At 72.2% G+C, this 55731-nt stretch carries 54 protein-coding genes (2 of these 54 only partly in view); 23 read left to right on the forward strand and 31 right to left on the reverse strand.

Annotated features, from left to right (window positions below):
- A protein-coding gene (locus tag AW270_RS01030; RefSeq protein ID WP_157521598.1) for a DUF6492 family protein crosses the window boundary here: on the reverse strand, positions 1 to 398 show its 5' end (the start). Its footprint begins 502 nt before the window's first position; 398 of the gene's 900 nt are visible here — the first part of the coding sequence; it begins with the start codon at positions 396 to 398; the stop codon falls past the left edge of the window.
- A 318-nt stretch (positions 399 to 716) separates the two neighbouring features.
- Here AW270_RS01030 and AW270_RS01035 point away from each other — a divergent pair, with 318 nt between their 5' ends.
- Genes AW270_RS01035 through AW270_RS01045 form a run of 3 tightly spaced genes read left to right on the forward strand, consistent with a single transcriptional unit; the run spans position 717 to position 5172 of the window.
- On the forward strand, positions 717 to 3110 hold the full coding sequence (locus AW270_RS01035) for an ATP-binding protein (protein WP_061289282.1): 2394 nt from the start codon (positions 717 to 719) through the stop codon (positions 3108 to 3110).
- Entirely contained in the window at positions 3107 to 4234 is a 1128-nt protein-coding gene (locus tag AW270_RS01040; RefSeq protein ID WP_061289285.1) for an aminotransferase class V-fold PLP-dependent enzyme, read from the forward strand. Before AW270_RS01035 ends, AW270_RS01040 begins: the two co-directional genes overlap by 4 nt.
- Positions 4231 to 5172 carry an aminoglycoside phosphotransferase family protein gene (locus AW270_RS01045; protein ID WP_169807235.1) on the forward strand — a complete coding sequence of 314 codons (942 nt, stop codon included), beginning with the start codon at positions 4231 to 4233 and terminating at the stop codon, positions 5170 to 5172. Before AW270_RS01040 ends, AW270_RS01045 begins: the two co-directional genes overlap by 4 nt.
- A 94-nt stretch (positions 5173 to 5266) precedes the next feature.
- On the opposite strand, the gene AW270_RS01050 is transcribed toward AW270_RS01045, so the two are convergent.
- Positions 5267 to 5686 (reverse strand): RrF2 family transcriptional regulator, encoded by a 420-nt coding sequence (locus AW270_RS01050; RefSeq protein ID WP_061289291.1) that lies wholly within the window; start codon positions 5684 to 5686, stop codon positions 5267 to 5269.
- A gap of 124 nt (positions 5687 to 5810) precedes the next feature.
- Positions 5811 to 6752: a sulfite exporter TauE/SafE family protein gene (locus AW270_RS01055; RefSeq protein ID WP_061290122.1), complete on the reverse strand. Its 942-nt coding sequence runs from the start codon at positions 6750 to 6752 to the stop codon at positions 5811 to 5813.
- Positions 6753 to 6850: 98 nt separating this feature from the next.
- Between AW270_RS01055 and AW270_RS01060 the strand changes: the two genes are divergently transcribed.
- The 3 genes from AW270_RS01060 to AW270_RS01070 are packed head-to-tail and all read left to right on the forward strand — an operon-like array spanning position 6851 to position 8206.
- Complete coding sequence (locus tag AW270_RS01060) at positions 6851 to 7279, forward strand: MarR family winged helix-turn-helix transcriptional regulator (protein ID WP_061289293.1); 429 nt, start codon at positions 6851 to 6853, stop codon at positions 7277 to 7279.
- Positions 7269 to 7772 (forward strand): hypothetical protein, encoded by a 504-nt coding sequence (locus AW270_RS01065; protein ID WP_063819046.1) that lies wholly within the window; start codon positions 7269 to 7271, stop codon positions 7770 to 7772. Before AW270_RS01060 ends, AW270_RS01065 begins: the two co-directional genes overlap by 11 nt.
- The gene (locus AW270_RS01070; protein WP_061289299.1) at positions 7769 to 8206 is read left to right on the forward strand and encodes a GNAT family N-acetyltransferase; all 438 of its coding nucleotides are present in this window, start codon (positions 7769 to 7771) and stop codon (positions 8204 to 8206) included. The genes AW270_RS01065 and AW270_RS01070 overlap by 4 nt, the downstream gene beginning before the upstream one ends.
- Positions 8207 to 8241: 35 nt before the next feature.
- Here AW270_RS01070 and AW270_RS01075 read toward each other — a convergent pair whose 3' ends face one another.
- From AW270_RS01075 to AW270_RS01100, 6 genes are all read right to left on the reverse strand, one after another.
- Positions 8242 to 8745, reverse strand: coding sequence for a hypothetical protein (locus tag AW270_RS01075; protein WP_157521599.1), 504 nt, complete (start codon positions 8743 to 8745; stop codon positions 8242 to 8244).
- 104 nt (positions 8746 to 8849) lie between these two features.
- Positions 8850 to 9929 carry an iron-siderophore ABC transporter substrate-binding protein gene (locus tag AW270_RS01080; protein WP_061289305.1) on the reverse strand — a complete coding sequence of 360 codons (1080 nt, stop codon included), beginning with the start codon at positions 9927 to 9929 and terminating at the stop codon, positions 8850 to 8852.
- A 9-nt stretch (positions 9930 to 9938) separates the two neighbouring features.
- Positions 9939 to 11663, reverse strand: a complete 1725-nt coding sequence (locus AW270_RS01085) for an ABC transporter ATP-binding protein (protein WP_061289308.1) — start codon at positions 11661 to 11663, stop codon at positions 9939 to 9941.
- Entirely contained in the window at positions 11660 to 13312 is a 1653-nt protein-coding gene (locus AW270_RS01090) for an ABC transporter ATP-binding protein (RefSeq protein ID WP_061289311.1), read from the reverse strand. The genes AW270_RS01085 and AW270_RS01090 overlap by 4 nt, the downstream gene beginning before the upstream one ends.
- Before the next feature lie 122 nt (positions 13313 to 13434).
- Positions 13435 to 13845, reverse strand: coding sequence for a hypothetical protein (locus AW270_RS01095; RefSeq protein WP_061289314.1), 411 nt, complete (start codon positions 13843 to 13845; stop codon positions 13435 to 13437).
- Entirely contained in the window at positions 13845 to 15104 is a 1260-nt protein-coding gene (locus AW270_RS01100) for an MFS transporter (protein ID WP_061289317.1), read from the reverse strand. The genes AW270_RS01095 and AW270_RS01100 overlap by 1 nt, the downstream gene beginning before the upstream one ends.
- 84 nt (positions 15105 to 15188) lie before the next feature.
- Here AW270_RS01100 and AW270_RS01105 point away from each other — a divergent pair, with 84 nt between their 5' ends.
- A complete protein-coding gene (locus AW270_RS01105; protein ID WP_245674518.1) occupies positions 15189 to 15878 on the forward strand; it encodes a GntR family transcriptional regulator in 690 nt (229 codons plus the stop codon).
- Here the strand turns inward: AW270_RS01105 and AW270_RS01110 are convergent.
- From AW270_RS01110 to AW270_RS01130, 5 genes are all read right to left on the reverse strand, one after another.
- Positions 15835 to 17541: an alpha-amylase family glycosyl hydrolase gene (locus AW270_RS01110; RefSeq protein WP_061289323.1), complete on the reverse strand. Its 1707-nt coding sequence runs from the start codon at positions 17539 to 17541 to the stop codon at positions 15835 to 15837. The two genes, AW270_RS01105 and AW270_RS01110, sit on opposite strands and share 44 nt — an antisense overlap.
- 138 nt (positions 17542 to 17679) lie before the next feature.
- On the reverse strand, positions 17680 to 18333 hold the full coding sequence (locus AW270_RS01115) for a hypothetical protein (RefSeq protein WP_061289326.1): 654 nt from the start codon (positions 18331 to 18333) through the stop codon (positions 17680 to 17682).
- Between the two features lies 1 nt (position 18334).
- Entirely contained in the window at positions 18335 to 18955 is a 621-nt protein-coding gene (locus AW270_RS01120) for an HAD family hydrolase (protein WP_061289330.1), read from the reverse strand.
- An 11-nt stretch (positions 18956 to 18966) separates the two neighbouring features.
- On the reverse strand, positions 18967 to 19794 hold the full coding sequence (locus AW270_RS01125) for a metallophosphoesterase family protein (protein ID WP_061289333.1): 828 nt from the start codon (positions 19792 to 19794) through the stop codon (positions 18967 to 18969).
- Between the two features lie 54 nt (positions 19795 to 19848).
- Positions 19849 to 20964 (reverse strand): serine hydrolase domain-containing protein, encoded by a 1116-nt coding sequence (locus tag AW270_RS01130; protein WP_061289336.1) that lies wholly within the window; start codon positions 20962 to 20964, stop codon positions 19849 to 19851.
- Positions 20965 to 21019: 55 nt separating this feature from the next.
- Between AW270_RS01130 and AW270_RS01135 the strand changes: the two genes are divergently transcribed.
- The 4 genes from AW270_RS01135 to AW270_RS01150 all read left to right on the forward strand — a co-directional run bounded on the left by AW270_RS01135 (position 21020) and on the right by AW270_RS01150 (position 25869).
- Positions 21020 to 22354, forward strand: a complete 1335-nt coding sequence (locus AW270_RS01135; RefSeq protein ID WP_061289339.1) for an SWIM zinc finger family protein — start codon at positions 21020 to 21022, stop codon at positions 22352 to 22354.
- Positions 22351 to 23811 carry a hypothetical protein gene (locus AW270_RS38340; RefSeq protein WP_061289342.1) on the forward strand — a complete coding sequence of 487 codons (1461 nt, stop codon included), beginning with the start codon at positions 22351 to 22353 and terminating at the stop codon, positions 23809 to 23811. Before AW270_RS01135 ends, AW270_RS38340 begins: the two co-directional genes overlap by 4 nt.
- 171 nt (positions 23812 to 23982) lie before the next feature.
- On the forward strand, positions 23983 to 24990 hold the full coding sequence (locus AW270_RS01145; protein WP_061289346.1) for a hypothetical protein: 1008 nt from the start codon (positions 23983 to 23985) through the stop codon (positions 24988 to 24990).
- 225 nt (positions 24991 to 25215) lie between these two features.
- Positions 25216 to 25869, forward strand: coding sequence for a hypothetical protein (locus AW270_RS01150; RefSeq protein WP_061289350.1), 654 nt, complete (start codon positions 25216 to 25218; stop codon positions 25867 to 25869).
- Here AW270_RS01150 and AW270_RS01155 read toward each other — a convergent pair.
- A complete protein-coding gene (locus AW270_RS01155; RefSeq protein WP_061289353.1) occupies positions 25799 to 26932 on the reverse strand; it encodes a sensor histidine kinase in 1134 nt (377 codons plus the stop codon). The two genes, AW270_RS01150 and AW270_RS01155, sit on opposite strands and share 71 nt — an antisense overlap.
- Positions 26929 to 27600 (reverse strand): response regulator, encoded by a 672-nt coding sequence (locus AW270_RS01160; RefSeq protein WP_245674519.1) that lies wholly within the window; start codon positions 27598 to 27600, stop codon positions 26929 to 26931. Before AW270_RS01160 ends, AW270_RS01155 begins: the two co-directional genes overlap by 4 nt.
- Before the next feature lie 152 nt (positions 27601 to 27752).
- Here AW270_RS01160 and AW270_RS01165 point away from each other — a divergent pair, with 152 nt between their 5' ends.
- From AW270_RS01165 to AW270_RS01175, 3 genes are all read left to right on the forward strand, one after another.
- Entirely contained in the window at positions 27753 to 29906 is a 2154-nt protein-coding gene (locus tag AW270_RS01165) for a terpene synthase family protein (protein ID WP_061289356.1), read from the forward strand.
- A gap of 115 nt (positions 29907 to 30021) precedes the next feature.
- Positions 30022 to 30813, forward strand: coding sequence for an SAM-dependent methyltransferase (locus AW270_RS01170; RefSeq protein WP_061289359.1), 792 nt, complete (start codon positions 30022 to 30024; stop codon positions 30811 to 30813).
- 71 nt (positions 30814 to 30884) lie between these two features.
- Positions 30885 to 31847: an adenylate/guanylate cyclase domain-containing protein gene (locus tag AW270_RS01175; protein WP_061289362.1), complete on the forward strand. Its 963-nt coding sequence runs from the start codon at positions 30885 to 30887 to the stop codon at positions 31845 to 31847.
- A 74-nt stretch (positions 31848 to 31921) separates the two neighbouring features.
- Here the strand turns inward: AW270_RS01175 and AW270_RS01180 are convergent, their stop codons facing one another.
- Entirely contained in the window at positions 31922 to 32227 is a 306-nt protein-coding gene (locus AW270_RS01180; RefSeq protein WP_061289364.1) for a hypothetical protein, read from the reverse strand.
- Between the two features lie 291 nt (positions 32228 to 32518).
- A complete protein-coding gene (locus AW270_RS01185; protein WP_061289368.1) occupies positions 32519 to 34600 on the reverse strand; it encodes a tetratricopeptide repeat protein in 2082 nt (693 codons plus the stop codon).
- Positions 34601 to 34796: 196 nt separating this feature from the next.
- On the opposite strand from AW270_RS01185, the gene AW270_RS01190 reads away from it, so the two are divergent.
- Positions 34797 to 35489, forward strand: coding sequence for a TauD/TfdA family dioxygenase (locus tag AW270_RS01190; RefSeq protein ID WP_082801207.1), 693 nt, complete (start codon positions 34797 to 34799; stop codon positions 35487 to 35489).
- Positions 35486 to 36451: a hypothetical protein gene (locus tag AW270_RS01195; protein WP_157521600.1), complete on the forward strand. Its 966-nt coding sequence runs from the start codon at positions 35486 to 35488 to the stop codon at positions 36449 to 36451. The genes AW270_RS01190 and AW270_RS01195 overlap by 4 nt, the downstream gene beginning before the upstream one ends.
- Here AW270_RS01195 and AW270_RS01200 read toward each other — a convergent pair.
- From AW270_RS01200 to AW270_RS01210, 3 genes are read right to left on the reverse strand one after another with little or no spacing between them, the layout of a single operon-like run.
- Complete coding sequence (locus AW270_RS01200) at positions 36396 to 37430, reverse strand: macro domain-containing protein (RefSeq protein ID WP_061289383.1); 1035 nt, start codon at positions 37428 to 37430, stop codon at positions 36396 to 36398. The genes AW270_RS01195 and AW270_RS01200 overlap by 56 nt on opposite strands.
- A 22-nt stretch (positions 37431 to 37452) precedes the next feature.
- Positions 37453 to 38109, reverse strand: coding sequence for an alpha/beta fold hydrolase (locus AW270_RS01205; RefSeq protein ID WP_063819067.1), 657 nt, complete (start codon positions 38107 to 38109; stop codon positions 37453 to 37455).
- Between the two features lie 10 nt (positions 38110 to 38119).
- Positions 38120 to 38812 (reverse strand): hypothetical protein, encoded by a 693-nt coding sequence (locus AW270_RS01210; RefSeq protein ID WP_061289389.1) that lies wholly within the window; start codon positions 38810 to 38812, stop codon positions 38120 to 38122.
- 44 nt (positions 38813 to 38856) lie between these two features.
- On the opposite strand from AW270_RS01210, the gene AW270_RS01215 reads away from it, so the two are divergent.
- Positions 38857 to 39780 (forward strand): DUF2332 domain-containing protein, encoded by a 924-nt coding sequence (locus AW270_RS01215; protein WP_061289392.1) that lies wholly within the window; start codon positions 38857 to 38859, stop codon positions 39778 to 39780.
- Here AW270_RS01215 and AW270_RS01220 read toward each other — a convergent pair.
- Together AW270_RS01220 and AW270_RS01225 are read right to left on the reverse strand one after the other, a co-directional pair.
- Positions 39777 to 40352 (reverse strand): DUF421 domain-containing protein, encoded by a 576-nt coding sequence (locus AW270_RS01220; protein ID WP_061289395.1) that lies wholly within the window; start codon positions 40350 to 40352, stop codon positions 39777 to 39779. The genes AW270_RS01215 and AW270_RS01220 overlap by 4 nt on opposite strands.
- Positions 40349 to 40969: a RibD family protein gene (locus AW270_RS01225; RefSeq protein WP_061289398.1), complete on the reverse strand. Its 621-nt coding sequence runs from the start codon at positions 40967 to 40969 to the stop codon at positions 40349 to 40351. The genes AW270_RS01220 and AW270_RS01225 overlap by 4 nt, the downstream gene beginning before the upstream one ends.
- A gap of 64 nt (positions 40970 to 41033) precedes the next feature.
- On the opposite strand from AW270_RS01225, the gene AW270_RS01230 reads away from it, so the two are divergent.
- Positions 41034 to 41528, forward strand: coding sequence for a GNAT family N-acetyltransferase (locus tag AW270_RS01230; RefSeq protein WP_061289401.1), 495 nt, complete (start codon positions 41034 to 41036; stop codon positions 41526 to 41528).
- Here the strand turns inward: AW270_RS01230 and AW270_RS01235 are convergent.
- Together AW270_RS01235 and AW270_RS01240 are read right to left on the reverse strand one after the other, a co-directional pair.
- Positions 41515 to 42132: an FMN reductase gene (locus AW270_RS01235; RefSeq protein ID WP_061289402.1), complete on the reverse strand. Its 618-nt coding sequence runs from the start codon at positions 42130 to 42132 to the stop codon at positions 41515 to 41517. The genes AW270_RS01230 and AW270_RS01235 overlap by 14 nt on opposite strands.
- A gap of 10 nt (positions 42133 to 42142) precedes the next feature.
- Positions 42143 to 43231: an LLM class flavin-dependent oxidoreductase gene (locus AW270_RS01240; RefSeq protein ID WP_061289405.1), complete on the reverse strand. Its 1089-nt coding sequence runs from the start codon at positions 43229 to 43231 to the stop codon at positions 42143 to 42145.
- Between the two features lie 93 nt (positions 43232 to 43324).
- Here AW270_RS01240 and AW270_RS01245 point away from each other — a divergent pair, with 93 nt between their 5' ends.
- The 5 genes from AW270_RS01245 to AW270_RS01265 are packed head-to-tail and all read left to right on the forward strand — an operon-like array spanning position 43325 to position 49279.
- Positions 43325 to 44017 (forward strand): HAD family hydrolase, encoded by a 693-nt coding sequence (locus AW270_RS01245; RefSeq protein ID WP_061289408.1) that lies wholly within the window; start codon positions 43325 to 43327, stop codon positions 44015 to 44017.
- A 47-nt stretch (positions 44018 to 44064) separates the two neighbouring features.
- Entirely contained in the window at positions 44065 to 45705 is a 1641-nt protein-coding gene (pgm, locus tag AW270_RS01250) for a phosphoglucomutase (alpha-D-glucose-1,6-bisphosphate-dependent) (protein ID WP_061289411.1), read from the forward strand.
- A gap of 54 nt (positions 45706 to 45759) precedes the next feature.
- On the forward strand, positions 45760 to 47937 hold the full coding sequence (locus AW270_RS01255) for a xanthine dehydrogenase family protein molybdopterin-binding subunit (protein ID WP_218009046.1): 2178 nt from the start codon (positions 45760 to 45762) through the stop codon (positions 47935 to 47937).
- On the forward strand, positions 47934 to 48815 hold the full coding sequence (locus AW270_RS01260; RefSeq protein WP_061289414.1) for an FAD binding domain-containing protein: 882 nt from the start codon (positions 47934 to 47936) through the stop codon (positions 48813 to 48815). The genes AW270_RS01255 and AW270_RS01260 overlap by 4 nt, the downstream gene beginning before the upstream one ends.
- Positions 48812 to 49279: a (2Fe-2S)-binding protein gene (locus AW270_RS01265; protein ID WP_061289417.1), complete on the forward strand. Its 468-nt coding sequence runs from the start codon at positions 48812 to 48814 to the stop codon at positions 49277 to 49279. The genes AW270_RS01260 and AW270_RS01265 overlap by 4 nt, the downstream gene beginning before the upstream one ends.
- Here AW270_RS01265 and AW270_RS01270 read toward each other — a convergent pair.
- The 6 genes from AW270_RS01270 to AW270_RS01290 form a co-directional block, all read right to left on the reverse strand.
- Positions 49254 to 50306, reverse strand: coding sequence for a thiopeptide maturation pyridine synthase (locus tag AW270_RS01270; protein WP_061289420.1), 1053 nt, complete (start codon positions 50304 to 50306; stop codon positions 49254 to 49256). The genes AW270_RS01265 and AW270_RS01270 overlap by 26 nt on opposite strands.
- A 5-nt stretch (positions 50307 to 50311) precedes the next feature.
- Entirely contained in the window at positions 50312 to 51142 is an 831-nt protein-coding gene (locus tag AW270_RS01275) for a lantibiotic dehydratase C-terminal domain-containing protein (protein ID WP_061289422.1), read from the reverse strand.
- On the reverse strand, positions 51139 to 53325 hold the full coding sequence (locus AW270_RS01280) for a lantibiotic dehydratase (protein ID WP_157521601.1): 2187 nt from the start codon (positions 53323 to 53325) through the stop codon (positions 51139 to 51141). Before AW270_RS01280 ends, AW270_RS01275 begins: the two co-directional genes overlap by 4 nt.
- 67 nt (positions 53326 to 53392) lie before the next feature.
- The gene (locus tag AW270_RS38345; RefSeq protein ID WP_157521602.1) at positions 53393 to 53566 is read right to left on the reverse strand and encodes a hypothetical protein; all 174 of its coding nucleotides are present in this window, start codon (positions 53564 to 53566) and stop codon (positions 53393 to 53395) included.
- Between the two features lie 21 nt (positions 53567 to 53587).
- Positions 53588 to 54970: a nitroreductase family protein gene (locus AW270_RS01285; protein ID WP_157521603.1), complete on the reverse strand. Its 1383-nt coding sequence runs from the start codon at positions 54968 to 54970 to the stop codon at positions 53588 to 53590.
- A gap of 29 nt (positions 54971 to 54999) precedes the next feature.
- On the reverse strand, positions 55000 to 55731 hold the 3' portion of the coding sequence (locus AW270_RS01290; protein ID WP_061289431.1) for a TOMM precursor leader peptide-binding protein. Its footprint extends 1080 nt past the window's final position; only the last 732 of its 1812 coding nucleotides appear in the window; its start codon lies off the right edge, out of view; it ends in the stop codon at positions 55000 to 55002.

Raw genomic sequence — 55731 nt, forward strand, 5'->3', positions numbered from 1 at the left:
GTATCTGTGGCGCACAACCAGGCGCGGCCGTCGGTGACGAAATCAGCGACCTTCGCTTTCTTGACCAGGAGAACATCCGCGTCCAGAGCGAGATAGAAGTCACTGTTCACGAATGAGGAAATCGCGAGCTTGACGACCTGTTGTTTGAACCAGTCGCGTTCGCACAAGCGGCTCAGGCCGGGCACCACCTCGTCTTCGCACACCACGTGATAAGGCCCACGGGGGCATCTTTTGGTCGCCTGATTGACCAGAGACGGCGGCACCACGACCCAGCAGGTCCCGATGAGTTCACTCCCGAATGTGGCCAGGCTCGGATGGAGCAACCTCTCGAATCGCTCCCAGTCGTGGGTGGCCACAGGGAGGACAGCGTCGATCCTGCTGCCGTCGTCGGTCGTCATGGTGCTCCTCGCCATCGGCGGTATCCGTGGTGATCGCGTGATGATCCGATCGGTGGCGGTCCCGTCAGGGGCGAATTCGGGCGAACTGCCAATGGACCGACGGTCAGCCGATGTTTCCGTAGTCGAGCCTGCCACACAATGGTGGACAATCTTCGCGATACACGGAAGCCCTGTTCACAGCCCTCAACGCCTTTGAGAATCTTCCTTGACACGGCCTCGAGCCGTGTGATGGATTTGCCTGGATTACGCCTATTCTCGACGCGGGCTACTGACACACGGAGGTGGCGGCAGTTGTCGGGACCGGCTATAAGCGCCCAGATGGTTGATCGTGAACATGAGCGCGCCACCCTTCTCGATCAGCTTGAGCAGACGGTGCGGCATCGCGTCGCCAACGTCGTCGTCCTGCGCGGTGAGGCGGGTGTCGGCAAGACCCGGCTCCTCCATGATTTCACCGAAATCGCCGCCGGTCTTTATCCCGAAGAAGAGCTTCTGGTCGGTTATGGGCAGGCGATGCTGAACTCGCTCGCCTCCGATTCCTTTCAGGCGGTTCGCGAGTGCCTGCGGTCGCTCGCGCTGCGCGCCGACCGTTCCGGATCCCGGGATCTGCTTTACCGCATCGCCGACTCCTTCCGCCAGCACGCGCCCGACTGGATCGAATCCGTCCCGGTGGTGGGGGGCATCCTCGCGGCCGGGATAAGGACCGGCCAGGCCGTTGTGGAGTCCGGGAAGTCGTCCCTCAACATGAACAGCCAGCTCGATCAGTTGATCCGTTTCGTGGAGGGACTGACGGAACGAGGACCTCTGCTCCTCGTCCTCGACGACCTGCACTGGGCGGACACCGCCACGATCGATCTGCTGATCACGATGGCCCTGCGCGTCGAAGGCCCGCTCATGCTGGTCCTCGCGTATCGGTCCGACCACCTCGGGGCCGGCGAGAACGCGGAGACCCACCCCTTGCGGCGCGCGGTGTTCCGGCTGCGCCGCTACCGGCCCAGCTGTGCCGAGATCGACCTGAAGAGGCTTTCGGGACAGGACACCGAACTGCTCATCCGCCAGGCTTCGCATCAAGGAACGGGACCGTCCTTATCCGCGCGTTCAGTGCGGCAAATCGTGCGCCTGAGCGCCGGCAATCCGCTGTTCGCCGAATCCCTGGTGCAACTCGGTGACCATGCGGTGGCGGCACACGCGCGCACTCCGGCGCAGATCACCGCGGTCCTGGACGAACGCCTCTCTTTTCTCACCTCCGCCGACCAGCGTTTGCTGGAAACCGCGGCGCTGATCGGGTACAGCTTCGAAGTCGAATATCTGGCCCGGCTCGCCCGTCTCGACATCGACGACGTCTATGAGCGCCTGGACGCGCTCATGCAGAACCACGGCCTGGTCCGGCCCGCCGACCCGCGCGGTCAGCATGACCGCTACACGATTCACCATCCTCTTCTGGCCGAAGTCCTGCGCGAACGCGGAGCGTTGAACGGCCCGCGCTGGCGGCGTCAGCATCAGAAACTGATGGAGATTCTGGAGGACGAGTCTCCTTGGGATGACGAATTGCAGGTCCGCGCGGTCGCCGTGGCCCTGGCCGCCGGCCGCCAGGAGAAAACCTACGACTTCGCCGTCACCGCCTGCCGTCGTCAGTTCGTGCTCGGCGCCGTTTCCAAGGCAACGGAACTCGCCCGGATCGCGGTCGACGCGGACGGAACCCTGGAGGCGTACGGATTGCTGGCCGAATATTTGGCCGCTGAAGGGGATCACGTCGGTGCGGCCTCCGCCTGCGCCGCCGGATTGCAATGGGCTCGCTCGAATTCGGTGGAGCGTGAACGGGAGGACGCGGTCCGGTTGTGGTGGGCGCGGAATCTGCGCATGACCAACAGCTGGGAGGAATGCGAACGACTCCTGGAACAGCTGGAAGCGACGCAGGCCGGACCGTCCGAGGTTCTGGCCGAAACGCTGATGTTGCGTGCCGAAATCGCACTATGTGGTCCCGTGCAGGACACCGGGCGCTGCATCGAGCTCTGCGATATGGTCGCGGCCATGAGCGGCAACCCCGAGCTGCAGTCCCGGGCGCATGGTCATCGGGGGCTGGCTCACCTGGCGGCCTCTGATCATGCCTCCTCCGAGGTCTGGCTGATCAGGGCGATAGAAGTGGCACGGGACCGAAATCATCCTTATGCCGAATACGAAGCCGTGCACTGGCTGAGCAAGAAAGCGATGGCCTGCCTGGAACTCGACCGTGCCCAGCAGCTTCTCGAGGAACTCGCCCACAATTCCAGCATTTCCGGTGTGGCGAGCGAGAGCCCCTGGCACCTCCGCGACTCCAGCAGGGTGCTCGCCCTGCAGGGCAGGGTGGCCGACGGCGCCCGGGTGCTGGCGCGCTACTTCGACGCCTCCGCCGACCACTCCCTCACCCAGACCGTCATCACGCTCGCCTGCCAACTCCGCGAGCTCGAGGACCTGCACGGCTGGCAGGTCGGCCAATCGATGCTCGCCGAACTGATGGCGGCCTGCGATCGGGACATGGTGGACCCACGGCGGAAGGAGATGCTGGCCGGCTGTCTTCAGGTGCTCTCCACTCACCGGCCGGGCTGGGACCCGGTGCACTTCTCGGTCGAGAACCTGAATGTGACTATGGCCGAGGCCGTCGCCGCGGACGCGATATTCCGGTTCGACGTCCCCGACCTCGCGAGCCTCCGTTCCGTACTCTCGGGCAAGTCGTGAAGGACCTCTCCCAAGACGAGTTCTCCCTGGCGCCGGGCATCGTCATGCTCAACCACGCGTCGTACGGCCTTGCCTCCCGCCGGGTCATCTCCGCGGCCCAGGCGATGCAGTACGAGATCGACTCCGACCCGACCGCGCGGTTGGGCGCGGCACTCCTCGGACCGCTCCGGCGGCATTCCGAACTGCTCGCCGAGACGATCGGTCTGCGCCCTGCGGGCATGACCCTCTGCACGAACGCCACGTCCGGGGCCGCGGCCATCATCTCCTCGGCCGCCTTGAACGAGTCGTCGACGGTGGTCGCGCTGGAGACCGAATACTCGTCGATCCTGCGCGCATGGGAGGTCGCGGCCGAACGGTCCGGGGCGACGATGATCCGGATCCCGGTCCGGTTGCCGTTCGACGGGCCGGAGCAGCTGATCGAACAGATGGAGGCCGCTGTCCCGGGTGACATCGCCTACCTGCAGACGAGCCTGGTGAGTTCCTCCTCGGCGGTGCGCTTTCCCGTGAGCGAACTCGCCGCCTGGGCACACGATCGCGGCGGGCGGTTCGTCCTCGATGCCGCCCACGGACCCGGTCATGTGCCGTTCGACCCTGGCGGCTGGGACGCCGACGCCATCTTCGGCACCGTCCACAAATGGTTCCCGACGCTCCGCCCCGTCGGTTTCCTCTGGCTGAAGGACGACCTGATCGAAACCGTCCGACCGGCCGAGGTCTCACTCACCTGGGACGCCGCCGATCTCGTCGAACGTTTCTCCTGGCCGGGAACCTTCGACCCTGTCTCCCGGCTCTCCCTGCCGGTCGCGGTCGAGCAGTGGCGCCAATGGGCCGGCCGAGGCGCCTGGGAGGAGTGTGCAGGCCTCGGCGACGCGGCCGTGGAAGCGCTCACCTCCATCGGCGCCCGGCCCACTGCGACACCCTCCTACCAGCCCCCTCGGCTCCGCGCTTTCGTCCTCGACCGGCTGACCGTCTCCGATGTGAAAGAGCTGATGACTCGGGCGGGGATCCGCCCCTGGGTCGGACCTGGCGCCGACGGTGAATGCATCCTGCGCATCGCCACCCACGTCTACAACGACCTCACCGACATCGAAGCCGTGGTCTCGCAGCTCAAAGGAGCGCTCAGATGATGAACGACTTCGAGATCCCCGCGCGGCTGATCAAGGGGATCGTCTTCCTCTACGGCGAGGACAACGCCCACAGCCTGCTCACGGCGCTGCCCCGTCGCATCAGGCTGTACGCCCGGCGCTGGGACCTGCACCTCCAGGGGATGGCCGAAGGCGGCGCCATGTCCTGCTGTGTCTTCTGCACGACGCCCGAGGGCACACCCGCCGTCCTGAAGATCCCCTTGGACAAGGCGGCCGGGCGTTCCGAGATCCGCCAGCTGGAACGACTGCATTCCACCTCGGCGGCTCCTCAGGTCCTCCGGAGCGCGACCAGCTCCGGCGTCTTCCTGATGAGCCGGATCCTCCCCGGCACGACCGCCTGGGCGGCCAGCGGTTCCGAAGACAGCCAGAAATACGGTGACCTGCTGCGTCGCCTCAAATGCTCCGCTCCCTCGCTCGGCCCCCGGCTCAGGGACATGTCCCAGGTCGCGAGGATGCGGCTCGACTGGGCCCGGCAACATTTCGCCGACGGCAACTACAGCGGTGACCTGGCCTCCATCGAGAAGGCCGAAAAGGTCCTCGACGTACTCCTCCGCACCACGACCACCCGTGACATCCTCCACGCCGACCTGCAGCCCAAGAACGTTCTCCAGGGCCCTCACGGCTGGTATGCGATCGACCCCCTCGGCGCCATCGGCGACTTCAACGCTGAAGCCGCGCTCTGGGTCGCCGTCCAGGACGGCCCTGCCACGATCGAAGATCGCCTCGTCGAACTGCGCGACCACGAACTCCTCGACCCCGACCGCCTCCGCGCTTGGACCTATGTGTTCGCGGTCGCCGAATTCCGCCCCTCCATGCCTCCGTTCGCGTACCGCATCGAGGATTTCCTCCGCCGGGCGAATCCCGACGACGTGATCGGCCACGTCATCAATCCAGCTCCCACTGCCACCTGCCCGGCATAGCGACTCTGCCGCCCCGTGATCGCTGACATGGACTGACCGGATCGCGCAGGCCGTCTCACCGGCGCGGCGACCGCCCGGAGTCGGGCGTGAGAAGTCATTCGACGGGGCGGGGCGCCGGCAGACGCCACTTCGTCTCCGGGCGGGAGGCCTTCACCACGGCGGCCAGAGTGATCTCCTGGAGGAGGGCTTTCTCGTGGTCGTGCACCTTTTCCAAGATCTCGGTCAAGGGCCCGGAGACGCCGGGAAAGACGGCGGGCGGCTCGACGCCCTCCGTCACGTAGATGACGTCGGCCATGGAGATCAGTTCCGGGGCGCGGGCGAGCCAGTAGCCGCCTTCCGGGCCGCGGGCGCTCTGGATGAGCCCGGCGCGGCGCAGGTGCAGGAGGATGTTGTCGCAGAAGCGCCGGGGGATGTCCTGTTCGGTGGCGATCCTCGCGGCGGGCAGCGGGCCGTCGCCGGCGGCCAGCGCGACCATGGCGCGCAGCGCGTACTGGGTGCGGGCGGAGATGCGCATCAGATGGCCTCCGGCGGGCCTGACCTCGAGCGCGACACCATTCTTACCGCCTTTCGAGCACGTGGGCCAATGGGCTCAGCCCGGCTCCGACGGAGACCGGGCTGAGTCGTGAACGGGGTGGTGGTCAGGCGGGCGCGCGTTCGCCCTCCTCGGCGGCGCGGCGGCGGGCCTCCTCCTCGACGGCCCGGCCGGACTCGTACTCCTTGTCCTTGCGGTACTCCTTGACCGAGTAGGCGATGGCGGCGGCCCACAGCACCGCGATGGTGAGGTACGCGGCGGCCTGCACTCCGCCGGAGGCGTCGATCCAGTCGCTGCGCAGCAGGGTGCGGACGTTGGTGAGGATGATGACGCCGCCGACGGCGGAGCCGAGGATGCGCGGCGGGATGTGCCGCACCAGCCAGGCGGCGATCGGCGCGGCGATGACGCCGCCCAGGAGCAGCACGCCGACCCAGGCGAAGTCGATGTTCTCCGAGCCGATGCCGACGAGGAAGCCGAGGCTGGCGGCGATGGCGACGAGGAACTCGCTGGTGTCGATGGAGCCGATGACCTTGCGCGGGGGGATGCGGCCGCTGGCGAGGATGGCCGGGGTGCCGACCGGGCCCCAGCCGCCGCCGCCCGTGGCGTCCACGAATCCGGCGACGACGCCGAGCGGGGCGAGGAAGCGCTTGCGCAGCGGCTTGCCCAGGTTGCCGCGCGGGAGACCCCACGCGGTGAAGCGGATGAAGATGTAGACGCCCAGCGACAGCAGGATGATCGACATGATCGGCGCCGCGACCTCGGTCGAGAGGCTGGAGAGGAACGTCGCGCCGGCGAAGGCGCCGGCGGCCCCCGGGATGCCGATCTTCGCGACGACCTTCCAGTCGACGTTGTCGAAGCGCCAGTGGGAGATGCCGGAGGCGAGGGTGGTGCCGATCTCCGCCAGGTGCACGGTGGCGGACGCGGCGGCGGCGTTGGTGCCGATCGCGAGCAGCAGGGTGGTCGAGGTGACGCCATAGGCCATGCCCAGTGCGCCGTCGACGAGCTGGGCGGCGAACCCGACCAGTGCCAGCAGGATGAGTGACCGCACCACATCTCCTTTTCAGATTATTCCTACTTTGTATGTAGGAATAATCGTCGCAGTCAAGCCCCTCTGCGGCTTCGGGAAAATGGTTGTATGGTCGAACCATGTCGGAGGAGCGGGACCTTCAGGAGGCGGTGGCGCGCTTCGTGCGGGCGTTCGGCCTTCACCAGCCCGACCGGACCCCCTGCGGGCAGCCCGTCCCGGTGTCCGAGGCCCACGCGCTGGGCGAGCTGGCCAGGGACGGCGCGCTGCGGCAGAGCGAGCTGACCCAGCGGCTCCGGCTGGAGAAGAGCAGCACCAGCCGTCTCGTCACCCAGCTCATCAACCGGGGCTGGGCCGAGCGGACCCCGGCGCCCGACGACGGGCGCGGCGTCCTGGTCCGGCTCACGCCGCAGGGGGCCGAGGCGGCCGAACGGCTCGCCGAGGCCAGGGGACGGCGCTTCGCCGCCGTCATGAACCGCGTCCCGGAGGGTGAACGCGCCGACGTGCTGCGCGCCCTGACGATTCTCACGGAGGCCATGGATGAGACGTAGACGGACGCTCTTGCTCGCCGCCCTCGCCGGTGTGCTCGCCGTCGCCGCCGGGGTGTACGCCGGCATGGACCGGCGGGCCGGCGTCGCTTCCAGGGGCCGCGAGGTGATGCCGTTCGACCTGGAGGTCACCACGCACCGCTTCGCGCCGTCCGCCTCGGGCGGGGTGCAGACGGTGACCTCCGACGACCCCGCCGACGTGCGGCAGGTCACGCTGATCCGCGCCCACCTCGCCGAGGAGGCCGCCCGCCTCGCCCGGGGCGACTACGGCGACCCCGCCTTCATCCACGGCGGCGAGATGCCCGGCCTGCGGCAGCTCCAGCAGGGGCACGGCGCCGTCGACGTCCGCTACGCCGAGGTGCCCAGCGGCGCCCGGATCACCTACCGCACCACCGACCCGGCACTGATCACGGCCCTGCACGCCTGGTTCGACGCCCAGGTGACCGACCACGGCCGCCACGCCGAACACGGACAACCGTCGGAAGGAACCCGGTGACCGTCACGATCCGGCGCGCCGGACCCGGGGACGCGGCCACCGTCCACGGCCTGATGCGCGCGCTGGCCGAGCAGCAGGGCCACCCCGACGCCGTCACCGCGACCGCCGCCGACCTCGCCGCGGCGCTCCGCCGCCCCGACGTCACCTACCTGCTCGCCGAGCGGGACGGCCGGCCGGTCGGCTACGTCTCCTGGCTGGAGCGGATCAGCTTCTGGTCCGGCGACGACTACCTGGCGCTCGACGACCTGTTCGTCGTGGACGCGGCCCGCGGCCAGGGCGTCGGGGAGCGGCTGATGCGCGCCGCCGCGGAGATCGCGAAGGGCCGGGTGATCCGCTGGGAGGTCGGCGAGGCCAACGCGGGCGCGCGGCGGTTCTACGAGCGCATGGGCGCCCAGCTCACCTCGAAACAGATCTGCCGCTGGCAGCCGTCATGACCCCAGCTCCCGGTGAGGACGCGGCCGTGGGAGGTCTACACGGTCGAGGCCGACGCTCCGGCCTGCTGCTCGCCGTCGTGACGCCGGGCCGGCAGCAGGCGGGCGGCCAGGGCGTAGGCCGGGGCGTAGAGGACGAAAGGCGTCGCTCCGGCGCCCCGGTAGCAGGCCGACTCGTGGTCACCCGAGGGCGGGCACACGGACAGATCCGAGAACAGGGCGACCAGGTTGGCGCCGGCGTTCGCCGTCGCGAGGACGATCAGCGCCCCGGCCACGACACCGGTGAGGCGGGGCCGCCGCCAGACCGTCGCCGCGACGACCAGCACCGCCGGCAGCGCGAAACCGATCGTGAGGATCTCCGCGTGCAGGACCGTCACCGCCACGTCGAAGACCGCCGAGCTCAGATACCCGACGCCGATCCCCTGCGCCAGGGAGAAGAAGCCGATCCCGTCCCGCACGGAGATGTCGTAATAGAAGCCCGTGTACGTGATGAGCGCCGCCCCGAAATAGGCCATGCCCGTCGGTAACAGCGCCAAAGCCACGGCAGCCACCCCACGCGTCCACATGCGTCGAAATCCTAGATCCATCACGAAGGAGGCCGGGCCCGCGCGGGCCCGGCCTCCGGTCGTCTCAGGGTGGACGACGCCTAGTCGGCGGCGGGCTCCACCTTGGTCGCGGGGTCGCCGTCGACGGCCTGGGCGAGCTGGGGGACCAGCCGGTCGAGGACGTAGGGCAGCGACAGCACCGTCACGAAGGAGAAGGCCACGCCGTAGTTGGTGCTCTCACCGACGAAGACCTCGCGGCCCTCCTTGGTGACCTTCATGTCCTTGTAGACCTCGTCCTTGTGCAGCGTCTCGACGTCCTTGGTCGTGTCGGGCACCGTCCAGATGATGAGGTCCTGGTCGAGGAGGTCGGCGCGCTCCTTGGAGATGCTGGCGCCGAACTTGTCGCCGATCACCGAGTCGAGGTCCTCGGGCAGGCTGAAGCCGAGGGAGACCAGGTTGCGGGAGCGGGTGTCCTGGCTGCCGTACACGAAGAAGCCCTCGTAGGGCGTGGCCACGACGGCCTTCTTGCCGGCGAACTCGGGGTGCTCGGCGGCCATCGTCTTGAACTTGGTCTCGACCTCGGCGACCAGCGCGGTCGCCTCGGTCTCCTTGCCGAGCGCCTTGCCGATGGTGGTGGTCTGCTCCTGCCACGGGATGCCGTAGTCGTTGTACGCCGCGGGCTGCGCCACGACGGGGGCGAACTTCGACAGGGTCTCGTACTGCTCCTTGGTCAGGCCCGAGTAGAGGGCCAGGATCAGGTCGGGCTTGAGGGCCGCGATCTTCTCGACCTGCGGGCCGGTGCCCGGGTCCTCCAGCAGCGTGGGGACCGGCGCGCCGTTCAGCTTCGGCGTGGCCCACGGGCCGACCGCGCCGGGGAAGCCGCCGAACCAGTTGGTGGTGCCGACCGGGACGACGCCGAGCGCGATGGCGGCGTCCTGGTCGGTCAGGCCGACCGTGAAGACGCGGGAGGGCGCGGCCGGGATGGTGGTGGAGCCGAACTTGTGCTCGATCGTGACGGGGAAGGCGGCGGCGGGGGCCGTCGTCCCGGCCGGAGGGGCGGCCGGGGCCGACGCGGCGGGGGTTGCCGTCTCCGACGACGACCCGCAGGCGGCGATGGCGCCGAGCAGGAGGGAGGAGGCGAGCACCGCGGCGAACCGGATGCCTCTCGTTGTGCCGAGCATCGAAATTCCTTATTCGAGGGGGTTTCCATTACCGGGGCGGACTCCGGACCACGCTTCCCAGAGGGAGGCGTACCGGCCGCCGGAGGAGCGCAGCTCGTCGTGCGGGCCGCTCTCCACGATGCGTCCGCCGTCCATGACGACGACGCGGTCGGTCGCCGCCGCCTGGGTGAGGCGGTGGGCGACGACGAGGGCCGTGCGGCCCTCGACGGTGGTCTCGATGGCCTTCTCCAGCACCCGCGCGCCCGCGCTGCCCGCCTCGGCGGTGGCCTCGTCGAGCACGGCGACCGGGGGGTCGGCCAGGATCAGCCGGGCCAGGGCGAGCTGCTGGATCTGGGTGGCGGTGAGGCGGTGGCCGCCCTCGCCGACGACCGTGTCCAGGCCCTCGGGGAGGGTCTCCGCCCAGGTCAGCGCGTCGACCCTGGTCAGGGCCTCACGCAGGTCGGCGTCGGTGGCGTCGGGCCGGGCGAGCCGCAGGTCGTCGGCCAGCGGACCGGCGAAGACGTGGACGTCCTGGGTGACCATGCCGACCTCGCCGGGGACGGCGACCGTGCCGGTCAGCGGGCGGTGGATGCCGGCGATCAGGCGGGCCAGGGTCGTCTTGCCCGCGCCGCTCGCGCCGACCAGGGCGACCCGTTCGCCCGCCTCGATCGACAGGTGGACGTCGTGCAGGACCGGGCGGCCGGGGTCGTAGGCGTGGCTGAGGTCCCGGACCTCGACGCGCTCCGAGACGGGCCGGTCCAGGGGCTCGGGTTCCGGCTGGTCGATGACCCCGACCAGGCGGGCCAGCGCGGCGCCCGCCGACTGGGCGTCGTCGATCAGCACCAGCGCGGTGTTCACCGGGGCGAACAGGGAGTGGAAGTAGAGGGCGGCGGCGGTGGCCGTGCCGATCGAGGCCGTGCCCGAGCGCACCATGAGGAACCCGGCGACCAGCACGGCGGCCAGGCCGGCGTATTCGGCGACGTGGAGGCGGCTGTAGAAGCGCAGCACCAGGTTGACGCCCTGGAGCGTCAGGTCGACCGCCGTGGTGGAGCGCCGCGCGACCCTGGCCGTGTGGTCGGCCTCCAGCCGGAACGCCCGCACGGTCGCCGCGCCGCCGATGGTGTCGAGGAGCTGCTGCTGCTGCGCGCCGCCCGCCACGCGCTGCCGGGCGTAGAGGGGGCCGGCGTTGCGGACGTACCAGCGCGCGGTGTGCCACTGGATCGGCACCGAGATGAGCGCGGCCAGCAGGAACCGCCAGTCGAGGATCGCCAGCGCCCCGAGCGTCAGCACGATCGCCAGGCCCGACCTGGCCATCTCCGGCAGCGCGACCCGGACCGCCTCGGCGATCAGCGAGACGTCGCCGGTCACCCGGGCGGTCAGGTCACCCGACCCGGCGCGCTCGACCTGCTCCAGCGGCAGCCGCAGCGCCCGGTCGACGAACCGCTCGCGCAGCCGGGCGAGCAGGGTCTCCCCGAGGCGGGACACCAGCGCGAGCCCGACGGTCATCGCGCCGCCCTGGGTGACCGCGACGGCGACCAGCCCGAGCACCGGCATCGTGATCGCGGACGCGGCCTGCCCGCCCGCGACCAGGTCGACGATGTGGCCCAGCAGCGGCTGGGTGAGCAGCCCGATCGAGGTGGCCACGATCATCACGGCGAACCCGCCGGCGGCCAGCGCGCGATAGGGGCGCATCAGGCCGATCAGCACCGCGCGGGTGCGGGCCGCCGTGGCGACGGGGAGGAGTTCGCGGCTCATGCGAGCACCGCCGTCCGGTAGGTGGCGTTGCGGCGGACCAGGTCGGCGTGCGGGGCGGCGTCGGTGATCCGGCCGCCGTCGAGCAGCACCACCCGGTCGGCCACCGCGAGCAGCGCGGGGGAGGTGGTGACCAGGATCGTGGTGCGGTCGCGCCGGACCTCCCGCAGCCGGGAGGCGATGCGCGCCTCGGTGACCGCGTCGACCGCGGTGGTCGGGTCGTGGACGACCAGCACGGCGCGGTCGGCCGCCAGCGCCCTGGCCAGGGCGACCCGCTGGCGCTGACCGCCCGACAGCGACTGGCCGCGTTCGGCGATCCGGCCGTCGACGCCGCCGGGCAGCTCGTCGGCCACTTCGTCGGCCCCGGCCGCCGCCATCACCTCAGGGTTGGCGTGGCCGACGTTCTCGCGCAGCGTGCCCTCGAACAGGTCGGCGTCGTGGTCGGCGACGAGTAACACCGCGCGCAGCGCGGCCGGGTCGAGGTCGGCCAGGGCCACCCCGTCGAGTTCGGCCGTGCCGTCGAACGGGGTGGTGCGGCCGAGGCAGCGCAGCAGGGCCAGCGCGTCGGCCGGGTCGACGGCCGCGACGCCGAGGACCTCCCCGGGGGCCACCTCCAGGTCGACGCCCTTCAGGGTGTCGTGGGCGAGGTCGCGGAGGCGGAGCGCGCCGCGTACGGGAGAGGGCGGTTCGGAGGTGCCGGCGGCGACGGCGTGCGGTGCGGCGAGCACCTCCGCGATGCGGGCCGCCGAGGCCCTGCCCATCGCGAACTGGGCGTTGACCCAGGCGAAGACCTCCAGCGGGCCGATGAGGAACAGCGCGAGGCCGACGGCCGCCACGAGTTCGCCCAGCGTGATCTCGCCGGAGGCGGCCAGCCGCCCGCCGACCAGCGCCACGACGGCGATGAAGACGCCGGTGAGCGCGATGACCAGACCGGTCTGGAGCGCTTCGGCGCGGGCCGCGTGCAGCGTGGCCATGAGGGAGTCGCCGCTGGTGACGCGGTAGCGGGCGACGGCGGCCGTCTCCGCGCCGATGCCCTTGAGCACCCGCAGGCCCTTGACCAGGTCGGCCGCGACGCCGGACGCGTGGGCGGCGCGATCCTGCTGGTCCTCGCTCGCCTTCTCCAGCGGCTTGCTCAGCAGGTGGCCCAGGAACAGCAGCAGCGGGGTGCCGGCCAGCACGACCAGCCCGAGCGGCACGGAGATGCGCAGCAGCACGACGGCCGCGACCACGATGCCCATCAGCGCGGACACCGCCAGCATCACCGACATGTTGACCGCGCCGACCCGTTTGGCGTCCTCGGTGGCGGTGTTGGTCAGCTCGCCGGGAAGGCGCCCGTTCTCCGCGCCGCCCCGGGCGTCGAGCACCCGCTCGACGAGCTCCATCCGCAGCGCGTGGGCGGCCTTCTCGGCGGCGCGCTCCCCGGCCCGCGCGCCGAAGCGGTAGGAGAAGGAGAGCGCGACGTACACCACGGCGAGGACGACGAGCCAGCGCGCCAGCGCGGGCAGGTCGCCGCGGGCCACGCCCTGGTCGATGACCACGCCGATCAGCACCGGGACCATGACCTCACCGGCCTGATGGGCCGCCCCCAGCACGGCGCCGGTGACGACGTCACGGCGCTGCCCCGAGATCGCCCGTCGCAGGACAGCCCTCACCCGTCACCCTCCGCCTCGCCCTCAGTAAAACTTAGGTAAGGCTACACTAACCATCAAGTGGCAGGCCAGCGGGTGGCGCCGTGGCAGCGACGCCACCCGGCCCCCTTACCCGGACGGTCGGCTCATGTTCCGCACGCCTCCTTCAGGGCGTTGCCCTGCCGCCGCAGAGTGGTGTCGAGTTTCTTCACGTTCTCCTGGCGGAGCCGGTCGGACTCCGTCTTCGCGAGCCACTGCTCGGCGAAGGTGTCGCCTGCCGACGTCGCCGGGGTCGGCCGGAACTCGGCCATCGTCGACTCCACGTCCTTGAGCGCCTTCTTCACCCCCGCGTCGTTCGCGGCGGCCACGACGGGGGTCAGGCGCGATCCGACCGCCCTGGCGGTCTCGCCCACCACCTCCTCGGGCGCGACGGCGGTCATGCTCAGCGCGTACCGGATGAGCTTGTGACCGTTCTCGCACGCCTTCGCGTCGGCCTCGCTCAGCCCGCCGCACCCGGCCAGCAGTAGCACGCAACCAGCGGCCAGCAGCCGCCGCATCAGACCCTCACCTCGCTCCTGGCCGGGGCGGCGGCGACCCCGGCGGCGGTGATGCCGAGCGCGACCAGCACGTACAGGCTGATGGCGAGAGTGGTGCCGAACCGGTCGAGCAGGGCCAGCGCGATGATCGGCGCCAGCGCCCCGCCGAGCACGCCCGCGAGCTGGTAGCCCATCGACGCGCCGCTGTAGCGCAGCCGGGTGCTGAACAGCTCGGCGATGAACGCGGCCTGCGGGCCGTACATGGCCGCGTGGCAGGCCAGCGCGACGATCGTGGCGAACGCGATGAGCACGGACGACCGGCTGTCGAGCAGCGGGAAGAACGCGAACGCCCACACCGCCGCGCCCGCGACCCCGGCCAGGTAGACGGGCTTGCGGCCGACCCGGTCGGACAGGGCCCCGAAGAAGGGGATGAGGAAGAGCTGGCAGGCCGACGCGACGAGGACCGCGTTCAGCCCCGTCTGCCGGTCGAGATCCAGCGTGCCGGTGACGTAGGTGAGGATGTAGAGGGTGAACGTGTAGAACGCGACGTCCACCCCGATGCGGGCGGCGATGGCCGACAGCAGGGCGCGCGGGTGCGTGGTGATCACGTCGAGCAGCGGCATGCGGGCCTTGGCGGGCATCTCCGCGTACAGGGGCGACTCGGAGACCCGCACCCGGATCCAGAGCCCGACCCCCACGAGCACGCCCGACAGCAGGAACGGGATCCGCCAGCCCCACGACAGGAACGCCTCCTCGGAGAGCGTCGCCGACAGCACCCCGAGCGCCCCGGCCGCCAGCAGGTTCCCGGCGGGCACCCCGACCTGCGGCCAGCTCGCGTTGAAGCCCCTGCGGTCGGCCGAGCCGTGCTCCATCGTCATGATCACCGCGCCGCCCCACTCGCCGCCGAGGCCGAGCCCCTGGAGGAACCGCAGGGTCACCAGCAGGATCGGCGCGGCCACGCCGATGGCGGCGTAGGTCGGCAGCAGCCCGATGAGGAACGTCGCGACCCCCATCAGCAGCAGCGTCACGACCAGCACGCCCCGGCGGCCGACGCGGTCGCCGAAGTGGCCGAACACGATGCCGCCGAGGGGGCGGGCGACGAAGCCGACGGCGTAGGTGGTGAGGGCGAGGAGGGTGCCGGTGAGCGGTTCGAACGTCGGGAAGAAGACCTTGCCGAAGACGAGGGTGGCGGCGGTGCCGTAGAGGAAGAAGTCGTACCACTCCAGGGAGGTCCCGATGAGGCTCGCGACGATGACCCGGCGGGACTGGGAGGTTGCCATGACGCTCCTTTCGCTGGCTTCCTTCAACATAAGAATCGTTGAACAATTCGACAAGGGTTTTGTCCCCATGTTTTGCTGGTGACTGTGCGTGAACGAACGACCGGGCCCCACCTCCTGAGAACCAGCACCGCCGAACTCGTGGCGGGCGTCCTGCGCGACCGCATCGCCCAGGGGGTCTACGAACCCGGCGAACGCCTCTCCGAGGAGGCCATCGGCGCCGAACTGGAGATCTCCCGCAACACGCTGCGCGAGGCGTTCCGGCTGCTGGGCCACGAGCGGCTGCTCGTCCACAAGCTCAACCGGGGGGTCTTCGTCCGGGTGCTGTCCGCCTCCGACGTGCGGGATCTCTATCTCGTACGCCGCGTCATCGAGTGCGCGGCCGTGCGGAACGGCGGCGGGGGAGACGTCGCCGCCTGCCGTGAGGCGGTCGACGACGGCGAACGCGCCGCGGCCGAAGACCGCTGGCGCGACGTCGGCACCGCCAACCTGCGCTTCCACCAGGCGCTGGTGGCCCTCCACGACAGTTCGCGGCTCGACGAGCTGATGGCCCAGCTCATGGCCGAACTGCGGCTGGTCTTCCACGTGATGGAGAACCCGCGCGCCTTCCACGAGCCCTTCGTGGCCCGCAACCGCACGCTGGTGGGCCTGCTGGAGGAGGGCCGGTGGGCCGAGGCGGAGACGTTCCTGTCGGACTACCTCGACGACGCCGAGGCCTTACTGCAGGAGGCCTTCAGCTCAGGATCGCCATCCCGGCCGGTGGGAGGCCGACCCTGACCAGGGCCCTGCCGTCGTGGTGCACCACCGACGGCGGGGTCGTCTCGCCGTAGAGCACCGACAGCACAGAACCCTCCGGGTGGAACGGCCGGTGCACCGTGACCAGCGCGGTCACCGGCTCCAGCGTCGGGTTGAGCGCGACCAGCACCTCGTGGTCGTGCAGGATCCGCGACCACGCGGTCAGCTCGCCGGTCGCCGGGAGCCGGAACGCGCCGCCGGCCGAGATCTCCCGCAGGTACATCCGCCCGCGCCGCAGCGCCAGCCCCACGCCGTCGGCGCGGTTCCGCACCGCCGCCAGGGCCCTGATCCGCCTGTACGCCGGATGCTCCGGATCGAAGAAATGACACCCCTCGGTGCCGAACGCCCCGAACGACCCCCCGAACATCGACTCCCGGACGTACCGGTCGTCGCCCCCCGCCGGCGACGCGCCGTCGAAGGCCTGCTCGGTGCCGTAGTAGACACACGGGATGCCCAGCGTGGTGAGCTGCACGCCCACGGCGTGGGCCACCTGCGCGTCCGCGTGGGGCCCGGCGTTCCCGGCGGAGAAGCGCCGCCGCTCACGCCCGACCATGTCGTGGTCGTCGAACATCGTGACGTGGTAGCGCCCGGTCTCGCGGTGGCCGCCGAGGATGTCGTGGCCCTGGTACTGAGCGAAGAACGCCCGCGGGTCGGCGAACCCCTTGACCAGCCCCGCGATCATCGCGGCGGGCTCGCCGATGTCGAGCACGGCGTCGACGTTGCGGCCGAAGATATCGAGGTAGTCGCGCGCCATCGCCGCGCCGCCGGTCACCTCGCCGAGCAGCAGGAAGTTCTCCTTGCCGACCGACTCGGCGTACTCGCGGATCGCCCCGCAGAAGTTCCGCGACGCCTCCCACGGCACGTGCTTCACCGTGTCGATCCGGAACCCGTCACAGTCGGTGACCGAGATCCAGTGCTTGTAGACGTCGACGATCGCCGACAGGACCTCGTCGCGCAGTTCGAGGTTCTTCAGCGTCTGGAAGTCGCCCCGGCGGAACTCGACGTCGGGGTGGAGCGGGTCCTCCCACGGTTCGGGATCCCAGCGGCCGATGCTGCCCGCCCGCGTGTACCACTCGGGGTTCTGGAACGCCTCGGGCCAGACGCCGTCGTCCCTGCCCGCGATCTTCGTGACGCTCCCGCCCTCGGCGGAGCGCCAGCCGTGGACCGGATGGGGCGGGCTGTGCCGGTAGGGGACCTCGGAGACCGGGACGCCGCCGTCGTCGTAGAACCAGTTGTCGCCGGTGTGGTTGTAGATCACGTCGAGCAGGACGTACATGCCCAGCTCGTGGGCCCGGGCGACGAGCGCGCGTAAGTCCTCGGCGGTGCCGAACCGGGGGTCGACGTCCATGAAGTCCTGGATCCCGTAGCCGTGGTAGGTCTCCAGGTCGGCCCGCTGCTTCCAGACCGGCCCGAGCCAGAGCGTGGTGACGCCGAGGTCACGCAGGTAGCCCAGCTTGCCGGTGATCCCCTTGATCGTGCCGCCCTGGAACCTCGACCCGGAGTCGGCCCACGCGATCGGGTCGGGGGCCCGGTGTGCGTCGGTCCGGTCGTACTTCGGGCGGGTCTCCTCCCGGCCGTCGCTGAACCGGTCGGGGAGCAGGAAGTAGAGGAACTGGTCACGCCACGTGACCGGGCTCGGATGCATGGGACCCTCCGCTACACGTCGGCCTGACCGTCGATCGCGTCCAGATTGGTCATGGCCCGTCCTGGGACCCGCAAACCGTTGACTGCGAAGTGTGACCAGTTGGTGTTGCTCCGTAGTCAACCCGTCGAAGTGGAGAGGTCAGACGGTCCACATGGACGGACCGGATTTCGAATAGTTCCGTTTGATCTGCAGCCACTTCTTGCGGAACGACACGATGAAGCAGATTTCCGCGATCGCCGCCGCCAGCAGGACACCGCCGATCAGCCAGCCCAGTTCCTCGGCGGGCAGTGTGGCGGTGACGCGCAACTGCATGACGCCGACGAAGATTCCCGCCCAGCCGGCGCCCAGCAACAGCAGCAGGACGGACGAATAAGGATAGGACATGTGGAGGGAATTGCTGAGCAGCGTGCTTTCCCAGGAAAGCACGTTCGGCCGGCCGACGGCCGCGTTGATGCGGACCTCCAGTTCGGCCAGCCATTTCCCGGCACGCTGAGAACGGTTGTATTCGCCGAGCCAGATCATCAGGCCGACCTTGGCGATCTGAGGGACGCAGATGAGGCTGACCAGCGCGGTTCCGGTGGTCGGCGTCGGCTGCCCGATGAGTGCGGCGAGAATCAGGGCCATAGCGCCAAACATGAAGTTGGCGATGGTGACGCGATTGCTGATGGCGTTGAGGCTCTCCTGGCGGAGCCAGTTGTATTCGACCAGCATGGCCTGGAAGGCCTGGGTCCCGTGGCCGAGTTCCTGAACCTCCAGCGGAGGCGGCGGGGGATCACGCCGTAAGAAACCCACGCTACCGCTCCAGGCTTTCCGCGATCGCGTCGAACAGTCCGGGGTCGCCGCCCAGCGCGTGGAACCGTGTCGGGAAACCCGCACTCGCCGCCCTGTCGATGTTGTGCGCCCGGTCGTCGACGACGAGGGTGCGCGACGGGTCGAGCGATTGGGCGGCGATCTCGTACAGGCCTGTTCCGGAGGTCTGCTTGGACACACCGAGAAGATAGGACAAGTAGTGGTGGCTTGCCGAGTTTTGCACGAATTCGCCGAGAAGGCGCATTTGGCAGGGAAACCAGAACGAGGTGTTGTCACTGATGAAGCCGACCGAGATCCGCCGGCTCACCAGGAGGCTGACGGCCCGAGACGCCGCCGGGTCGGTGCGCAGCGTCGACCTCTCCGCGGTGGCGACGAGGCCGGCGGGGATGTCACAGCCGAGAGCCGCGCCGAAATCGCGCCAGTAGTCGGCCTCCTCGCGTTCACGCAGGGAGTATTCGGGCCAGAGTTCCTCGCCGATCGCTTCGACCCGGTCGCGGTCGAGGCCGAGCCGGTCGGCGATGCCGTCTCCCGGCGTCAGCAACAGCGCCTGCCACGGGTCGACCGTCAGCACCCCGCCGACGTCGAACAGCACGGTGTCGATCATGTGCCGGCCGGTCAGTGGGCGGGCAGGATCTGGCGCAGTTCGCCCGGGTTGGTCGCCCTGGGGCGCCACTCGCGCGGGTAGCCGAGGGACACCTCCTCGAACCGGACCCCGTCGTGCCAGGTCGTACGCGGGATGTGGAGGTGGCCGTAGACCATGGCGAGGGCGCCGAACCTGATGTGCCAGTCGGCCGTGCGGTCGGTGCCGCACCAGATCGCGAACTCCGGGTGGCGCAGCACGAACGTGGGGTCGCGGACCAGCGGATAGTGGTTGACCAGCACCGTCGGGAGGCCGCCGGGACGGTCGGCCAGGCGGCGTTCGGTCTCCTCGGCCCGGGCGGCGCACCACTCGTCGATGCCGTTGTAGGGGTCGGGGTGGAGGACCATCTCGTCGGTGCAGACCACGCCCTTGTCGTAGGCCAGCTTCAGGGCCGCCTCTTTGGTCGTGATGCCGGGCATCCGGTAGGAGTAGTCGTAGAGGACCATCAGCGGGGCGACCGTCACCGGGCCGTCGGGGCCCACCCAGGTCGGGTAGGGGTCTTCCGGGGTGACGACGCCCAGGTCGCGGGCCACCTTCACGAGGTGGTCGTAGCGCTCCACGCCGCGCAGCTGGAGCGTCTCGCTCGGGTGGGTCCACAGGTCGTGGTTGCCGGGCGCCCAGACGACCTTGGCGAAGCGGCTCGCGAGGGTGCCGAGCACCCACTCGAAGTCGGCGACCTTCTCGGACACGTCTCCGGGCAGCAGCAGCCAGTCGGTCTCCGACCGGGGCCGGATGCGCTCGACGATGCCCCGGTTCTCCGGGTAACCGACGTGCACATCACTGATCGCCAGAAGAAATGTCATAACGGGCAGTCTCTCCAACCTGGTCGCCCAAATCCACCTGCGAGCCGTTCGCCGTCAGCGGGCGAGTCGGTCGCGCACCAGGTCGCTGATCGTCGTGGCGGTGGTGAAGTCGGAGCTGAGGACGTTCTTCATCAGGGCGAAGGCCATGCCGGTCCTCGTGTCGGCGTAGGCGCTGCCGCCGCCCGCGCCCGGGACGCCGAACGTGGTCGGATTAGGGTCCTCGAAGCCGCCCGGGTGGCCGATGCCGAAGCCGAGGCCCCACCTGACCGGGTTGCCGAAGACGGCGTCGGTGCCCTCGAAGGAGACCGCCGAGACCTCCGCGAGCCGCTCGGGCGAGATCAGGCGGACGCCGTCGACCTCGGTCAGGAGCGAGGAGTAGAGGCGGGCCATCGCGCGCGCGGTGGTCTTGCCCCCGGCGGGGATGTCGGCGGCCAGGATGTCGGGGCGGTTGCCGAAGGCGGCGGTCGGCATCACCGACATCGGGGCGGCCTTGAACATCGGCAGGTCGGGGAGCTCGGCCGGCAGGTCGGGCGGCGGGCCGGGCAGGGCCGCGTCTTCGAGGACGGCCAGGCGGGGCTGCTGGTCGGCCGGCACGCCGAAGTAGAGCTCGCCGGCCACGCCGAGCGGGCCCGCGACCTCGTCGCGGAGGACCTCGGAGATCCTCTTCCCGCTCACCCTGCGGACGATCTCACCGATGATGTAGCCGAAGCTGTAGGCGTGGTAGCCGATCTGGGTGCCCGGCTCCCACCACGGCTCGGCGGCGGCGATCGCCGCGCACATCTTGTCCCAGTCGCAGAGGTCCTCCGGGGTCGTGGTGAGCGGGATGCCGGGCACGCCCACCGAGTGGTCGAGCGCCATGCGGACCGTCGCCCGTTCCTTGCCGCGGGCCCCGAACTCGGGCCAGACCTCGGCGATCGGGGTGTCGAAGGAGATCAGCCCCCGCTCGACCAGCACGAGCAGCGTCGTCGTGGTGAGACCCTTGCCGACCGAGTAGTTGTAGAACGGCGTGCCGGGCGTCACCGCGCGCCCGGTCGCCGGGTCGGCCACCCCCGCCACGGCGTCGACCACGGGTTCTCCGCCGACGTAGACCGCGACCTGGACGCCGCGTTCGACGCCCTTGTCGACCAGTTCGTCTATCGCGGCCTGCACGTCGGCCTGAAGATCGCTCATGTGTTCGATTCTAGCCCGTTCGGCAATGTCGGTGGGCGCCGTTAGAGTCCCCGCCATGTCTGACGCGCAGATCGCGTACTCCTATTCGCGAGCCTCCGAACTCGACCTGGCCGCCGGCCTGCTGGGCCTGTCCACCTCCGGCGGGCTGACCCCGTCGGGCCTGGTCGCCCGGCCCCATTTCTTCAGCGGGCTGCTGACCCGGGCCGCGCCCGCCGCGGCCGCCCTGATCGGCCTCGCCGACGTGGCCAAGACGCGCTACCACGACGCGCGCGCCGTCACGTTCATGCGCGATCCGGTGGTGACCTGCAACGGCGACCGGCTGCGGTTCGAGTCGTTCTCGGCGTGCGGGGGCGTCTACGCGCGGCTCGACGTGCTCCAGGAGGCCCTCGACGGTGACGTGGTCGAGCTCGGCACGACCAACGTCGACGTCAACGTGCCGCTGCGCAAGGCACTGGCCCGGGTCGGCGGCGACGACCCGCTCCACCTGGCCGTGGGCGACGACGAGGTGGTGGCCACCACGCTCGACGGCGCGGTGGTGGAGAAGAAGGTGCCGCTGCCCGAGCGGTGGTTACGCGGCTTCGCCGAGGTCCAGGTGATCGCCTCCCGGTTCGACCTGCGCGCGTCGCTGGGCCGGGCCGAGGCCGTGAAGTTCGTGCGTGACCTGCCCAGACGCGGGGTGCTGTGGGCGGTGCCCGCCGGGCGGTCGCTGCGCCTGGCCGCGCGTCCCGCGCCCGGCGCGGTCTGCCTGGCCGGGCCCGAGCGGCTGGCCGTGCTCGCGCCGCTGCTGCGGTTCGCGACCGGGCTGCGCGTCTACGGCCCGGTCGTCGAGGGCGCGCAGCCGATGGCGTCGGCGTGGGAGCTGGAGCTGCCCGGGATGCGGTTCACCCTCACCGTCTCTCCCGAACCGCGGCGGGGGTTCTCCGGCGAGGGGGCCGTCCTCGACGACCTGACCGGTGACACCGTGGCCGACGACGCCGACCTCGTGGGCGCGCTGCTGCGCTTCGAGCCGCGCCTCGACGCCGACCTGCTCGCCGAGCAGTCGGGCCTGACCCGGGCCCGGGTCGGCGCGGCCCTCACCCGCCTGGGCACCGGCGGCCGGGTCGGCTACGACGTGGCCGAGGCCGCCCACTTCCACCGCGAACTGCCCTACGACGCGGGTCGCGTCCTGGCCATGAACCCCCGGCTGAGGTCGGCCCTCGACCTGGTCGAACAGGGCGCCGTGCGGTTCACCGCGCCGGGCGTCGCCCAGGTCAACGGCAAGACCGTCCGGCTCGCCGGCAAGCCCACCTGCACCTGTCCCTGGTGGATCGACTATCGCGGGTCGCGGGGGCCGTGCAAACACGTGCTGGCCGCCCAGAAGGTCTCGGCCCAGGTGGAGGTGCCGGCGTGAACCCCCTGCTCAGACTGGTCGCGTCGAACCGGCTCCACGACATCCCCGGCGCGGTCGACGCCCTCGACGCCGCCGGGCGCAAGGAACTGCTCGCCGAGCTGACCGCGCGGGCCCGGAAGTTCTCCGAGTGGCAGTGGGCGAGTGAGCACCGGGGCGAGGTCACCGCGCTGCGGCTCATGGGCGCGCTCTGCCAGGGCGGCGCGAGTCAGGTCGCCACCTGGCTCCAGCGGCGCGAACTGCGCGACCCCGGCAAGGCGTGGGACGACGCGCGAGTCATCGTCGAGGCTCTCGGCGACCGTCCCCTCGAATGGCGGGCCGACCTGGCGCGGCGTCTCGCCGCCGGGCTCCGGCCTCCGCGCGACGGCAACTGGTCGTGGCGCGGCCGGGACAACGGGCCGCCCGGCTACGCCCTGGCCGTGTCGATGGCGCTGAACTCCGGCGTCGAGCCCGAGGGCGACGCGTTCGTGGTCTGCTGGGCCTGGCACGCCTACTTCACGGGCGACCTCAGGAACGACCCGATCGCCGGGGTGATGGTGCCGCGGCTGTTCGACGTCGAGGCGGCGGCGGTGCCGTTCCGCCAGGTCAACGCCTTCACCGAGCGGTTCGTCGGCCGGCTGTGCGCCGAGGTGAAGAAGGGCCGGTTCGACCGGGCGGCGATCCTCGACGGCACGATCGGCCGGTTCCTGATCGGCGGCGACGCCCGCGACACGGCCGTGTTCGTCGAGCTCCGCCGTCTGCTCGACCCGGGCCTCGGCGAGATGCCCGCCCGCGACCTCGTCCGGTGCCTGCCCGCCGGGCCCGCCAACGTCGCCGACCGGGCGCTGGAGGAGCTGCGGGCGCTCGACCTGGACGGGCGTCTCGACGCCGGTCTGTTCGGCGAGGCCGCCGGGGCGCTGGCGCTGCGGGCGGAGAAGAAACACGTCGCCGGCGCGCTCAAGTGGATCTCCGACACGTTCGAGGTCACCAAGGCCGACTCCGTCCGGGCCGAGGGCGCCCTGCTCGCCCTGGCCGACGTGTTCGCCGCCGAGTCGCCCACCACCCGGGCCCGCGCGGTCCGCCTCGCGGTCAAGCTCGGTCCCTGCGGCGAGACCGCCCGCGCGGCGGTCGCCGACGCCGCCACCCGGCTGCCCGCCGACGAGCGCGCCCCGCTGGCCGCCGCGTTCGGGGTGACCGAGACGGCCGAGGAGGAGGTGTTCACCGGCGTCCCCCTGGTCGGCGCGCCGCCACTGGCGCCGCCGATCCAGACCACGCCGGAGCTCGTGGTCGAGCTGAAGGACGTCCAGCGCTCCGACGACCGAGACGCCTTCGAACGGATCATGGCCGCCATCGTGGAGTTCAGCCACCACGACCGCGAGGCCATGGCCGCCGATCTCAGGGCCGACTTCGAGCCCACGGCGTGGGACTTCTTCCGCCAGATCAGCTACGTCCCCGACGACGCCGGCTGGCTGCTGTTCTGAGCCGCCGCGCTGATCGGCGAACACGCCGACCAGGCGTTCGTCGACCGTTCCCGCAAGCTCCTCGGCCCGAAGCGCTCGCTGCTCGAACGCTTCAAGGAGATACTGGCCCCGCCCCGCAACCCCCACGAGAGCCCGCAGCCGCCGCACGCCCGGCTGTTCCACCAGCGGGTCATGGAGATCCTCTGCCTGGCCGCCGAGGGCGACACCCGGCCCGGCCTCCTCGCCACCCCCACCCTGCCGGGCCACCTCGTCGACCCCGACACCCTGCTGACCCGGCTGGAGGCCCTCGGCGACCGCGAGCCCCTGCCCGCCGACCTGACCCAGGCGCTGCTGCGGCTGCCCCGCGACGCCGACGCCTCGGTCGCCGACCGCGCCGACAAGATCGGCGGCACCGCCGCACGCGCGGTCGCGGAGTGGATCCGGGGCGGCGGCCTCCCCGACCCGGTCATCGAGTGGACGATCCGCGTCCACCGCGACCACGGCTACACCGAGCGGGAGGCGGCCGTCACGATGGACCCCGGCGTCCGGCTGCCCGACTCGGTCGACGCCCTGGTCCGGCTGTCGCCCGGCGACGACTACGAACGCTGGATCCACCCCCGCGACGTCTGGCCCGGCGTGCTGCCCGGTCACCCCGAGGCGACCGCCGCCTACCTGCTCCGCTGGATCTTCGACTGGGCCGAGCAGACCGAACCGGCGGGCGAGGCGGTCATCCCGCTCGCCCTGAGCCCCGGCCCGGTCGGCCCCGTGGTCGCCGCGGCGGTCGTCGGCGCGATGGGTCACCAGCGCGCGGTCCAGCGCTCGGCCGCCGGCGAGGCCTTCCTGGCCCTGGCCGGCCGCCCCGACTACCCCGGCGCGGGCGTCGGCGACGCGATCCGGCGGCTGGTGACGGGCGAGGTGACCAAGCTCAACCGCATCACCGGGGTCCTGAGCCAGTCGGCCGACGCGGGGGCCCATGCGGCGGTGTGGGAGGCGCTGTCGGTGGCGCTCCCCGGCCTGCTCCCGGAGGAGGGGGCCAAACCGCGCTCCGGCCTGGGCGACCTGCTGGGCGTGGCGGTCAAGTCGGCCCGTGTCTGCGGCGCGAAGGGCAAGGTGCCCGGCCTCGCGGAACTGGCGGCCCGGAAGGGATCGAGCCGGGTGAACCTGGAGGCCAGGACCCTGCTCAAACTCCTCACCGAGTAGGCACGCGTGGGCAGATCGTCATGGTCTGCCCACAAACCGCTCTTTCCGTTACGGCTACCGCACCCTCCATGGCCATCCACGAAGCGGCCCAAGTCAGGCAGAACCCGTGAGGTGCTTCAGCGTCTCGGGGGACGTCGGTTCCGCGTCTCGGGGGATGTCCCGGCGAAGGTCGTCTCCCTAGCCTTCCCGCACGTCAAGTGCCGCTTCGTGGAAGGTAGCCCGTTCATGCTCCGTGATCCCGTCCGGTTCTTCCGGACCGTCGCCGGGACCAGTCTCCTGGTCGTCCCCGTCCTCTACCTCGCCGGGCTGGTCGTCGATCCCGCCCTGCGGACCGGGGTGGAGGTCGGGTCCTACGGGGCGCATCCCGGTCAGGTCTCGGTCAGCGCCTCGTTGCTGCACTGGTCGTGGGTGCTGCTCGTGCCGGGGCTGCTCGGGATGACGCACCTGGCCGCCAAGCGGGCGCCGGTGGCCGCCCACGTCACCGGCGCGGTCGCCGTCCTGGGGGTGATCAACTTCTCGGCGCTCATGCTGGGCGACTTCACCTACTCGCGGCTGGAGCGGGTGATGGAGCCGCAGGCCGGGTCCGACCTGGGCGATCTCATCGGGGCCGACCCCGGTGGCGTGTGGGGATTCCAGGTCCCCGGGTTCGCGGGGCTGCTGGGCGTGCTGCTGCTGGCGCTCGTGCTGGCGTACGGAAAGCAGGGGCCCTGGTGGGCGGGGCCGGCCATGCTGGCAGGGGCCCTGGGAGGGCCGGTCTTCCCCGTCGGGACGATCGTCTGCGGGGCGCTCTACCTGGCGGGGGCCGGGGTCATCGGGCTGCGGATGCTCCGGATGAGCGACGAGGACTGGGCCGCCGGGCCACTCGCGGCGGTCCGATGACCGGGAAGACCGCCACCACCCGGTAGCCCGTGGCGGAGCCGCTCGCGGTCAGCGTGCCGCCGTGCATGGTCACGCGTTCGCGCATGCCGATCAGGCCGTGGCCGGTGCCCGGTCCCGGGTCGCCGCCGGCGCCGTCGTCGGTGACGGACACGGTGAAGGCGCCCGGTTCGTAGGTCAGGGTCACGTCGGCCCGGGTGGCGTCCGCCGCGTGTTTGCGGACGTTCGTCAGGGCCTCCTGGACGATCCGGTAGACCGACAGGTCCACCCCCGAGGGCAGGTCGCGCGGCTCGCCGACCGTCGAGAGCGACACCTCCAACCCCGTGCCGCGGACCTGTTCGACCAGGTCGCCGAGGTGCCCGGCCGGGGCCGGCTCGCCCGGCTCGCGGAGCATGCCCAGCATCAGGCGCAGTTCCTCGATCGCCTCGCGCCCGGCCTTCTCCACCCCGTGCAGCAGGTCGGCCTCCCGGGGGTGGCCGGGGCCGAGCAGCCGTCTCACCCCGCCCGTGTGGAGCGTCATCAGGCTGACGTTGTGGGCCACCACGTCGTGCAGCTCCCTGGCGATCCGGGCGCGTTCCTCCGCCACGGCGCGTTCGCGTTCGAACTCCAGGCGGGCGGCGTGCTCGGCCATCCGGCGGGTCCTGTCGATCTGCCGCCGGAGCGCCACGCCCGTCAGGTAGGCGCCGCCGATGAAGATCGCCGAGATCAGCACCTCGGCGGGGTCGCTCCACTGCCGCGTGTTCAGGTGCGCCCAGGCCAGCAGCACCACCGCCACGCCGACCAGGCCCCTGCGGGCGCGCAGTTCGCACGCCCACCCGATCGTGTGGGCCAGGATCAGCGTCGAGTAGAAGTGCCAGGCCGGGTAGTAGGCGCCCCGCACCGCCACCACCCCCAGCGCGGTCAGCGCCAGCAGCCCCAGGACGGGGAACCGCGACCGGAAGAACACGATCACCCCCGCCGCCCCGGCCCCCAGGGCCAGCGGCACGGGACGGTCGATCTGCAGTGGGCGGCCGAACGTCTCCACCAGCCCCGCCACGACCACGGCCAGCGACAGCAGCCACCTCACGGCAGGTCTCCCGGCCGGACCAGGCCCGTCTCGTAGGAGAACACGACCGCCTGGACGCGGTCGCGCAGGCCCAGCTTGCGCAGCACCTGGGCGACGTGGCTGCGCACCGTCGCCTCTCCGAGGAAGAGCGCCCCGGCGATCTCGCGGTTCGAGCGGCCCCGGGCGAGGCCGTCGAGGATCTCCCGCTCACGGGTGGTCAGGGTGCCGAGCCCGGGCGGGGGCTCCGGCCGGGAGGCGGCGGCGAAGGCGGCGATCACGCGGAGGGTGACGGCGGGGTCGATGAGGCCGTCCCCGGCGGCGGCGGTCCTGATCGCCTCGGCGAGCTGTTCGGGCGGGGACGATTTCAGCAGGTAGCCGCTGACGCCCAGGCGCAGCGTGGTGTGCAGGTTCCGGTCGGTGTCGAAGGTCGTGAGGATCACGATGCGGGGCGGTCCGGGGTCGTCCAGGAGTTCGCGGGCGGCGTCCAGGCCCGACATGACGGGCATCGCGATGTCGAGCAGGAGGACGTCGGGACGGAGCGACCGGCTCAGGTCGACGGCCGCGCGGCCGTCGGCCGCCTCGCCGACCACGTCGACCCCGGGTTCGGTCTCCGCCATCAGGCGCAGGCCCGCGCGGATCATCGCCTGGTCGTCGGCGACGAGCACCCTGATCGGCGGCGGGGGAGTCACTGAGGGAGCGTACAGAACAGAACAAAGCCCGCTCCTCCGCCGCCAGGCGGAGGCCGGTTCATCGTGACGGGGGAGGGACTTGCGGTGATCCCACACAGGGTGCCAGTGTCGTCACCGCGAGTACCCGATCGCCCCCGAGGAGAGGACGCTCTTTGAAGGCCTTCACCATGCCCGACTTCTACGTGCCGTATCCCGCCCGGCTCAATCCCCACCTGGAACGTTCCCGAGCCCACACGATGGCGTGGGCGCGGGACATGGGCATGCTCGACGCCCCCAAACCTGGGGGCGGCGTCGTGTGGACCGCCGAGGAGCTCGACCGCATGGACTACGCGCTGATGTGCGCGTACACCCACCCCGACTGCGACGGCCCGGCCCTCGACCTGGTCACCGACTGGTACGTGTGGGTGTTCTTCTTCGACGACCACTTCCTGGAGCTGTTCAAGCACTCCCGCGACTTCGCCGGCGCGCAGGCCTACCTCGACCGGCTGGAGCTGTTCATGACCGACACCTCGCCGGAGCCGGAGAACCCGGCCGAGGCGGGGCTCGCGGACCTGTGGAGGCGCACGATCCCGCACATGTCGGGCGCCTGGCGCGAGCGGTTCGTGGTCTCCACCCACAACCTGATGGTCGAGTCGATGTGGGAGCTGGAGAACATCGACCGGGGCCGGGTGGCCAACCCGATCGAGTACGTCCAGATGCGCCGCCGCGTCGGCGGGGCCCCCTGGTCGGCCAACCTGGTCGAGTTCGCCGCCGGGGCCGAGGTGCCCGCCCACCTGGCCGCGACCCGGCCGCTCCAGGTGCTCGCCGACACCTTCTCCGACGCCGTCCACCTGCGCAACGACCTGTTCTCCTACCAGCGCGAGGTGGCCGAGGAGGGGGAGAACTCCAACGCTGTGCTGGTGCTGGAGCGGTTCCTCGGCATCCCGGCGCAGGAGGCCGCCGAACGCGTCAACGACCTGCTGACCTCCCGGCTCCAGCAGTTCGAGACGACCGCGCTGACCGAGGTCCCCGCCCTGCTGGCCGACCACGCGATCCCGCCCCACGAGCAGGCCGCCGTCGCCCTCTACGCCAAGGGCCTGCAGGACTGGCAGTCGGGCGGCCACGAGTGGCACATGCGGTCGAGCCGCTACATGAACGAGGGCATGGCCACCCAGCCCAAGGGCCTCGGCATGTCCACCCTCCGGATCGGTGCGGGCAAGCGCGTCCGGCAGCACTCCCACGTGCCGTTCGAACGGGTCGGGCCGCAGCCGGCGCCGGAGTTCCACCTGCCCTACCCGCTCCGGATGAGCCCCCACCTCGACGCGGCCCGGCGCTACTCGGTCGGCTGGGCCCGGGAGACGGGGTTCCTCGACGGGGTGGTCTGGGACGAGGCCCGCTTCAAGGGCATCGACCTGGCCCACTGCGCCTCGATGATCAACGCCGACGGCACACTGGAGGAGGTGTGCCTGGCCACCGACTGGCTGACCTGGGGCACCTACGGCGACGACTACTACCCGGTCGCCTTCGGCGCCACCCGGGACGTCGCGCGGGCCAAGGCGCTCAACGAGCGGCTCAAGGCGGTCATGCGTGACTCCCCGCCCGAGCCGGTCGAGCCGATGGAGCGGGGGCTGGCGGATCTGTGGCGGCGTACCGCCGGGAACCTGCCCGAACGGGCGCGGGACGGGTTCCGGACCGCGGTCGAGGAAATGATCGACAGCTGGGTGTGGGAGCTGGAGAACCAGGCCGCCAACCGGATCCCCGACCCCATCGACTACATCGAGATGCGCCGCCGGACCTTCGGCTCCGACATGACCGCCAGCCTGGCCCGGCTGGCGGCGGCCGAGGTCGTGCCCGCCGAGATCTACCAGACCCGCGTCATGCGGGAGCTGGAGACCGCGGCGCAGGACTACGCCTGCTTCACCAACGACCTGTTCTCCTACCAGAAGGAGATCGAGTTCGAGGGCGAGCTCCACAACATGGTCCTGGTCGTGGAGAACTTCCTCGACGTCGACCGGGTCACCGCGCGGGCGATCGTGGCCGACCTGATGAACGAGCGGATGCGCCAGTTCGAGCACATCCTGGCCAACGGCCTCCCGGCCCTGCTCGCCCGGGTCGGCGATCCGGGGGTCGGCCGGGTGCTGGAGCGCCACGCCGCCATGCTCAAGGACTGGATGGCCGGGATCATGGAGTGGCACCGCCGCTGCGTCCGCTACCAGGAGCCCGAGCTGCTCCGGCTGCGGGCCGAGTCGCTCGCGCCGCTGCCCCGGCTGTCGCTGCTGCCCTCGGGCCTGGGCACGTCGGCGGTGCGCCTGCGGGCCGCCCGTTAGGCCATTTTTCCCCCGGTGAGCGGAGTTCGTGACCTGATCACGGGCTCCGCTTCGCCGGGCCGAAAGGGCCCGGAGGATAGGTTTGGTGGAGAGGGTGTTCGAATGAGGGAGAGAGATGGCCGGAACACCACGGCAGCGCCTCGACACCTCCATACCCCATCCGGCGCGGGTCTGGGACTTCTGGCTCGGCGGCAGCGACAACTTCCCCGCCGACCGTGAGGTCGGCGACCGGATCACCGCCGTCTGCCCCGAACTGCCGATCATCGCGGTGGCCGAACGCCAGTTCATCGCCCGGGTGGTCACCCTGCTGGCCGGGGACTGCGGCGTCGGCCAGTTCCTCGACATCGGCACCGGCATCCCCACCACGGGCAACACCCATCTGGTGGCCCAGAAGGTCAACCCGGCCGCCCGCATCGTGTACGTCGACAACGACCCCATCGTGCTGGTGCACGCCCGCACGCTGCTCGAAAGCACCCCCGAAGGCGCCACCGACTATCTCGACGCCGACCTGCGCAACCCCGAGCCGATCCTCCAGGCCGCCTCCGACATCCTCGACTTCGCCCGGCCGATCGGGCTGTTGCTGATGGGGGTGATCGACTTCGTCGTCGACGACACCCTCGCGTTCGACGCGGTGGACGCCCTGGTCACCGCCCTGGCCCCGGGCAGCTACCTGGCGCTGGCCAGCAGCACGCCGAGCGAGGCGATGGACCGGGCGGCCGACGTCTGGCACGCCCACGGCGGGGCGCCGATCGTGCTGCGGCATCCGGCGCTGCTGGCCCGCTTCTTCGACGGGCTGGAGCTGCTCGACCCCGGCGTGGTGACGCTGCCGAAGTGGCGTCCTGACGCGGCGACCGACTACATCGACCGCGAGGTCTGTCAGTACGGCGGCATGGCCCGCAAACCCTGAACATTTGACTAAATAGCCGGATAAAGTGGCTGGTGGTAAGAGTTTTCCCCCACTGACGGGCGCAGTTCCGCATGACGATTGACGACCCGCGGGTCGACGGGCTGACAGAGGCGTTCCTCCGCCAGCAGCGTCGCTATACCAGCCATCAGGTCGCGCACATGGCGGGCGTACCGTTCCACCGGGCCCGCCGCTTCTGGCGTGCCCTGGGCTTCGCCAACGTGGCCGACGACGCGATCGAGTTCACCGACGCCGACGTCGAGGCTCTGCGGACCCTCATGGGCCTGCTCGCCGACGGCACCTACGACGACGAGCACATCATGCTGATGGCCCGCTCCCTGGGCCGGGCCTCGGCCCGCCTGGCGGAGTCGCAGGCCGAGCTCGGCGCCGAGACCCTCGACCTCGCCGGGGTCCCGCTCGCCCGGCGCAGCGTCGCCTGGCAGCGCCGCGCCGACCGGGTCGTCCCCGACCTGGAACGCCTTCTCGTGTACGCCTGGCGCCGCCACCTCGCCGCCTCGGCCGGCCGCATCGTCGACCAGGAGACGGCGTCGGCCCGGATGGCCGTCGGCTTCGCCGACCTGGTGGGATTCACCCGGCTGAGCCGGCAGATCTCTGAGACCGAGCTGGCCCGCCTGGTCGAGCGGTTCGAGAGCCGGTCGGCCGACATCGTGGCCTCGTCCGGCGGGCGCATGATCAAGACGCTGGGCGACTCGGTCCTGTGGGTCAGCGACTCGGCCGCCCGCGCCGCCGACATCGCGCTCTCGCTGATCCAGGCGCACGCCCGCGTCCGGGAGATGCCCGAGCTGCGGGTGGGGCTGGCGATCGGGCCGGTGATCGGCCGGATGGGCGACGTCTTCGGCACCACGGTCAACCTGGCGTCCCGGCTGACCTCGCTGGCGCCCGCCGGGGGAGTCCTGGCCGATCCCGCGATAGCGGAGGAACTGGAGGACCACCCCCGGTTCGCGCTGCGGGCGGAGGTGCTCCAGGTCGTCCGGGGCGTGGGCCAGTTGGTGCCTTACGTGGTGACGAGGGTCTGAGGCAGCCTGGAGCCGCCCCGGTCGGATGCGTGCCGGGACGGCTCCAGTGGTCTTCTGTAGTCGCCTCGGGTCCGCTACCTCGCGGGAGCGTGGACCCGGGAGTTGCCCGACGTGCGGGAGCCCATCTCCATGTCGGAGTCCATCTTCCGCATCTCGTCGTCGGTCATGTGGGTCTCCTCGACGCGGAGCGCCACGCCCATCGCCATGAGCGTGGGCGCCCACTGGCCGATGAAGATCCCCCACCGGTCGGCCCGGTCGATGCCGGCGGGCTCGATCTGCTTGGAGAGGACCCACGAGCAGAAGGACAGTCCCACCGACGCCATGGCGGCGGTGTACATGTGGGACGACCTGAGGCCCATACGGTGCAGCTTCTTGATCACTGTGTACCCCCTTCGGTTCGGGATGGGCGTGCCCGCTCCAAAGACCCCAAATTCGGGACATATCCCGATATGGGGGAGAACTTTACGGCTCGATCAAGGCCGATTCGCCGGTGTGGACGGCGGGCACGACCGGCGCGCCACGACGGCGGCGATGCCGCCGATGAGCCTGCCGTGACCAGGATCGGCAGTATTTCGGACGTCTATGGGTGTTTTGATCCGAATCGGGATGACCGCCTCGGCGTGAGGGCCCGCCTTTGGTCAGCTCAAGGGAGATGACTTTAGCTGACTCAACTAGAAGTTCTCCCAGAGCTGGTCCTCCGGCGTGCGGGCCGGCGGGGTGCCCGCGCGCGCCGCCAGCGACATCGCCTCGGCCAGCAGCGGATGGCCGTCACCCAGGGCGGGCTTCCCGTGGGCGAGGACCCGGCGGTCGAGAAGCGGGGCGAGCAGATCGCCCACCTCGGCGGCCCGGTCGGAGCGGACGCGCTGCAGCGCGAGGCCCAGCCGGGCGCCCAGCACCGTTGGGTGGGTGGGGTCGAGCCGGTCGTCGCCCATCGCCAGCACCGCCCGCCAGGCCTCCTCGGCGGCGGCCTCCCGGCCGAGGGCGGCGCAGGCGCGGGCGCGGAGGAGAAGGGTCTCGGCCCGGTCGGGGGCGGACTCCTCTTCGGTGAGGCCGTCGAGGACGCGGGCGGCCGTCGCCGGGTCGCCCACGGTCAGCCGGGCCTCGGCCAGCGCGCGCAGCACGGCGCGGCTCTGCGGGAGCTCCGCCAGGTCGTTGATCGCCGTCAGGGCCTCGCCGGAGGCGGTCAGGCCGAGCGACCGCACCAGCACGGCCTCCTCGTGGAGGCGGGGGGAGACCCGCTCGGCGAACCACGTCGTGGTCACCGTGGCCTCGTCGAGCAGCCGGACCGCCTGCGCGGGGAACCCGGCGTGGAGCTCGATCTCGGCCAGGCGCACCAGGTCGTACTGGGGCCAGTAGCCCTCGCCCGGCAGGTAGAGCGCCCGCAGGCGCATCGCCTCGGTCAGGTGGTGGCGGGCCTGGGCCGGATGGGCGGCGGCCAGCAGCGACTCGGCCAGGGTGACCCGGGCCGAGGCGGTGTTGACGTTGTCGGACCCGAGACGCTCCTCCCGGTCGGCCAGCGTGGCCTCGGCCAGGGTCACGCCCTCGACGACCCGGCCCGCCCTGACGGTCGCGCGGGCCAGCGCCTGGCGCGTCAGGGTGTGACGCCGCCACTCGGGGCCCGCGCCCGCCTTCGGCACGCCGTTGCCGCGCCGGCCGGCCACGTCGGCCAGCAGCCGGCGGCCCTGCTCGGGACGGCCCTCGTCGACGAGGAGCTCGGCCAGGTTGTGCTCGGCGCGGGCGATCAGCGACGCCGGGTCGGCCGAGTCGGGCAGCTTCTCCGCGAGCCGCCTGGACTCCTCGAAGCACGCCCGCGCCCCGGCCGTGTCGCCCAGCCGCAGCAGCGCCAGCCCCCGCCGCGATGTCACGTCGCACAGCGTCAGGCCGTCGGCGGGGGAGGTGTTCAGCAGCGGCGCGAGCTCGGCGCCGACCTCGGCCGCGCGGGCCAGCAGCGGGCTGCTGTCGAGCAGCACCTGGAACACCACGACCAGCGCGTTGGCCCGGGACCGGCCGTTGGGGCCGATCTTCTCGACCAGTTCGGCCGTGCGCTCGGCGGCGTGGAGGCGGTCGGCCCACTCGCCGGTCAGCGGGATCAGGTCGCGGGCCAGCCAGTAGGCGGCCAGGCCCTCGGCCTGGCGGTCGGCCGGGGCGTCGGTGTCGTCGGACATGGCGCGGAAGGCCAGCTCGGAGAGGCGCTCCGCGCTCTCCTTCGCCCAGTTCCCGGGCGGCACCGCGACCGCGCGGGCGGCCTGGTCGAGGCGGGGGGCGAGATATTCGGCGTACGCCGTCACCCGGCCCTCCCAGCCCGCCGCGGCGGCCGAGCCGTAGGTGCCGGTGAGCCAGACGGGGGGAGTCTGGGCCGCCGAGGGGCGTTTCTCCGAGGTCGAGATGTCGCCGATGCCCAGCCTGACCTGGGCCAGCAGGAAGCGCTCGACCTGGTGGAAGCGGGCGATCCGGCGCAGCGCGGCGGCCACCGACTCGGCCGCGCCGAGCATCGAGGTGACCGGCCCGGCGGCGCTCTCGCCGCTCGTGAACTCGTCGAAGGCGTGTTTCGCGGCGAGCGCGACCAGGACGCGGCGGCTGCGGACCTCGTTGTAGAGCCACACGGCCGAGCGGCCGGTGTCCTTCTCGCCGCCCCGGGGCAGGCGGACCCGTTCGGCGACGTCCTCCGCGCGGACCTGGTGATAGTCGCTGTGCCGGAAGGCGGCGGCGGAGGCCGCGGCGATCGCGGCAAGCCTTCGCTCCTGGGCTAGCACCGCTTGGTTCCCCCTATATGAGCTCATTACTCGTGAATATATCTCACTAAGGTTGGGCGAACCTTAGTGAGATGAGCTGACTCTCGCAAGGGTCGACCCGTAAACGCCCCGGTCCTGCCCACGGCATGACCGGCCTCCGCACCAAGGATGCCGCTTCCCTGGAGGAACCACTCACCGGCGGACCAGGAGGCGTCCCATGCGGGCAACCGAAATGACCGAGGCGGCCGACGTCCTGGCCAGGCGGGGTTGGGTGGTCGTGCGGGGCCCCTGGGACGTGCCCACCCACGCCCAGGCGCTCCGCTTCGCGGGCCGCTTCGGCCTGCCCTCCTCACGCGACGGCGGCCGGCCGGTCTGGGAGGTCAGGCCGCGCCCACTCGGCGGCACCTTCTCCCAGCGCAGTGGTCCCGTCCCGCTGCACACCGACGCGCAGTACCACCCGGACCCGGAGGACCTGGTCTGCCTGTTCGCGGTCCGCCCGGCCGCCGACGGCGGCCACTCCCTGGTGCTCCCGGCCGACGAGGCCCTGACGGAGTTACGCCGCCGCCCCGACGGCGTCCGGTCGGAAGCGGCCCTGCGCCGCCCGGTCTGGTCGTGGTCGACCCCGGCCGTCTTCGCGGCGGGCCGGCGGGCCCCCTCCACGGCGGAGGCGTCCCCGCCAGTCCCGGTGCTCGCCGGAGGCGCCGTGCGGTGGCGGCCGGACAACCTCGTTCAGGTCCGCGAGGCCGCCGCCACGGCGTTCACCGAGACGCTGGCGGCGGCCCGGCCCGCCGAGGTGCGGCTGACGCCCGGTGACGTCCTGCTGGTCGACAACCGGCGCGTCCTGCACGGCCGGACCTCCTTCACCGACCCCCGGCGGCTCATGTTCCGCGTCCGGTTGTGGTCGCGGTGACGCTGACGGTGACGCTGACAAGGAGCGAGTCGGGCATGTGGGCGTGGGCGGCGGGCCGGGCCCTGGCCGCCGGGGACGTGCCGGCCTCGGGGGCGGAGCAGGCCGCGTGGACCGTGCGCAGCTGGGCGGAGATCGCCCTCGGGTGCGCGCTGCTGGGCCCGGCGGCCTTCGACGGGCTGGACACGGTCGTGCTGGCCACCCGCATCTGGCGCGGCGGTCCGGCCGCCGACCGGCTGCGCGCCCTGCGCGCCCGGGCCGGGCCGGTCCCGCGCGGCTACCCCTCGCCGGAGGACCCCGGGCACGTGGAGGGCCCGGGGGAGGACACCCGGGATGCCTGCCGGCGGCTCGCCGCCTGGTGCGCCACCATCCCGGACGGCCCCGCCGGCCCGGTCCGGCCGGTGCGCGACCACCTCCGCTGGGGCGAACGCCACCGCCCGCACGCCACCCGCGAGGTCGTGATCGTCGACGGGTCCCGGTTCACCGGGCTGGCCTGGCGGACCTGGATGCGGCTGCCGGGCGAGCGCGGCCCGGTCACCGTCCTGGTCGACCACACCCACCGGGCGCCGGAGATCCGCCGCCGGGTCTGGCGGGGCGTCCACGACGGCGCGCACCTCGACCATCTCGCGGCCTGTGACGACGAGATCGAGTTCGGGCGCGGATTACTGGCGGCCGAAACCTACGCGATGGCCGTCGAGTTGGTCGCCCTGGCGGAGACCCGCGACGCGGCGGTCCGCCGCGTCCTCAGGCACGGCGTCCTGGAGAGGATCGACCGGATCTCCGCCCACCCGGAGCTCCGGAGCCTGCCCACGCTGGCCTCGGCCTACGTCACGGGGGCGCTCAGCCTGCTGGAGGGCGGCGCCGAGGGCGTACCGGAGAAACTGCGGGAACCCCTGCGGGCGCGCTGGGTCAGGGCGAGAGCTGGCGCAGCACGATGTCCGCCTTCTCCGGTTCCGGCACGCTGAGGTGCACCTCCCAGCCCCGGCTGCGCGCCAGGTTCTCGCAGATCGCCGACCACAGCCAGTGCAGCCCGGCCCGCACCGCCAGCCGCCCCGCCCCGGTCCCGAGCAGCGGGAAACAGATCGTCTTCAGCCGGTAGGCCATCCGCTCCTCCTCCGCCAGCGCGAACACCCGGTGGACGGCCAGCATGATGGTCGACGGCGTGACGTCCTGGTGGCCGGTTCCCGGCCGGGGCACCGCCACGGCGGCGTGGTAGACCCGGCGGACCCCGTTGAACGCCAGCGACCCAGGCCCGGTCGGCGCGACCGTGCCGGGGGCGACGGTCAGCCCGGGGCGGTGGTGCGCGGCCATCCACTCGTGCAACTCCCGCTGGACCGTGTCGTCGAGCAGTTCCCCGGCGGGCCCGCGCCGCGACCCGGCCTTCCTGATCGCGCCCGACACGCTGGGCGAGAACCCCCGCGCCATCTCCAGGTAGACGTTCTCCGAGTTGACCAGCACGTCGACCCCGGAGATCAGCTCGATCGGCCGGACCTGGAGGATCGCCCGCCCGCCGTCCGACTCCAGCGGGATCCGCGCCCCGACGGCGACCCGGGGGGCCCCGGCCTCGCCGCCCTCCCCGCACAGCGCGATGATCTGGTCGGCGACCTGGGCCAGCAGCATGCGCTCCTGGTTCTTCCTGAACCGCTCGACGCTGAGCCGGTAGACGTCGGCGGCCCGCTTGCGCCGCGCGGCGGCCGTCCAGTCACGGGTCCCCCGCACCAGCCCGAACGTGTACGCGGCGGCCGAGCCGAGGGTGCCCTCACCGAGCCGGTCGACGGCGTCCCGCAGGACCTTCTCGACGGCGGCGACGTGGCCGGTCGCGGGATGACACCGGGCGGCGGCCAGGCGCAGGTGGGGGAGGTCGAGGTGGCGTAACCGGATCAGGCCGCGCTCGCGCAGGGCGAGCAGGTCGCGGAGAAGCTCCTCGTGCTCCGGTGCGTCCATGACCCCATTAACGCCGCCATGGTCACCGGAGGAAAGCCGCGACCTCCTTGACGAACCCCTCGGGGTCCTCGCCGTGGACGTTGTGCCCCGCCCCGAGCACCACCCGCCGCCCGTCGGGCAGCGCCGAGGTGAGCCGGGCCAGCGCCTCCTGCGGCACGAGCTCGCTGTACGCGCCGCCCACGACCAGCACCGGCATGGTCAGCTCGGGCAGCCGCGCCCACCACGCGGGGTCGACCCGCCGCACGTCGGCCCGGATCACGTCGACCACCACGGGGTCGAAGTCCTCGTCGCCGGTCACCACGTAGGGCTCGAAGGCCTGCGGTTCACGGGCGGCCGGGAAGGAGTCCTCCAGCACCAGCCGCCGGACCAGGCCCGGCCGGTCGCGGGCGACCAGCGCCGCGACCCGGCCCCCCATCGAGTGGCCGACCAGGTCGATCTCGGTGAGGCCCCGGGCGTCGAGGAACGCCAGCGTGTCGGCGGCCATGAGCTCCAGGCTGTAGTCGGCGTGGCGGGGGCTCGCGCCGTGGCCGCGCATGTCAGGCGCGATCCAGCGCCGCCGCCCGAGGGCCGGGGCGATCCGGTCCCAGGTGGCCGAGGAGCCGGTCAGGCCGTGGATCAGGACGACCGGCACGCCTCCAGGCCGGCCGGCTTCCTTCCACGCGAGGGGTACGACGTCCATGCGCGCCACCCTACGGCAGGGTGATCCAGGTCGCCTGGGCCCGCGCGACGACCTCGTCACCGGACAGCAGCGCCGAGGCGCTGAGGAGCTTGCGCCCGGACGACTCCAGCGGCCACCCCACGGCGACCAGCCGCTCCCCGGCCGCGACGTCCCGCCCGATCTCGGCCTCGAACGTGCCCAGCAGGGCGATCACGTCGGTGTTCTGGGCGAACGGCGGGTAGCTGACGCAGTCGAGCGCCGCCCACACGATCTCCGGCCGCACCACCCCGCCCTCGGCGACGCTCTCGTCGGGCTCGAAGGGGGAGGCGGCCATCTCGGCGCCGGGCAGCCGTCCGGGGGTGACGCGCAGGCCGTCGGCCCGGTCGTGCCCGCAGACGAAGCAGCCGGTCAGCAGGTGGTCGTCGCCGATCCACGGGTGGCGCTCCCGGGCGGCTGCGGCCTCGGCGAGCGTGGGGCGCAGCGGGGGGTCGAGGAAGGCCGCGTCCGACGGCCCGGCCTCGGCCACGAGCACGCCGTCGTGCAGGACGCGGACGGCGCCGCCGTCGCGGACGACGTCGAGAGGGGTCTCCAGGGGCGGCGGCGTCCGCAGCACCACCCGCGCGGGGCCGTCGACGAACGCGGCGGCCAGCCCGCAGGCGTAGCCGCCGTTGGCGGAGGTGACCGGCCCGTTGTACCGGGCGCCGATGACGATCTGGTCTGCCACGCCCCCCACTCAACCACGCCGCCCCGACCCGGGATGATCGGGCCATGGACACCGCCGACGTTTACCGGACCTTCGGCGTCCGCGAGGCCCGGGGCCCCTACCGGGAGCTCGCCGCCGCCATCGCCGACGACCCCGGCCTGATCGCGCTCATCGGCGCGCTGCCGGAGGCCAAGCGCCAGCCCAACCTCGTCCTGGCGGCGGTCCGCTTCGAGGGCGGTCCCGCCACCGAGGACGACGGCTTCCGGCCCTGGGCGAAGGAGAACTGGGCGGCGGTCGAGCGGACCGTCCTGGCCCGGCGCACCCAGACCAACGAGGCCGGCCGCTGCGCCAGCCTGCTGCCGGTTCTCGCCCAGATCGAGGGCCCGCTGGCCCTGATCGAGGCGGGCGCCTCGGCGGGCCTCTGCCTCCAGCCCGACCGCTATCGGTACGTCTACGACGCCCGCGAGCCGTTCGGCCCCGGCCCGGTGACCCTGGCCTGCGCGACAGAGGGCGACCCGCCGATCCCGGACGCGGTCCCCGAGATCGCCTGGCGGGCCGGGATCGACCTGGCCCCCGTCGACGTCACCGACCCCGCCGAGCGCCGCTGGCTCGAATGCCTCGTCTGGCCCGGCGAGGACGCCCGCCGCGACCGCCTCCGGGCCGCCCTCGCCGTCGCCGCGGCCGATCCGCCGCGCCTGGTCCGGGGCGACGTCGCCGAGACCCTGCCCGGCCTGGTCGAGGAGGCGGCCGGGCACGGCACGGTCGTCGTCTGCCACTCGGCGCTGCTGCCGTACCTGACGCCCGGGGCCCGGGACCGCTTCGTGGACCTGGTGACCGGCCTCGGCGTGCGGTGGATCTCCAACGAGGGCACCCCGCGCCTGCCGCACTTCGGCATCCCGGCGGGCGACCGGCTGGCCTTCGTCACCGCCCTGGACGGCGTGCCGAAGGCCCTCACCGATCCCCACGGCTCGTGGCTGCGCTGGCTCTAGGGTCCGAACGCGCCCTTGCGCCGGTCCATCAGCAGCGCCTCGATGCGGACCAGCCGCTCCTCCAGCCGGGCGATGTCGGCCAGGGTGGCGTTCTCCTCCTCGGGCCGGAGCCGGACCACCACGGTCCCGCCCGGTTCGAGGGTCGCCTCCGACACGTCCTCCACCCGCGTGCCGCCCTGCCGTTTGATCGCCACGTCGAGGTCGGCGTGGCGCAGCCCGAGGCGTTTGAGGTTGTGGTCGTCGTAGGCGCCGTCACGGGCCAGGACGGTCGGCCTGCTCTCGAACAGCCTGGCCAGCCAGCCCCACTCGGCGGCGGCCCGGGTGAGCATCGCGTTGGCCGTGACCAGGACGACCGCGCCGATGACGCCGCCGACCAGCGAGTTGTCGGGGCCGATGATGGCGTTCTGCACGACGTTCGACAGCAGCAGCATGACCACCAGGTCGAACGTGTTGAGCTGGGCCATGTCCCGTTTGCCGACCAGCCGGAGCAGGACCACCACGCAGAGGTAGACGGCCACGGTCCTGAACACTTTGTCCAGGACCGGCACGCCGAGGGCGAGGATGTCGTTCATGCGACACGGTAGCGCAGCCACACCAGGCCCTTGCCGAAGGTGTCGCTGTCGATGAGCTGCAGCGTCCGCGACGGCGGCGGGCCCTCGCCCCACCAGGGGCGGCTCCCGACGCCCATCACCGGGTGGATCAGCAGGCTGACCTCGTCGACCAGGCCGTCGGCCAGCAGCCGCCCGACCAGCCGCCCGCCGCTCACCACCCGGACCACCTTGACGCCCGGACGCCGCCCGATCGCCCGCAGCGCCGCCCGCAGGTCGACCTGGCCGGCGCCGACGACGAGTTCGGGGACGTAGCGGCCGACGGGGCGCGGCGGGGTGGTCCGGCAGTGCAGCGCGAGCACCTCGGACCAGTGGCCGGCGTCGCGGAGCTGCTGCCAGCGGGTGACCCGGGCGCGGCCGTCGACCACGGCCAGCAGCGGGCCGGGGTCCTTCGTGCCGGGACCGACGACGAGGGCCGGGTCGAGGGACATGACGGTGTCGGAACCGGCCAGCGTGACGTCCTCGTGCCAGGTCGTGCCGACCAACTGATGGAAGCGGGCGGCGTCGAGGGCGAACCCGTCGGTGTTCCCGTCGAGCGAAACGCCCAGGTGGGCGACCACGTAGGGCGTGTCGGTCGGCATGTCACCGAGCGTAGTCGAGCCTAAACGGGTTGCCGGGGTCGGCGCGCGTGGTGAGACTGGCGCGATGCTGATCAGACGTGAGGCCCCGGGCGACGTGGCCGCGATCCGTGACGTCGTGGTGCGGGCCTTCCCGACCCCCATGGAGGCCGACCTGGTCGAGCAGCTCCGGGCCGACGAGGGCTGGATCCCGGCCCTGTCGATGGTCGCCGAGGTCGACGGTGAGGTGGTCGGCCACGTGGTCTGCACCCGGGCCGACCTGGACGGCGTGCCCGTTCTGGGGCTCGGGCCGCTGAGCGTGCGGCCCGACCGGCAGCGCCGGGGGGTGGGGCTGGCGCTGATGCACGCGATGCTCGGGGCCGCCGACGCGCTGGGGGAGCCGCTGGTCGTGCTGCTGGGCAGCCCCGCCTACTACGTCAGGTACGGCTTCCGCCCCGCCACCGCCCTGGGGATCGTCTCGCCTGATCCGCAGTGGGGCGAGCACTTCCAGGCGCGGCCGCTGACCTCGTACAGAGGGGAGAAGGGGCGGTTCACCTACGCCGAGCCCTTCAACCGGTTGTGAACGGCCGCAGCGCGGCCAATTGCTGCTCGAACGGGATGAGCTGCTCGGCGGCGCGGGGCTTGGCGGGGACGCGGGAGACCAGCGCGGCCAGTTCGCCCGCCGCCCGGTCGATCCGCGCGGCGAGCCCGTCGCCCGAGGTGGCGCCCCAGTCCTCCGAGGCCGCGTAGACGGCGGTCGGCACGACGACGGCGCGCAGGTAGGTGAACATCGGCCGCAGCGCGTGCTCCAGCGCGAGCGAGTGCCGCGCGGTCCCGCCGGTCGCCGCGATCAGCACCGGCGCGCCCTGGAGGGCCGTGTTGTCCAGCACGTCGAAGAACGACTTGAACAGCCCGCTGTACGACGCGGTGAAGATCGGGGTGACCGCGATCACGCCGTCGGCCGTCGCGACCGTGTCCAGCGCCTCCTTCAAAGCGGGCGAGGGGAACCCGGTCACCAGGTTGTTGGCGATGTCCACGGCCAGGCCGCGCAGCTCGATCACCCGGATCTCGGTGGGTTCCGGGGTGCTTTCGAGGTGGCGGCCGGCCGCCTCGGCCAGGCGGTCGGCCAGCAGCCGGGTGGACGACGGCTGGCTGAGCCCGGCCGAGACGACGGCGATGACGGTCATGTCGGTCCTTTCAGGCGACGAGGGTCGAGTTCCGCGCGGCGACGCGCGCGGCGTGGGTGGGGGCCTCGGCGACGCCCTCCTTGCGGCGGGCGGCGAACTCCTTGCGCAGCACCGGCACGACCTCCTCGCCGAGAATGTCGAGCTGCTCCAGCACGGTCTTCAGCGGCAGGCCGGCGTGGTCCATCAGGAACAGCTGGCGCTGGTAGTCGCCGAAGGAGTCGCGGAAGGTCAGCGTCTTGTCGATGACCTCCTGCGGGCTGCCCACGGTCAGTGGCGTCTGCTCGGTGAAGTCCTCCAGGGAGGGGCCGTTGCCGTAGACGGGGGCCTTGTCGAAGTAGGGGCGGAACTCGCGGACGGCGTCCTGGGAGTTCTTCCGCATGAACACCTGCCCGCCGAGCCCGACGATCGCCTGGTCGGGGGTGCCGTGCCCGTAGTAGGCGAAGCGGGTGCGGTAGAGCTCGATCAGGCGGGCGAAGTGCTCCTTCGGCCAGAAGATGTTGTTGGCGAAGAAGCCGTCGCCGTAGTAGGCGGCCTGCTCGGCGATCTCCGGGCTGCGGATCGAGCCGTGCCAGACGAACGGCGGGACGCCGTCGAGCGGCCGGGGCGTCGAGGTGAAGCCCTGGAGCGGGGTGCGGAAGTTGCCCTCCCAGTCGACGACGTCCTCGCGCCACAGGCGGTGGACCAGCGCGTAGTTCTCGATCGCCAGGTTGATGCCGTTGCGGATGTCCTGCCCGAACCACGGGTAGACCGGGCCGGTGTTGCCGCGGCCCATCATCAGGTCGACCCGGCCGTCGGCCAGGTGCTGGAGCATCGCGTAGTCCTCGGCGATCTTCACCGGGTCGTTGGTGGTGATCAGCGTGGTGGACGTCGAGAGGATGAGCCTGTCGGTCCTGGCGGCGATGTAGCCGAGCATCGTGGTGGGCGACGACGGCACGAAGGGCGGGTTGTGGTGCTCGCCCGTCGCGAAGACGTCGAGCCCGACCTCCTCGGCCTTGAGCGCGATCGTCACCATGGCCTTGATCCGCTCGGCCTCGGTGGGGGTGGTGCCGTCGGTCGGGTCCGTGGTCACGTCACCGACGGTGAAGATCCCGAACTGCATCTCTGCTCCTTTTTTCGTCTACGGGCCCTCAAGCGCCGTCCGATCGACAAATATTCCGCGCCGCAAGTATCTCTGTCATGGAAGGCTGTGCCAATGCGACGTACAGGACAGACGTTGATTTTCGACGCCGACGACACCCTGTGGGAGAACAACGTCTTCTTCGAGCGGGTCATCGACGACTTCCTCGACTGGGCGGTCCACCCGACGCTCGACCGGGTCCAGATCCGCCAGATCCTCAACGACATCGAGCGGGCCAACGCGGTCAGCCACGGCTACGGCAGCGCCGTCTTCCTGCGGAACCTGCACGAGACCTTCGAGAGGCTCCAGGAACGTCCCGCCTCCCCCGTCGAGAAGGAGCGGATCGATCGGTTGGCGGGCCGGCTGGTCAGGGGCGAGGTCGAGCTGATCCCCGGCGTCGCCGACACCCTGGCCGAGCTGGGCGCGCGCCACGAGCTCTACCTGCTGACCAAGGGGAACGTGGCGGAGCAGCAGCGCAAGATCGACGCGTCGGGGCTGGGGCCGTGGTTCCGGGCGACCCACATCGTGCGCGAGAAGGACGCCGAGGTCTACCGGCGTCTGGCGGTGGACTCGGGGTTCGCCGTCGACCGCACGTGGATGATCGGCAACTCTCCCAAGTCGGATATCTCGCCCGCCCGCGCCGCCGGGATGAACGCCGTGTTCATCCCCCACGAGCACACCTGGGTGCTCGAACACGCAGAGCTCGACGCGGCGGATCCCGGTGTGCTCACGCTGAAGGCGTTCACCGAACTCGCCGACCATTTCTGAGCCCCCGGTGATCCGTTGGCGGGGCACAGTGCGGCAAACTTAGGCCTATGGTGCATCAGCGAGCTGGGCAGCCCGCGCTGCCGACCGATCTGGTCGACGTCCCCCGCCTCCTGACCAGCTACTACGCGTTGCGCCCCGACGTGGAGCAGCCGTCGCAGCGGGTCGCCTTCGGCACCTCGGGCCACCGGGGTTCGTCGCTGAACACGGCGTTCAACGAAGACCACATCCTGGCCACCACCCAGGCCATCTGCGAATACCGCCGGGCCCAGGGCGTCGACGGCCCGCTGTTCCTCGGCATCGACACCCACGCCCTCTCCGAGCCCGCGCGGGTGTCGGCGCTGGAGGTGCTGGCCGCCAACGAGGTCCGGGTGCTGATCGACGTCCACGACGGCTTCACGCCCACCCCCTCGGTGTCGCACGCCATCCTCACCCACAACCGGGGCAGGACCTCGGGTCTGGCCGACGGCATCGTCGTGACCCCGTCGCACAACCCGCCGCAGGACGGCGGCTTCAAGTACAACCCGCCCAACGGCGGCCCCGCCGACACCGACGCGACCGGCTGGATCCAGAACCGCGCCAACGAACTCATCGCCGCCGGCCTGAAGGAGGTCCGGCGCATCCCGTTCGAGCGCGCCCTGAAGGCCGAGACCACCGGCCGCTACGACTTCATGGGCTCCTACGTGGCCGACCTCCCGTCGGTCGTCGACCTCGACGCGATCCGGGGCGCGGGCGTGCGCATCGGCGCCGACCCCCTCGGCGGCGCGAGCGTGGCCTACTGGGGCGAGATCGCCGAACGCCACCACCTCGACCTGACGGTCGTCAACCCGCTCACCGACCCGACGTGGCGCTTCATGACGCTCGACTGGGACGGCAAGATCCGCATGGACTGCTCGTCGCCGTACGCGATGGCGTCCCTGATCGCCTCCAAGGACAAGTACGACATCGCGACCGGCAACGACGCCGACAGCGACCGCCACGGCATCGTCACCCCCGACGGCGGCCTGCTCAACCCCAACCACTACCTGGCCGTCGCGATCTCCTACCTGTACGCCCACCGCGACGGCTGGCGCCCCGACGCCGGAGTCGGCAAGACCCTGGTCAGCAGCAGCATGATCGACCGCGTCGTGGCCGGCCTCGGCCGCCGCCTGGTCGAGGTCCCGGTCGGCTTCAAGTGGTTCGTCCCCGGCCTCCTCGACGGCTCCCTCGGCTTCGGCGGCGAGGAGAGCGCGGGCGCGTCCTTCCTGCGCCGCGACGGGCACGTCTGGACGACCGACAAGGACGGCCTGATCCTGGCCCTGCTCGCCTCGGAGATCACCGCCGTGACGGGCAAGTCCCCCAGCGCCCACTACCACGACCTGACCGAACGCTACGGCGCCCCGGCTTACGCCCGCGTCGACGCGCCCGCCTCCCGCGAGGAGAAGGCGATCCTGGCGAAGCTGTCACCGGGCCAGGTCACGGCGGGCAGCCTGGCGGGCGAGCCGATCACCGACGTGCTGACCCACGCCCCGGGGAACGGGGCGGCGCTGGGCGGGCTGAAGGTGCAGACGGAGAACGCCTGGTTCGCCGCCCGCCCGTCGGGGACGGAGGACGTCTACAAGATCTACGCCGAGTCGTTCCTGGGGCCGGAGCACCTGGCCCAGGTGCAGGAGGAGGCAAAGACTGTGGTCTCGGCGGCTCTCACCTCCTGAAAATCAGGTCAAACGCCTCGAACCGCCCCTATTGGGGCAGCTAATGTCCGAATGGTGGAGCGTTGGCTGAGACGTGAGGACGAGCGGCTGCTGACCGGCGCCGGGCGTTACGTGGCCGACATCCGCGTCCCCGGGTGCCTGGAGGCCGCGTTCGTGCGCAGCCCGGTCGCCCACGGTGTCGTGCGGGAGGTGGACTGCTCCGCCGCCCGGGAGGTGCCCGGCGTGGCCGGGGCCTGGGCGGCTGCGGACCTGCCGGACCTGCCGTCCGTGCCGGTCTCCGCCATGATGGCGGCGGCCGACGACGCGGGGCGCGAATGGCCCGCGCTGGCCCGGGACCGGGTGCGCTACCCGGGTGAGGCGCTCGCGGTGGTCCTGGGCGACGACCGCTACCGGGCCGAGGACGGGGCCGCGCAGGTCGTCACCTGGATCGACGAGCTGCCTCCCGAGGAGGTGGTCGCCTTCCACGGCGAGGCCGGGGAGCCGATCGGCGACGACGTCTGGGAGCGGGCGGCGGTCGTGGTGGAGGGGCACTACCGGCAGCAGTTGCTGATGCCCTCGCCGATGGAGTGCCGGACCTTCCTGTGCGAGCCGACCGGCGACGGGCTGGTCGTCTGGTCGGGCCACCAGGCGCCGCACCGGCTCCGCATGGAGCTGGCGGGGCTGCTCGGCTGGCCCGTCGAGCGCATCCGCGTGACGGTGCCGGACACCGGCGGGGCGTTCGGGTCCAAGAGCGCGCTGTTCCCCGAGTACATCGCGGTCGTCCACCTCGCCCTGCGGCTCGGCCGGCCGGTGCGGTGGGTGGAGGACCGCCGCGAGTCCATGCTGGTCGCCACCCGGGGGCGCGGGCAGGACCAGCGGGTCAGGCTCGCCGCCGACGACGCCGGGAAGCTGCTCGCGTACGAACTCTCCATCGACGCCGACGTCGGCGCCTACCCCCATCTGGGCGCGGGGCTGCCGATGCAGACGGCGTGGATGGCGACCGGGCCCTACCTGACGCCTCAGGTGCACGCCACCGTCCGGTCGGTGCTGACCCACGCGATGGTCACCTATCCCTACCGCGGGGCGGGGCGGCCGGAGGCGGCGAGCGCGCTGGAGCGCACGATGGACACCCTGGCCCGCCGCCTCGGCATGGACCCGGTGGAACTGCGCCGGCGCAACTTCATCCCGCCCGAACGCTTCCCCTACCTGACCCCGACCGGCCGCGACTACGACAGCGGCAACCACGCCGCCGCCCTCGACCTGGCGCTCACCACCTTCGGCTACGACGCCTGGCGCGCCGAGCAGGCCCGCCGCCGGGCCGACCCGGACGCCCGGCCCATCGGCATCGGCCTGTGCTGCTACGTCGAACGCTCCGGCGGCGAGGCGGGCGGCCTCCACGAGTACGTCGGCGTCGAGGCGGGCGACGACGGCACCTTCACGGCCCGCTGCGGCGCGGCCCCCAGCGGCCAGAGCCACGAGACGGTCTTCCCGGCGCTGGTCGCCGAGACCCTCGGGGTGGACGCGGTCCGCGTCCACCTGCTCGAAGGCGACACCACCGCCACGCCCGACGGGGTCGGCTCCTTCGCCAGCCGCTCGGCCCAGATCGACGGCGCGGGGCTCCAGCACGCCGCCACCCTCCTGATGGACCGCGCCCGCGAACGCGCCGCCACCCTGTGGGAGGTCCCGGTGGAGGAGACCTCCTGGGCCGAGGGGGTCGTCCACGGGCCGTCGTCCATCGACGTGGCCGAACTGGTGAAGCTGACCGGCCCGCTGCGGGCCGACGAACGCTACGAGGCGGGCATGGCCTTCCCGTTCGGCGCCCACGTCGCCGTCGTGGAGGTCGACCCCGACCTCGGAACCGTGGAGGTACTGCGCCTGGTCGCCGTGGACGACTGCGGTCACCCCATCGACCCCGGGGTCGTCCGGGGGCAGGCGTTCGGGTCCGCCGTCCAGGGCCTCGGCCAGGCGCTCTACGAGGGCATCCCGTTCGACGAGCACCTCGTCCCCCAGGTGCCGGGCGGCCTGCTCGACTACCTGCTGCCGACGTACGCGGAGATCCCGCCCATCGACCTGAGGGAGACCAGCACCCCGAGCCCGCGCACGCCCCTGGGCGCGAAGGGCGCGGGGGAGTCCGGCTGCATCGGCACCCCGCCCGCGATCGTCAACGCCGTGGCCGACGCCCTGGAGCTGACCGACCCCGACGTCCTCCAGATGCCGCTGACCCCCGACGTCGTCTGGCGGGCGGCCCGATGAAGCCCCCCGCCTTCGGCTACGTCGCCCCCCGCACCCTGGCCGACGCCCTGGCCGCGCTGGGCGAGGGCGGCCAGGTCCTGGCCGGGGGCCAGAGCCTCCTGCTGGAGATGCACCTCAAGCGCCTGGATCCCCATCTGGTCGTGGACGTCAACCACGTCCCCGGGCTCGACCGCCTGGACGTGGCAGACGGGACGGTGCGGGTCGGCGCGCTGGTGCGGCACAAGGTGTTCGAGTCGCCGCAGGCGGTCCCCGGCCCGCTGGGCGGCCTGTTCGCGCGCGCCGTCGTCAACATCGCCCACCCGCCCATCCGCACCCGGGGCACCATGGTCGGCAGCCTCGCCTGGGCCCACCCGGCCTCGGAGTGGTGCGCCCTGGCCGTGGCGCTGGACGCCGAGATCGACCTGGCGGGGGCCTCGGGGACCCGCGCGATCGCGGCCGGCGACTACTTCCTCGGCCCCTTCCTGACGGCCCGCCGCCCGGACGAGCTCATCACCGCCGTCCGCTTCCCGCTGCTGGGCCCCGACACGGGCGTGGGGTTCCTCGAACACCGCCGCACCGGCTTCTCCTTCGCCCAGGTGGCAGTCGGGGCCGCCCTCGCCATCCGCGACGGCGTGATCACCGAGGCCAGGATCGGCCTGGCCAACTGCGCCGACCGCCCGATCAGGGCGCGCGCCGCCGAACGGTCCCTGGCCGGCGCCGAGATCGCCTGCCCGGGAGGGCCGCGCGTCCCGGCCGACCACCCGTTCACCCGCGCCGGCCGCGTCGCCGCCGACCAGGACGCCGCGCCCGTGCCCGAACCGCACGCCGACGTGGAGTACCGCCGCCACGTCATCGCCGTCCTGGTCGCCCGGACCCTGAGAGAGGCCGCGATCCGATGAAGATCACCCTGACCGTGAACGGGGCCGACTACCCGCTGGAGATCGAACCCCGCCGCGTCCTGGCCGACGTCCTGCGCGACGACTGCGGCCTCACCGGCACCCACCTGGGCTGCGAACAGGGCGTCTGCGGCGCCTGCACGGTCCTGGTCGACGGCGAGGCGGTCCGGTCGTGCCTGATGCTCGCCGTCCAGTGCGACGGCCACCCGATCCACACCGTCGAGGGCCTCCGCGGCCGGGACGGCGAACCCCACCCGCTGCAACGGGCCTTCTCCGCCGAGCGGGCCCTGCAATGCGGCTTCTGCACGCCGGGCTTCTTGATGATGGCCGCGGGCGCGCTGGAGGACGACCCCTCGATCGGCGACCATCCGGAACGCGTGGCCAACCTGGTCCGCTCGAACCTCTGCCGCTGCACGGGCTACGAACCCATCCAGCGCGCCATCATGCGAGCGGCCCGGGGCGGCTGAAACGGCGCATCGACTCCACCCCGGAGACGCCGTAGACCTCCTCGACCGCGTTCGCGAGCAGGTGACAGGTGCGGAAGCGGTCGAGCGGGGTCAGGCCGAGCCTCGTCAGGTGCAGGTAGGTGTAGTTGAGCACCACCCGGTAGCGCAGGAAGTCGGGGCGGCTGAACATCTCGCGGCGGTAGTCGGGGGTGCCGAACATCAGGGTGTGCAGTTCGCCGCGCGTCTCGGCCGGGGTGTCGTCCATGGCAGGCAGCAGGTGCACCACGCGGCCGGCCCGCGCGCGGTAGGTCTCCACCAGCGCCGCCCACTCGCGGACGAACGGGCTGTCGCCGTCCCCGTCGAGGGTGTCCACGACCTGCCTGACCCGCTGGGTGAGCAGGGCGCGGCGGGAGTCGTACACCTCGTCGAAGGAGCGCCGGGCGGCCTCGGGGTCCTTCGACCACATGAGGTAGCCCTCGGCGTGCACCCGGAACGACAGGTAGCTGCGCTCGATCGGGTGGGAGGTGTGCGCGACCGTCAGGAGCAGGGCCATGGCCAGGTCGGACTTGGCGTCGCGGCCGTCGCGGCAGTGGCCGAGCATCGTGAACAGCAGCGGGGTGCTGTCGCTGTAGAACGACGTGAGCAGGTCGACGCCCTCGTCGCCGCCCAGGACGTGGCGGCGGTCGTCGAACGGGAACTCGACGATCGAGTTGTCGGCGGGCCACGGGGTGAGCGGGCCGTGCTCCTGCTCGCGCGCGGCCATGAGGCGGTGCCGGGCCAGGCTCTCGGCCTGGTCCACCACGTACGTCGACGGGTGGTCGCGCAGCCAGCCGCCCACCACCTTGTCGATGCGGGGGCGCACCACCTCCTCCCACACCCGCCGGTCGGTCTTCACGTTGACGCGCACGTGGGGGCCCTGCCGCCAGTGGCGCACCACGTACGCCGCATCGACGTGGTCGCGGATGTCGGCCAGCAGGGGCCGGACGGCGTCGAGGAGCAGGGGGTCCTTGTCCGGCTCGTGGTAGAAGACGTGGACGCTGTGCCACATGAGGGTCACCTCCGCAGCGCGGCCAGCGCGCGGGCCGCGAGAGTCGAGACGTGCGATTCCGGGCCGGGGCGCAGGCCGATCCGGTTGTGGAACAGGTGGGCGCAGCGCAGCAGCACGCGGGCCCGTCGCGCGTCGTCGCCGATGACGGCCAGGTGGGCGTGGGCCGAGCCCGCGTCGCCGGTCGTCGCCGGGAGTCGCGCGGCCAGGTCGTGGATCGAGGCGGCCCAGGCGCCCAGCAGCCCCGGGCCGTCCTTCAGGCGCCAGAGGCGTTCGGTCTGGGTGACCAGTCCGGGCGGGAGGTCGCCGGGTTCGGATGGGGGCAGGCGGCGGGCCGCCTCGGCGAGGTCGGGCTGGCAGGCGGCCATCGTCAGGGTGAGCACGGCGAGGCCGACGGCGGTCCTGCGGTCCATCGCGGGCGCGCCGTGGAGGACGTCGAGCGCGAGGGCGCTGGAGACGCCGAAGTGCCGTTCGGCGGCGGGCATGTCCCCGTAGACGTTCTCCTCCGGCTCGTACGGGAGGAACACCACGCTGCCCGGCGCGTGCAGGGCCGGGTCGTACCTCTCGCGGCGTTCCCCTTTCGCGAGGACGGCCGCGAGCCGCCGGTAGGCCGGGGCGTCGACGGCGGGCGACGGGTGGCCGGCGAACCACCGTGCGGCCCGCGCCCTGACCTCGTCGCGGGGCACCCCCTTCAGCCGCAGCCGCACGTGCGGGCCCGACTCCCAGTAGCGCAGGTAGAAGCAGGCCGTCGCCGACCGGGCCAGCGGGGTGACGACGTCGCGGATCAGGTCGTCGAGGTCGCCGGTGTGGAACAGGTGGGCGCTCTCCCAGCCCGTCATGGGGCGCTCACCTGGACGACGTACTCGGTGACGCGCGGGCCCCCCGGGTAGACGGGGGCGTCCTCGGGGGCGGGCAGGGTCTCCTCGACGACCACCAGGGCGTCGGGGTTCCGGGCCGCGTGCCGCAGGCCGGCCAGCAGGAAGGGGTCGGTGACGTCGACGTACATGGGCTTGCGGTGCTTGCCGAGCAGGCCCGTCAGCAGGCCGTCGCGCAGATCGAGGACCCGGGCGAAGAAGCGGCGCGGCAGGCCGTGGTCGCGCAGCCACGACCCCAGCTCGGCTGGGCCGCCCGGGGGTAGGTCGCCGGCGCGCAGCCGCCAGCACTCGCGGGCCAGCGTGACCACGCCCAGGTCGAGGCGGGGCAGGTGGTCGATCCGGCCGCGCGGCGGCACCGGGCCGGGACGCAGCACCCAGCCGGGCACCAGCGCGACCGACGGCTCGCCGAAGACCCTGACGAGGAACTGCAGCCACGGCGGCAGCCAGTGCTGGGCGGTCATGCCGAGGTGCATCGGCCGCACCTTCTCCCCACCGGCCCGCAACGCCAGCCGGGAACCGTCGAGCCGCACCGTCAGCGCCGAGGGGTGCAGACCTCCACCCGTGGTGTACGGGTAGTCGATCGTCACGTCGGCCGTGGTGGTGCGGAGGTTCAGGCCGCTGCCGAGCGCCCCCGTGACCTCGGCGATCAGGGTGTCGCGTTGCGGGGCCCGCAGCGCCGCCGCGTCCGGGGCGTGGCCGATCCGGTTCAGCTGGTGGTGGAGCCGGGACAGCCCCTTGCCGTAACCGGCGGTGACGGTGTTGACGACCAGGCGGCCCTCCGGGAGCGCCTGGGCGTAGACGCAGATCGACCCCGGGGCGCGGAAGCGGTCGTCGTCGGGGGGCTCGCCGGTCCGCAGGAAACGCTCGCGCAGGTCGGCATGGCCGGGACCGGCCGCGAAGGGGTCGCGGACCAGGTCGCGCAGCGGGCCCGGCTCGCTGTGGACGGCGCGGTAGAAGCTCATGACGGGGACGTCGGCGGCGGGGCCGTACCGGCGCAGGAAGAAGCCGGCGGCGGCCAGTTTCAGCGGGAGGTCGCCGTCGAACAGGGCCAGCCCCTTCCGCAGCCGGTTCAGGTCGTCGAGCGCCGGCCGCCACGCCTCCCGGCCGCACCGGCCCGCCTCGCCCGGGATGACGGCGTTGTGCCAGAACAGGTTCCGCTCGGGGATCTCCGTGGGGGCGAGCAGGTCGCGGATGACCTTCGGGTCCTCCTCGACGCCCAGCTTGGCCAGCGGGTCGTCGTCGTGTTCCCCGTACGGCGGCACCAGCTCCACCAGCCCGATGTCGGCCAGCGCCCTGACCGGCTCCGCCAGCGCCGCCCTCACCGGCTCGGTCGCGGGCACGCTGAGCAGCGGTTCCGTCGCGGTCGGGCCGAGGAACCAGATGCGGCCGTCCTCCTCGAACGCGGTCGGGTTCACCCGCGTCCGCGCCGCTTTCACCTGCCGCGACAGCGTCACCCAGAGCGGGCGCAGCACCGCGCGGTCGAGGTCGACGACCTCCCGCCACGTCAGGTCGGCCGGCGGGACGGCCATCGGGCCGTCGTCGGCCCAGGCGCCGAAGCCGCTCCACGCGAACGTCGCGTAGGGGCTGGTCTTCATCGTGGCGCGAGCCAGGTAGCGGGCCAGTTTGACCGCCTCCTGGCGTGACGGGGACGTGCGCGCGGCCAGGATCGGGCTGCCCAGCTCCAGCCCCCGGCGGAAGGCCGGGTCCGCGGCCAGCTCGCGCAGCAGCCCGGCCTTCTCCCGCCGTTCGGCCTCGTGGACGGCGGGCAGCTCGGCCGCCAGCCTGTCGTGGCGGTCCTTGAGGGCGGTCCAGGCCAGGACCCGTGCCCGCAGCTCCTCCGGGAGGGCGGCGAGCACCTCCGGCGCGGTCGCCCGGCGGTCGGGGCGGCGGCCCCGGAACAGGTCGCGGCGCAGCGCCACCAGTTCCGGCTTGAACACACCCGCGCCGATCACCTCGTGCAGCGGGCCGGACATCGCCCGGCCCTCGTCGGCCAGCGTGCGGGCGACGTCGAGCAGCTCGTCGACGCGTTCCCACGTCCGCTCGCACCGCAACCGCCGCAACCCGTCGGCGGGCAGCCCCGCCACCCGGATGGCGAAGATCGGCGCCACGACGTAATCTCGGTCGGCGGGATGAGCTGTTCGTGACACGGATGCTCCTTCCCGTGACCGAGGGCGCCCGTGCCGTGGGCGCCCTCGGCGTTTCAGCGGTGACCTGCTACGCCTCCGGCGCCCAGCAGCTGTTCGCCTGCATGTACGACGAGCAGTAGCCCATCGCCGACGACGCGCCGGTCTCGACGGCGCCGTGGCCCTCCATCACGATCGAGTCGGCCGACAGGACGTCGATCGCCTCGACCTCCAGGCCGGACAGGTCAAGGGGGAGCTTCTCCATGACGTTTCTCCTTCTCACTGATCAGTACGTTCCGGACGTGCCCCGCGGACCTCCTTCCTGCCGATCGGGGAACCGGAGGACCAGGTCTGGCCCCCGGGACCTGGGCACCCCGACGAGCAGGGACGACAGACTCCGCGCCGGGCCCGTCAGGCCCAGGACGCGGTCGGTCGCCGCACCGGCGGCGTCGGAGTGGATGCGCGAGGTGAGCCCCAGCGCGGCGGCGGCCAGCGTCGCCCGCTGCAACGCCGCGCCCGTCTCGACGAGCTGGTCACGGTGGTCGCGGGCGGTGCCCGCCAGCGGATCGCCCACAAGGACGATCACCGCGGCGGCGGTCTTGAGCGCCTCCCGGGTGTTGGCGACGAGCGGGGCCGACCCGAGGGAAGCCAGCGGTGCGGCATCCACCCGTCGGAGCTCGCCGTCGTAGCGGTAGGCGGCTCTCGGGAGCCCGTCGACCCGCAGGGCCAGCAGGTGGAGGTCCGGTCCGGCAGCCGTCTCCGCCATCGCGACGATCGCCGCCAGCGGGACGGGCACCGGGCGGAAGCCGTCGACCGGGGAATGGCGGATGGGAAGTCCTTCGCGGAGATCCACCATGCCGGCCGGGACCCGGACATGTCCCGGTGGGCGCAGACGTCTCGTCCGCGAGTCGGCCTCTGCGGCTCGGTGCAGGTCCCAGGCCGCACCCGGAGGAAACGGCAGAGGAAGAGGCCGGGCCTCCTGCGGCAGGTCGCCGGCGGGCTGTGGCGCAAGGGCCCGCTCGTGCGGCGGCGCGTGCCGGGCGGTCGGTGTGGCCTTGCGGGTTTCGCCGAGTTCAGAGGTGTGCTCGGGTTGTCGCGCTGGTTGGAGGGTCGGTGTCGTTGGGCGGTTTCGGTCCAGGCCGAGCCCCCGCACGTGCAGCACGGTCAGGAGGGCTTCGCGGGATTCGTCCAGGCCTAGGAGGGTGTCGTCGGGGTCGGCGGGGGTGACGGTCAGGTCCAGGGTGGCGGCGACCACCTCCGCCTGGGTGCGCAGGACGCCGATCTCCTGGCAGATCAGGCGGTAGGCGTAGTCGCCGTACTTGAACATGGAGCGCCAGAAGACCGCCGTCAGGCAGATGCGCGCCGGGCCGTGGTCGCCCGTGCGCAGCACCTCCAGGACCTCGTGCACCGGGTCGTAGTGGAACAGCCCCTCCGGGGAGGCGACATAGGCCTCGATCGGGTACAGGCCGCCCCCCGAGGGCGCCGGGCGGCCCGGGATCGCCATCGGGCCCGTGTCGGTGTGCCGCCAGATCACGCGGGTGATGCCGAGCATGCCGCGCAGCAGCGCGCCCAGCGGGTGGGGCGGTTCGGCCCAGGCGGCCGAGGGGTGGCGTTTGTGCCGGAGCGGCGCGAGGTCCCACCGGGCGTCGAGCGGTCCGCGATCCGCCATCGCCGCCATGTAACGCGCCGCCGGGCCCCTCATGGGAACGGGTGGGGGTAGGGGCTGAGGTCGTCCGCCGCGAGGTCGCGGTGGAGGTAGCCGAGCGCGCGGCCCCGGGTCAGCAGGCGGGGGAGCCCGTGCACCCTCCGGTGGTGGTGGCCGAACGTCATCGGCGCCGCCCCCGGCACGATCACCTTGGCGCAGGCGAAGCCGCCCGCCGCCGCCTCGGGCGAGGTGGTGTCGACGGCGATCACGTCCATGCCGCTGGCCAGGAACCGGGCCACCAGGTCACGCAGGTCGTCGGCCAGGTCGTCGTGGGCGGGCCACTCCGGCAACTCGCCGACCGTCAGCTCCGCGCCGTTCGGCAGGAACTCCAGCCGCTCGTACGCCTTGGGGTGCCCGTACACCAACGGGTGGTGCTCCAGCAGGCGCACCTCACCGGAGTCGGCCACCAGCCGGGCCGCCTCGCCCTCGTCGTAGCGGGCGACGTGGTTGGCCAGCATCGGGCCCATTTCGTCGAGGGCGCGGCGCAGGGCCCGTTCGGGGTCGAGGTGGGCGGCCCCGCCGCACATCGCCTTCGGCCGGTCCGACCGGCCCGACCGGTCGACGGCGGTGATCCAGAAGACCGGCAGTCCCTGTTCGAGGGTGACCACGTGGGCGTGGACGTCGTAGCCCAGCCGGTCGCCGATCCGCTCGGCGGCCATCGGGACGCGCCGGTCGCGCGCCGACCGCAGGTCGACCCGGGGGAGCGGGAGGCGGGCGTACCAGGT

Source organism: Herbidospora cretacea, from assembly GCF_001570605.1.
GTDB lineage: Bacteria > Actinomycetota > Actinomycetes > Streptosporangiales > Streptosporangiaceae > Herbidospora > Herbidospora cretacea.

What these genes read in the sequence shown, in the direction of transcription:
- AW270_RS01135 (WP_061289339.1), top strand. Translation starts at nt 21,020, where the DNA reads ATGTCTGACGCGCAGATCGCGTACTCCTATTCGCGAGCCTCCGAACTC.
- AW270_RS01080 (WP_061289305.1), bottom strand. Translation starts at nt 9,929, where the DNA reads ATGCTCGGCACAACGAGAGGCATCCGGTTCGCCGCGGTGCTCGCCTCC.
- AW270_RS01205 (WP_063819067.1), bottom strand. Translation starts at nt 38,109, where the DNA reads ATGGACGTCGTACCCCTCGCGTGGAAGGAAGCCGGCCGGCCTGGAGGC.
- AW270_RS01170 (WP_061289359.1), top strand. Translation starts at nt 30,022, where the DNA reads ATGGCCGGAACACCACGGCAGCGCCTCGACACCTCCATACCCCATCCG.
- AW270_RS01095 (WP_061289314.1), bottom strand. Translation starts at nt 13,845, where the DNA reads ATGCGGCGGCTGCTGGCCGCTGGTTGCGTGCTACTGCTGGCCGGGTGC.
- AW270_RS01285 (WP_157521603.1), bottom strand. Translation starts at nt 54,970, where the DNA reads ATGGCGGATCGCGGACCGCTCGACGCCCGGTGGGACCTCGCGCCGCTC.
- AW270_RS01260 (WP_061289414.1), top strand. Translation starts at nt 47,934, where the DNA reads ATGAAGCCCCCCGCCTTCGGCTACGTCGCCCCCCGCACCCTGGCCGAC.
- AW270_RS01240 (WP_061289405.1), bottom strand. Translation starts at nt 43,231, where the DNA reads ATGCAGTTCGGGATCTTCACCGTCGGTGACGTGACCACGGACCCGACC.
- AW270_RS01230 (WP_061289401.1), top strand. Translation starts at nt 41,034, where the DNA reads ATGCTGATCAGACGTGAGGCCCCGGGCGACGTGGCCGCGATCCGTGAC.
- AW270_RS01150 (WP_061289350.1), top strand. Translation starts at nt 25,216, where the DNA reads ATGCTCCGTGATCCCGTCCGGTTCTTCCGGACCGTCGCCGGGACCAGT.
- AW270_RS01190 (WP_082801207.1), top strand. Translation starts at nt 34,797, where the DNA reads ATGCGGGCAACCGAAATGACCGAGGCGGCCGACGTCCTGGCCAGGCGG.
- AW270_RS01130 (WP_061289336.1), bottom strand. Translation starts at nt 20,964, where the DNA reads ATGAGCGATCTTCAGGCCGACGTGCAGGCCGCGATAGACGAACTGGTC.
- AW270_RS01145 (WP_061289346.1), top strand. Translation starts at nt 23,983, where the DNA reads ATGGAGATCCTCTGCCTGGCCGCCGAGGGCGACACCCGGCCCGGCCTC.
- AW270_RS01235 (WP_061289402.1), bottom strand. Translation starts at nt 42,132, where the DNA reads ATGACCGTCATCGCCGTCGTCTCGGCCGGGCTCAGCCAGCCGTCGTCC.
- AW270_RS01270 (WP_061289420.1), bottom strand. Translation starts at nt 50,306, where the DNA reads ATGTGGCACAGCGTCCACGTCTTCTACCACGAGCCGGACAAGGACCCC.
- AW270_RS01060 (WP_061289293.1), top strand. Translation starts at nt 6,851, where the DNA reads ATGTCGGAGGAGCGGGACCTTCAGGAGGCGGTGGCGCGCTTCGTGCGG.
- AW270_RS01225 (WP_061289398.1), bottom strand. Translation starts at nt 40,969, where the DNA reads ATGCCGACCGACACGCCCTACGTGGTCGCCCACCTGGGCGTTTCGCTC.
- AW270_RS01110 (WP_061289323.1), bottom strand. Translation starts at nt 17,541, where the DNA reads ATGCATCCGAGCCCGGTCACGTGGCGTGACCAGTTCCTCTACTTCCTG.
- AW270_RS01050 (WP_061289291.1), bottom strand. Translation starts at nt 5,686, where the DNA reads ATGCGCATCTCCGCCCGCACCCAGTACGCGCTGCGCGCCATGGTCGCG.
- AW270_RS38345 (WP_157521602.1), bottom strand. Translation starts at nt 53,566, where the DNA reads ATGGAGAAGCTCCCCCTTGACCTGTCCGGCCTGGAGGTCGAGGCGATC.
- AW270_RS01035 (WP_061289282.1), top strand. Translation starts at nt 717, where the DNA reads ATGGTTGATCGTGAACATGAGCGCGCCACCCTTCTCGATCAGCTTGAG.
- AW270_RS01065 (WP_063819046.1), top strand. Translation starts at nt 7,269, where the DNA reads ATGAGACGTAGACGGACGCTCTTGCTCGCCGCCCTCGCCGGTGTGCTC.
- AW270_RS01085 (WP_061289308.1), bottom strand. Translation starts at nt 11,663, where the DNA reads ATGAGCCGCGAACTCCTCCCCGTCGCCACGGCGGCCCGCACCCGCGCG.
- pgm (WP_061289411.1), top strand. Translation starts at nt 44,065, where the DNA reads ATGGTGCATCAGCGAGCTGGGCAGCCCGCGCTGCCGACCGATCTGGTC.
- AW270_RS01265 (WP_061289417.1), top strand. Translation starts at nt 48,812, where the DNA reads ATGAAGATCACCCTGACCGTGAACGGGGCCGACTACCCGCTGGAGATC.
- AW270_RS01215 (WP_061289392.1), top strand. Translation starts at nt 38,857, where the DNA reads ATGGACACCGCCGACGTTTACCGGACCTTCGGCGTCCGCGAGGCCCGG.
- AW270_RS01200 (WP_061289383.1), bottom strand. Translation starts at nt 37,430, where the DNA reads ATGGACGCACCGGAGCACGAGGAGCTTCTCCGCGACCTGCTCGCCCTG.
- AW270_RS01220 (WP_061289395.1), bottom strand. Translation starts at nt 40,352, where the DNA reads ATGAACGACATCCTCGCCCTCGGCGTGCCGGTCCTGGACAAAGTGTTC.
- AW270_RS01120 (WP_061289330.1), bottom strand. Translation starts at nt 18,955, where the DNA reads ATGATCGACACCGTGCTGTTCGACGTCGGCGGGGTGCTGACGGTCGAC.
- AW270_RS01275 (WP_061289422.1), bottom strand. Translation starts at nt 51,142, where the DNA reads ATGACGGGCTGGGAGAGCGCCCACCTGTTCCACACCGGCGACCTCGAC.
- AW270_RS01100 (WP_061289317.1), bottom strand. Translation starts at nt 15,104, where the DNA reads ATGGCAACCTCCCAGTCCCGCCGGGTCATCGTCGCGAGCCTCATCGGG.
- AW270_RS01125 (WP_061289333.1), bottom strand. Translation starts at nt 19,794, where the DNA reads ATGACATTTCTTCTGGCGATCAGTGATGTGCACGTCGGTTACCCGGAG.
- AW270_RS01175 (WP_061289362.1), top strand. Translation starts at nt 30,885, where the DNA reads ATGACGATTGACGACCCGCGGGTCGACGGGCTGACAGAGGCGTTCCTC.
- AW270_RS01245 (WP_061289408.1), top strand. Translation starts at nt 43,325, where the DNA reads ATGCGACGTACAGGACAGACGTTGATTTTCGACGCCGACGACACCCTG.
- AW270_RS01045 (WP_169807235.1), top strand. Translation starts at nt 4,231, where the DNA reads ATGATGAACGACTTCGAGATCCCCGCGCGGCTGATCAAGGGGATCGTC.